Here is a 56,091-nt window from a genome sequence, read left to right on the forward strand (position 1 = left end):
TGCACACGGGCTGCGGGTGCACCGTGCACCCGGCATTCCCCACGCCCTCTGTTTTCATGGGCGAAAAATTCCAGCACAACTCGGGCGCATCGCGCCGCGAGATCGCGGACCAGTGTCTTCTTTCGCTGTTTGAAAACTGAATCGAGAAGTGGACTGGAATCGCAGTCAACGTCATTGCGAGAAGCGCAGCGACGAAGCAATCCAGAACTGTCTACGCGAACGATGTCCTACCCCAGCAACACCGCATCCGCGCCGTTCACGGCTTCCGCGCTGTCGATTACGGTCCGCTCCAGCGAGGACGCCTGCACTGAGATGTTTTCGGCAAAGAATCGCGCCAGCGTGACGTAGCGCTGCGGATCGCCGGCGCCTTCGCCGAGATCGCGCGCCGCGAGCGCTTCACCGGCCAGCATGCAGCCGCCAAGCGTCGATCCGAACAGCCGCAGATAAGGCGTCGCGCCCGCCAGCGCGTCGTTCGGCGCCGAGGTGACGCGCTCCAATAGCCATCGGCTGGTGCGCTCGAGCGATCCCAAGGCGTCGCGCAGTTTGGCGCCGGTGGTGCCGAACGCCGGATCGTTCGATGCCTCGACCCGTTTGACGATACCTGTGAGTTCGTCGAGCAAGGCCCAGACCGACGCGCCGCCATTCGCGGCCAGTTTGCGCGTGACGAGATCGATCGACTGGATGCCGTTGGTGCCCTCGTAGATCGCGGTGATGCGCGCATCGCGATAATGCTGCGCGGCGCCGGTTTCCTCGATAAATCCCATGCCGCCGTGGACTTGCACGCCGAGCGAAGTGACCTCATTGCCGATGTCGGTGGAGAACGCTTTCGCGATCGGGGTCAATAGCGCGCCGCGGGCGGCGGCGTCACCGCGCACCTTCGCGTCAGTCGCGCGCACGGAAACATCGAGCGCGACCGCGGTGGCGTAGCAGATCGTACGCGCCGCCGCGGTGAGCGCGCGCATCTGCATCAGCATCCGCTTGACGTCGGGATGCACGATGATGGGGTCGGCGCCATTGTCCGCCTTGCCGATGGTGCGGCCCTGGCGGCGTTCCTGCGCGAAGGCCAGCGCCTGCTGATAGGCGCGGTCGGCAATGCCGACGCCCTCCAGTCCGACGGCGAGCCGCGCCTGATTCATCATCGTGAACATGCACTGCATGCCGCGATTTTCTTCGCCGATCAGGTAACCGATCGCGCCGCCCTTGTCGCCCATCGTCATGGTGCACGTCGGAGACGCATGCATGCCGAGCTTGTGCTCGACGCCGCTGGCGTAAATGTCGTTGCGCGCGCCGAGCGAGCCATCGGCATTGACCAGGAATTTCGGGATCAGAAACAGCGAAATGCCCTTGGTGCCCGCGGGCGCATCGGGCAATCGCGCCAGCACGAAATGCACGATGTTGTCGGTCATGTCGTGATCGCCATAGGTGATGAAGATCTTGGTGCCCTTGATGCGATAGCTGCCATCGGGCGCGCGTTCGGCACGGGTACGCAGTGCGCCGACATCCGATCCGGCCTGAGGCTCGGTAAGCTGCATGGTGCCGGTCCACGCGCCGGAGATCAGCTTTTCGAGATAGATGCCTTTAAGCTCGTCGCTGCCGTGCGCGTCGAGCGCCTCGATCGCACTCAGCGTCAACAGCGGGCAGAGGCCGAACGCGATATTCGACGCGCTCCAGATTTCGGTGCAGGCCGCGTTGATCGCGAGCGGAAGCCCCTGGCCGCCAAACGCCTCCGGGCCCGACACCGCGTTCCACCCCGCAGCCGCCCAGCGCTGGTACGCATCGGGCCAGCCGGGCGCGGTGGTGACCTTGTCTGCCTCGAGCTTGATCCCGTGTTCGTCGCCAACGCGATTGAGCGGCGCCAGGACGTCGCCGGCGAACTTGCCGGCTTCCTCCAGCACGGCGGCGGCGATGTCGCTGTCGAAATCGCCGTAATGACCGGCCTTCACGGCGGCCTGCAGGCCGGCGCCATGATTGAGGGCGAGCAGCATATCGTTGATCGGCGCGCGGTAGGTCATGACCGTGGTCTCGCGAATGGAGTGGAGGCTGCCGTCTTCCCACGAAACCGCTGTTCTCTCAACTCTCTTAGCGCGCTGGTCGAGCCGTCCGGGGCCAGCGAGGCAGGGCATTTCAGGCGAAACGGAGCCCGGTTGGCGCCGAGAGACGCCTTATTCTAGAGCGATAGAACCTGGGGTTTGATTAGGTGCGAATTCAGGTTCCAGCCTGTTGAAATGGCTTAACTCTCTCTATAGACCCACGTTGCCTGAAGGAATCCGCGCGGCTATCGTCCGCCGCTTTCCGAAAACAGCTATTGGGGCGTCGCCAAGTGGTAAGGCAGTGGATTTTGATTCCACCATACGGAGGTTCGAATCCTCCCGCCCCAGCCAACATATAGCCCATCAATCAAGCACTTCTTGCATTTCCGGAATTTTCATTCTGAATGCCGTCGACCGGCTCATTCTGAACCGATGTTGCCATTTGGTTCGCCAGCCGATGTGCATGGCGTTTCCTCGTCGCCGATAGGATCCGTGCCTCAGTCCGCTTGGCATATCCGGCATAGCTTTGGTGAGTGCGGTGAGCCGATAGGGCTCGGCCCTGACCATCGGTCAGATCGGATTCCTCGAGCTCCGTCATCCCCCCATGTCGGCAGGCGTCCAATGTGAATTCGACCGGCAATCCGATTTCGTTACGCATCCGCTGAACGATCTTCTGCATCCCCGAAAATGAATACGGCTTCGCCTTACCGTCTTCGATTTCGCGTAAGATCATCGGCAAACCGCGGCGCGATAGATGAGAGAGGACCGCTTCGGCGTCGGCGTAAAATTTCACGACCGAGCCATCCTCCACCTTTTCCTCAAGGGGGTGGTTTACAATCGCGCCCGTCTTGTGATGCTCAATCTGGATCGACGGTTTCGGCCCGGTCCGGTACCCGGACCATTTGATGTGGCCGGCGATGACATTCTCCGGTCGCTGAAGCCATTCGAAGCATATCACCGCGGCCGCTGCGCATTCTGGCTCGTGGCGTTCGATGCATCCCTTGGCGAACTCATACACCTGCTCGCGGGTGACAGCAGGCTTCGTCAGCTTAACACGGGTTTTCATAGTGACCCCAACCCACGGATTTGGAAGGTCTCTGTCGAACTCGTGAGGATAGAGGCGATGGACAACGCGCCACGCCTTCCGACACAACATCACAATCTTTTCTGCCGTGCGGAGTCGTTGGCCCTTTATCCCCATTGTAAGCCTGTCGTAAATCTTATCCGCGCCGCGTGGCGTGATTGATTTGATGGGACGGCTTCCGATCCGGTGACCACTTTTAGTCAAGACATTGCCGATTTCGGCCATGGCCCACTCATAGTTCTTCCGCGAACGGGCTGCTACTTTTTCAGTGAATGCCTTGCTTTGTTTGTATTCGCTGAATAACCAATCAACCGTTCCGATAAGCGGTGTTGAGGCGCCTGTTACAGGCAGTCCTTTGCGGGATGCCCCCCATTCGTCGAAAAGACCGTTGAGCGTGGTGGCGCGTTTGCTGGCGATGGCATAGTCCGTTCCAAGAGGCTCGTTGGACACTGGACACTTCATGGCGCGATAACGGGATGGGATGTTGTAATAGTAGGCAACGTGTCCGGAAGCCAATTTTTTGTAAATCATGTGGCGGGGCAACTTCACGGTCACATATCCCCTGCGATATCGGTGATTGGAACCAACTCCGGTGGGAGTATTGCGGTGTCCAGATCGTCCCTGAGCCAAAGCCGTCGCCTTCCTTCGCAGACACGGGGCTGAGGATAATCCACTCCCACCCGTTTGAGAAATGCTTCTACTGTCGATTCCCCGCAATACCCGGCGGCCATATCCGCAGCCATCCTGCGGGGCCATGCGCCAGATGGGATCGTCGATGCGCGACTCCGGCTCATGACGGCACGTCGATCCGCGTATGAGCGCACTGGCTAGCACTTAACCAGCTGACCTCAATACCGAGATACATCGGAATTTTCCCGCGGGACAACCCAGGACGTGGCAAGGTCGTTGCGCGGACCTTAGAAAGAGAGCGGCCCATTTTGGATTCCTCTTGATCCGAGAGCTCGGCGGCTCTTAGTTTGAGGTGAGCGTTAACAACAGGGAGAACAGCCTATGAAAAATACGGTGGGGGTTAGGCCGACAAAAGAACAGAAAAGACAGAAATCCGGTGCCAAGCAGGATGGACAGTTGATCCCGAGCGACAGCGTCGCTCTGCGTGAAGCCGGAAAAAAGCTGCAGAAATTGAATCCGCACGTAAGTATTTCGAACAGCAATGCTTACAATGTGCTCTTAAAGAAACTGCGGACGGGTGAACTGTCAGCAGGATTTTATGTGACATCCGATCGTGAGTCGTGGGTCGAAATTTCAAATGACTATTGGCGTCACGTCGAAACGAACCGATTTAAAGACATTTTGCAGAACGAGAGCCACCCTGGGATATACAAGATCAAACCTCGTGAATTCGCAGAACAGATCGCTGGAATTTTTGTTGAAAGGGCCAATGCTGTCCCGGAAGCAACAACGCGGGCATTGACCAGTTTTATGACTGCCGCCGCTTCTGGCTACGAGCCAGAGATCCCTTTCAGGGTTTGGCAAAAGTTTCTGGAAAAAAGCGGCGCTTCTGATCCGGCAGCGAAAACGACGAAACGTGGCAGTGGCAATACAGAGAGTCCGAAATGGGTTGGATTTGCGGCACACGTATTGGGCTATTGTATCGCCGAAAAAACTAGCACGAGTACGAAAAGGACCAACATCCAAGCAACCGTTCTTGAGTTAGCCAAGAAAAAGGGCGTTGACACGAGCGGTTGGCCTGGCGAGTCCAGCGCCAGGGATTTTTTGAAAGAAGCATGGGCTTTTGCAAAGCATCTTGAGGGTCAGCACGAGACTTAATTTTTGTCATTTTTGTTCTTTTGTCGCGATTCAATGACTGCGAAGTCGGACCTTCTCAACTCTAAAAGGAAGGTCGGAACAATGAAGCAAGTAGTTACTGCCAAAAACTGTCTCCAAGTCCTAGATTCGTTAAGGGATGAAGTGAATGCCGCTTTTCGCGGGTATCGCGAACAGGTCTACGGTTTTATGGCCAAAGCCTGGCTCATCGTGCTGCTGTTGCGCAGGGATAAGGAGTTACAGCGGAAGTTTATTCGCCGCGCAAAACTAAAAGTCGCTGCGAAGGGCACGGCGGCGTTGAAGGTAGTGACGGAAGTGATGGCTTACGTCATGGGTGTCAAAACAGAGTCGGGAAGGAAATTGGCCTGGAAACGCGGGCGCGTGATCGAGTTTCTGCATGATCAAGGAATCAAGATTGCGAAGATTGCCGCTGAAATTCAGTCGCGTGGCGGGATCGAAGCGGTTCTCAAGCAGGCGGCCGCGCAAAAACCACGCCGTCCAAAGGAAGTCCCTAGGTCAGAAGAGCCGACATTGGACCGCACCCGCCATGGACACAATGATGGCACACCTCAGCACGGTGACTTCGGTGTCACCGCCGAGTCGTCGCGGGCGATAAGGCGGAATGATCGGAAAGTGACAATGGCAGTGCTGATTAGACTGTCGGATCGCGATGCGCTGGCCGAATTTCCAGCTGGGTCTCGTGTCAAAATCTATGGCACGCTTGTCGGTCTGCAACCGGCGACAATCGAGATCAGTCGAGTCAAGAAACTAAATGGGAGGACGGGTAATTTGCGCAACGACGAAGACGATTGGTGATGTTGCAGAATCTTCATCTAACTTGGCGAACCTCGACTAGGGTTCGCCGCGCTTTTGTGTACTTGCTCTGATTTGCGCTATGCCGATCCCATCTAGGTCGGCATATGCGTTCGTGTTAGGAGTGAGCCGCGCCGGCATCGTTCCCCATAGCTGGTCGCTCGACCATGCCGGGCCGCTCTCCTATACTGTCGCTGACAGCGTCTATGCCCTCAACGCTATTTCCGGTCACGATCCGAAAGATCCGGGCTCGGCGCGCACCGACGTTCCGGATTTTACGGCGGCGCTTGGCCAGCCCATCACCGATCTTCGGGTCGGCATCTGCCGCAACCACATGTTCGACAACAATCAGCCCGATGTCGATGCGGCCATCGAGGCCGCGATCCGTTTCTACCGCGACGCCGGGGCCCAGCTCGTTGAATTCGACCTGCCGATCCTTGCCTTTGGTCTTGGCGCGATCTTTGCGATCGAGCTGTCCTCCTCTACTGCCTACCACAGCCGCAATCTGGCCAGCGGAGCGGTGACCGGCTTCACCAACGACGTGCGCACGCTGGTTGAGATGGGCCGCTTGGTCACCGGGCCGGATTACCTCAAAGCCGAACAGCTCCGCCGTGTGCTGATCGATGATCTCGCCAAGGTCTTTGCCGACGTGGACGTGATTATCGGGCCCACCTGCCCACTCACCGCATGGCCGATCGGGAAATGGACGGTTCGCATCGGAGCGCAGGACGAGAGCGTGCTCGCAGCTTCGTGGCGGCTGACCTATCCTTGGAATTTGGCTGGGTTGCCTGCGATATCCCTGCCCTGCGGGTTCGATAGCACCGGACTGCCCACCGGCCTGCAACTCGCGGGCCGCCCCTTCGACGAGATGACCCTGATCCGCGCCGCTGATGCGTATGAGCGCGGGCATGGCTGGAAAGACATGCACCCCAAACTTTGAGATCGCAACGGAGTTGTGCCATGCAAGCTGAAAGCCCGATCACGGTCGCCTGTATCCAGATGGAGCCGAAGATCGGCGAGAAGAAAGCCAATGTGGCGCACTCGTTGGACAAGATCGCCGAGGCAGCAGGCAAGGGCGCGCGGCTGATCGTGCTCCCCGAGCTGTGCAATTCCGGCTATGTCTTTGCATCGCGGCACGAGGCTTTCACGCTGGCCGAGCCGGTGCCTAATGGGCCGACGTCTGAGGTATGGCTGGAAGCGGCCCGCCGGCACGGCGCCGTGATCGTTGCCGGCATCTGCGAGCGAGCGGGCGACGCGCTCTACAACAGCGCCGCGATCGTCGGGCCAGACGGCTTCATCGGCACCTATCGAAAGGTGCATCTATGGGGCGCGGAGAACCTCTTCTTCGAACCCGGCGATCTCGGCGTCCCCGTATGGAAGACTGAGTTCGGCCGAATGGCGGTGGCGATCTGCTACGATGGCTGGTTTCCGGAAACCTATCGGCTGGCGGCGCTGCAAGGCGCAGACATTCTTTGCGTGCCAACCAACTGGGTTCCCATGCCAGACCAGCCCACGAACACGCTAGTCATGGCGAATATCCTCGCGATGGGCGGCGCACATTCCAACAGCATGTATGTCGCCGCGGCCGACCGCGTGGGCTTGGAGCGCGACCAGCCCTGATGCAGTCTGATCGTCAGCCATACAGGGTTCCCGCTCGCGGGTCCTGCGAGCAAAACTGAAGAGGAAATCATCTACGCCGAACTGAACCTGTCGGATGCCCGCCGGAAGCGCGTGCTGAACAACTTCAATCAGCCTCTGCGCGACCGCCGCATCGATCTTTACGATGAGATGCTCGGGGCCAGCATAAAGCGCGGGTGGTACTGATTGGTCCACCGAGCCAGCTTGCGCCACAAAGCCCGGCGACGCAGATTTGGCTATTTAACGCCTGACTGTGCGGGTCCAGAGTTTTGCATTGTGCTCTTCGATCACAATAACGCTATGACCTTTTTTGGAAAGACGGGCTCTCGATGAATCTCAGCGTCCCGTTCGTCGACCACGACAACAACGACACCGGGGTCGCGTACTCCATGCGCGTTTTGGATACGGTCGCCCCGCTGTGATCGTTGGCGTGTTTAGGATCCGGCAGTTTTTGGCCATGCTTATCTCGGACTAAAGTTAGACCCTCGAGATGAAAATAGAAAGCTTGCGGCATGGCGATAGGATCCGGAGAGCCTGCGCCGAGCAGGAACAATCACTGCCGGAGCAGCGCGGGCGCACTGCTCGGCGGCTTGCGAACGTGGACCTCCTGCTCGAAGCTATAAGCCAGCTCGATCAAGCGCCCCTCGCTCCAGGGCTTTCCCAGAATATCCATTCCGACCGGCACGCCCAGCGGGGCTGTGGCGGTCGGCGGAGAGAAACCAGCTGGTACTGTGATGGCCGGAAACCCAGTAACTGAGGCGAGAATACCGTTGCGGTCGGCTTGATTAAGTTCGGTCAACGGCACGACCAGCCGCTTCTGGAGTGGATAGACCAGAGCGTCGAGTTTGTGCTCGGCGAAAACCGAAATCAGTACCTGCCTCGTGCGCTGGTTTCGAAGCAGCCGTTCCTTGTAGTCCGGCTCCTCCAAGCCGTTCGCGAAGCTTTCCGCGCTGGACAGGAATTTCTCCAGCGAAGGCTTGTGAAACTTGCCGGACGCGATGATCTCGGCGAGTGACTTTGCTGGCGCATTGGGGATAGCAGCGAGATAGGCGTTCAACAGCGTCTTGAACTCATACTTCTGGACGTCATTGTCGGCATTGAGTTTGCTGGCATCCAGAGCAGGCGCGTCAAGCTCGATTAACTCGGCTCCCGCGCTCTTCAAAGCAACCATTGCCGCGGCGATCACGCTGTTCACCTCCTGGTGCTCGGGACCGCTCCCGAGCAGTGTCTTCAGGAGCCCAATGCGGGCGCCGCGCAAGCCATCCGGTTTGAGGAATTGGACATAGCTGGTTGGTGTGTTGCCGAAGCTCCATGCCGTCGAGGGATCGTTCTGATCGTACCCAGCCATGACCTCCAGAAGCCGCGCCGCGTCCGCAACTGTGCGCGTGATTGGCCCGATCGCGTCCTGGGTTTCAGAGACCGGCATGATCCCGGCACGGCTCAAAAGACTCTTGGTCGGACGAATACCGACCAGGGCATTGGCCGAAGCTGGCGACCGGATCGAGTTCACCGTGTCGCTGCCGGTGCCCGCGAGTGCCAGGTTTGCGGCCACCGCCGTACCCGTTCCGCCGCTCGAGCCTCCGGGCGTTCGCGTGAGGTCATAGGGATTAAGCGTCTGGCCACCGAGTGAGCTCACTGTCGTGCCTGATAGCGCGAATTCGTGCATGTTGGACTTGCCGAGGATAATCGCGCCAGCCTTACGCAGCTTGGCGACCACGAAGGCATCCGCCGAGGGCTGCATTCCGGCAAGCGACGCCGAGCCACCCGTGGTCGGCAGATCGGCGGTGTTGTAGTTGTCCTTGAGCACCAGCGGCACACAATGCAGCGGTCCTACGGGCGCTCCAGTCGCTCGTTCGGCGTCGAGCCGGTCCGCCTCCGCAAGAGCCTTCGGATTCAGCGTCAGAATCGAATTGAACGCTGGACCTTTGTGATCGTATGCGGCAATCCGATCGAGATAGGCCTGGACGATCTGGCGGCACGTCCTGGCATTGGTCTGCAGCGCCTGCCGAATGCCGGCGACGGTCGTCTCCTCGATTACAAAGTCTTGAGCTGCGGCCTCGGATGCGATCAACACGGCTGTCTCTCCAATCATGCCTACTGCGAATTTCTTCACCACCGATTCCCCTAGCGGCTGGACCCTGATACCGGACGTGCCGCTAGACCATACCGACGACTATAACCTGAGCATCCGGATCGGCGTCGATGTACCTCTGCGAAATTCAATATTCGCGTGGCGGTGCCCCCTCTTCGTCAATGTTCATTTAGAAGAGATATCCGGATGGCGGATGGATGGGTAGGGGTAGCGAAGAATGTCGTCCCCCGCGAAGGGCGGATTGAAACACTTTCCATCGCTGGTGAAATTAAGATGAAGGGGCAGGACGCCCGCCATTCCCGCAACGTCGCTCGCGGAACAAGACTCGCCGCCGTTGGCCAGATCGCCACATCCGGCGCAACTGTGTTAGACCGCCCGCTCGAATCAAATGGAGTTAGAAGGGGCCAAGAAATCAAAGAAGAAGATCGTTCGGCGTGAATATACGAAGGCCGACGTGAAGGAATTGCGAGCTCATTCAAAAGCCAGAACGCCATTAGTCAAAATCATGAAGCTGACAAAGAGAACGGAAGGCTCATTGCGCCAAAAGGCGTTGAAGCTAGGAATTAGCCTCGGGCATCGCAGATAGCGGTCATAAATTGGCTCAACTCTGCGTGTCAGCTGGCGCGCAACAGCGCAAAGCTTTTCTACACCGTCCAAGATGTCGCAGATCGATCGATGAATATTCATGAAATAGCGTCTTGCTTTTGCGGTCTCGCACGAGATCGCGCAGGCGGATGCTCGTAAAGTTACGGCTTGTGAAATGTGAAGAAATTCTACGCAAACCTTATGCTCAATCAATTGCATGGCCGGCAGTCGGCGCGAGTTGAACAAACGAAAATTCAGCGGTTTCATGACATCCTAAAGCGACCCGTTGTACGCAATCCTGATGCACCTAGGGATTTGATACCGGTCCTAATGGGACACCGGATTTTTCTGTGTGGAAGCATGCAAAGGGATCAGAGCTTACCTGTAGCGCGTCACTGACTTACTACACGGACACGCCGAACGTGTCGGCTCACGTTCGAAGATGAAGTTACCCCCGCTTACAGCGTGCCGCGACTGCGCCCCGGATAAACGGGCTAAGGCTGAGATCCGAACGATAACCCAATCCATGACCGTCCGGGTGAAGGAGCATCGGAGCGAACATTTCGAGTTGGTTCTTTGCCCGGCTCATGGCAACGAATAGTAGCCTTCTCTCCTCGTTGACCTCCGCGCGCGACGTGACTCGGTGGGGTGGGATCATGCCGTTTACGACGTCTAATATCCTGACAACTTGCCATTGCCGACCTTTCGCCGAGTGGATCGTTGAGATGGTGACAACGTCGGCTTGATGGATCTCGTTATCGTCATCATCGGCCAAGGCAAGCCGGTCTAAATAATTTAGCCAATCGTCGCTTTGCACGGCACTTTCGAACAGAATGCCCTTTTCTTCCTTTGAGAAACCGAGGGCTTTTGCCGTTTCCAGCCAAGCTATGATTTTCTGGATCACCTGCCTTCTTGGGCTGTTTCGTTTGCGGATCTCTCTGCCAATCGACACGAGGACATTCCAAGCGGGTCGGCTTGTAGCCGGGATGCGGACATGTTGATCTACCTCCTCCACACCAACATTCTTTGCAGCCTCGCAGATCATGCTCGCCTTTGTTGCGCCGATACCGAGAACTAGCCGAACAACGGATAGGCCGGATATGAAATCTAGGGGGTTCAGGAGCCAACGGACGGTCCGACTGAAAGAACTCATCGCCTGCGAGTTCGAGAGTTGCGGGCCGCCGTTTTTTGCAAACGGTATGCCCAATCGTTCAAGTTCCTCTTCTAGCAGATCCGCTTCGACAATTGTCCGAACGAGAACTGCCTGTTCTCGAAGCGGCACACCGGCACGACGAGATCGCTTAATCGCAGCGGCGACCTGCCTTGCCTGATGAGGTCCGTCCGGCACATGTCGGATGAGTGGCCACTTGCCCTTGGGCCGGATCGCACGCATTGGTGCGCCCTTGTCCTCCATGAGCGCATTGCATGCAGCAACGGTGCGCGCTTGGGAGCGATAATTCTCGGTCAGACGGATTGTGCAGGCCGGTCGTAAGAACAGGTTCTTTGCTTGTTTCAGACTGCGGACGTTGGCGCCACGAAAGGAGAAGATAGCCTGTCTGCTATCACCTACAACGGTAACGCCTTTGCCAGAAGGCCGAAGCTGTTGCAAAATCAACGCCTGTATTCGACTCGTATCCTGATACTCGTCAACGAAAATACGCGCGTACCTTCTCCGAAGTTGATCTCCGGCTTTGTGCTGACGAAGTAGTATCAGGCACAACCGAAGCAGATCGTCGAAATCGATGACATTATTCTGACCCTTCAGCCGTTGGTATTTTCGATAGAGAGCACGAACCGAGCCTGCTGCGGGCTCGTACTTTGGTGCGGTCCGTTTGAGTACCACGGCGAGTTTACGGCAACTATTAATCCGATAAGTAAATACACGTTTCAGCTCCGATACAGAAAGGCCCCGAAGTTGTTCTCGATCTTTTGACGAAAGCTTTTGCCGCGCCTGAGTTAACAGCGTGTCGACTGCGTCACCACTAGCGATCGTGAAGTTCGATCCCAGTCCGCAGTCCCCGTAGAATTCCCGGACGATGGTTAGAGCCAGGCTATGAAAAGTGGTACAGCTAACGTCATCGCAATTTATTGCATGTTCTCGAAGCCCGGCTAGCCGCTGCCGAAGTTCACGTGTCGCCTTTCTGCCGAACGCTAGCAACAGAATTTTTGAAGGTTCAACACCAATCCAAATCGCGTGGCCAACGCACGAAGCCAGCAAGTGCGTCTTTCCTGCGCCTGGACCAGCACAAACGATTAGTGGGCGATTACCTTTGCTTCGATGTGTCGTATGCAGAACCGCGCGGCGTTGATCGGCATCAAGGTCTGATAGATAATTCATGAAATCACCCATACGTAATGAGCTGAGAACTCTCCCAGCGCGCAAATCCCTGAAATGGAAAGAAGGTCGCTACCGTAATCGCGAACGGACAGCCTGCGTTAGCTGACGGCCGTCACCGCCGCCGACGAGAAGATCGAGCGGATCAATATCTTTAAGGGCGTGGAAAAGGCGAACACGTTCGCCCGGTCGCAGAGGTTGCTTCCGCTGTACGTAAAAAGCTGGAACGTCGATGCCGAGTGCTCGCTCCCGCTCTTGCTGCCTCTTACGGTGGCAAAACACACGATAGGCGTTCGCCGGCGGCTTTAACATGTAACCGACAAACGTCGGGAGGTGCCGCTGTTTTACGGCAACAAAGTGCGCCGGAGTCCGAGTTGGGATCATTGTCCCGTACTTTGCAGAACGATTGAGACCGTCAACCAGCGCCTGCATGCCATCAGCGTTGGTATCCCACATCAACCCGTGCACATGCCAAGAGATGCAGGTGGTGTCCGGAAACAGCGAATTCTGTATATTTGCGTAGTAGCCCGGTTCAATTACGAAGATGCACGAACGTCCGCCAGTGACAGTTCGGATCTTGCGTTTCATCTGCACCAGATCAACTGCAGAAGCCACTGGTGTCAGCCAATCGCGATCAATAAGGGTGACAAAAAATAGGCTTGGCTGACGACGAAGGTCTCCAGTACAGAACTGATCTTCAACTATATCGCTGAAAGTTGTAGCCCAATCCCGCCGACTTGCCGGATTTGCAGCTGATGGGTTTGCGATGTGATCTCTACGGATGATCCGTCGCCATATAGGAGAAACAGTGCCTGCATTTCGGGCTGTTTCAAATGCATCAATCAGAGAGCTCCGATAATGTTCTTCATTATCCGCGATTTTAGTTGCACCAAAGAAATTCGACATTTCGACCTCGTTTCATGAGTTACGAGGTCATTTACATGATTGGGAATTCGGCTAATTCGTCGATTATTCCCTATAAACGGCCAATTATGGCCTTTAATTGCAGTTTTAGAGAGGAGCTGTGTGCTTACAAGAGAGGCCCACTAGTTAAAGGTGTGCAAATTGCTCACCCTTGAGAACTTCAGAATGCAAAATTCTCCTAAGTGCAATTTCGACAATATCTCCGAAGTCCGCAAGCTGATTGGAAGACGAGAACCGCGAGTTAAATAAGCTCCGGAGATTGAGAGTGTGCTTAGAAGCGAAAGCCCCTAAGAATCAACCTTCCACGTTTTCGATGCAGAAGAACTGGCGTGATACCGTGGTTTCCGTTTGCCGCTCCAAAGCGCAGGGCGCTTTTCTCCTGAAAAAGGTGCCTGTGGAGTAAACCCATTTCCGTTTTTGTCCGCATCGTTCCCGGGCGCGCATGCGAAAGGTGACTTCTCTTTAAGAGAAGTCACTCAAAGCCGACCTGTCCATTTCGAACTTGTAAAATGTTGATTCAGTGCGATGGCGCGGGCAACAAATGCAGTTTTAGGCGTGGGCAAACGGAGCGGATCTACGGTCCACTGAAGGATGTTCGTGGGAACTTTCGGGAGAAGCGTTCGCGCCAACCGAAAACAAACTTGTAAAATATTCGGTCGCTTCACGGCGGACGCTGCCCCAAGCAGAAACCAATACTGACCGGGGTGGATTGATTGTCATGTTCAACCAGCGAGGAACCTATGCTTAAAGCCTTTAGAGGTGTTACGACTTTTTACGCAAACTCCACGGTTTATATTACCAACGGCAACGACGTTCAGAAATTAAAAGACTACAACTATCAACTCGAGAGCCTTACGGACGACGGCGATGACATGTGGGTGACGTCCGGAGTAGTAGTTGCGTTGGGAGCTTGCTGCGAACCGCGCGATGCAATTAGGCAGCTGAAGCACATAATAAAGAGACTCGAATTAGAGCTCTAGCGACAGACCAACAATGCTGGCCCGGCGTTCGGTTGGCGTGCGAGAAATCCGGTAGGGAATCAGACCTAGCCAGCCAGCGTTTTGGCATAACAGTAACGCTGGCTGGCAATCGTCGCAAAGACTAGCCGGGTCAGTTCATGCGCGACTCATGGTCTTCGCTGGTACGGATCATCCATCAATCCAAAACTCGTAAGGTTCCGGGCGGGTTGTCTTAGGGTCAGTGTTGGCAGCATGGCGAGCGCAGTTGGCCACACCACCCGGCTGTTTGAAAAAATAAACTAGCCGGGAAGGCGGTATGTCCCGCGAAAATGCGTATTCCAACGCGCGGGTCCAACGGCTCGCCATTTTCGCCTCAAGCGATGGGTAGGTCGCATCAATGATGACTCTTGATGGCTGCAGATCAATTCGGCTCGGTTTACCAACGATCTTTGCCAGTGCCGTTGTTTTGCGGCGCTTCGATAATCCCCACCGCCAAACAACGCGATAGACGGCTCTGAGGTACTTATAAAAAGCGAAACGGGCTTTGGTTCGGCGAACATGTGTCGCGGCCAATTGAACGGCTTCCAGTTCAGGGAACTGTTCGACGAGGGTTTTTGATGCGGTGGACATATCGATTTCCTTTTCGATTAAACGACATGTCAAATTAGTGTTTTCGCCTCGGCCGAAAATTACTATCCGGTTTGCATTGGCATTTAGCTCAACCGCTGCGCACATGGGGCCGGTGGGCCAACGGGATCAATGCCCTCGCGGTAGTGAAAGCATGGTAAATGAGGGCGCCGGCGACCGTGAATGACGGGTGTTTGGGCTCGTGGAGCCGAACAGCTAGGAGACGGTCATTTCGCCTCAGGCGAAAATACCATCCTTTCGGCGACCAAATCTGCCTGAAATCGATCTTGTAATTGTATCAGGCTGTCGCATTCGCGGCGGTGATCAATTCGTTGTCGCAACTGGAGAACCGGGGAGATGCTCAAGGAATTTCGTGAACCAACAAGAGGAGGCGCTGATGAGCGTCAGCTCGCCACGATCGGATGAACTGCGGTGGGAATTCGCAAGGCAAAAGCGGCACCGCGTGTGAGATCCGAGAAAAGAGTGACAGACGAAATGAGCAAATCCGGAAATCTACAGGGCGAACGCGGTCGCTACGAGATCAGCAACGGGCCTCGCTCGTGGGTAAAAACGAGGGTGACCTGCCTAAGACAGGTCGCCCCTAAGAGCTCGTTCCAGTATCATTGGTAAAGCGCAAATCAGTATTCTTCCGCCAGCATGATGGTGATGACGCGTTCGGTGACGGTGGGATCAGCCGGATCGGGGGAATGGAAGGTCAGGGTTCTGTCGTAATAGTCGATCTTGAACATGATGCTCGCACCGTCAAAATCAAAGGTACCGAAGTCGTGTTCGCCATGCGGGTCGTTGTCCTGGCAAAAGTCGTCGTAAGTGGCGATGATCTGGACGATGCGTTGGACGGCCTCACGGCCGAGAGCTGCGACGCCGGGCGTCATCACGGCACCGCCGCTAAGCAGGTGCTGACGAAGTTCGTCGTTGAGCGCACGTATTCGATCGGTGGTTGCGGTCATGGTGATCTCCTGGTTGCAAATGATGATGGGAAGTCGAAGGTGATCGACGGTCCCAGCGGGTTGCAGGGCGAATCAAAGAAATCGGCCCGGAGGTGTTTTCCGGGCCGGTAGTGGTGATTAGGCAGTGCCGGGATTGATCAGGGCGACCGTGCCGACGTGGCGCTGAACCGTTCCCTCGTCGGGATAGTCGCGCCAGCGCAGCGTCAAGATGTCAACCGCCCGCTCGACCACGATGGCTTCCCACCAGCCCTCGATGTGGCTCGATTGCGCGATGATCAGGTTGCCGGGTTCGATGGCCTGCCAGTCACGGGGCAGGTTGTTAGCTATTGCAATGCCGAGTTCCACATCGCTGACCGTCTCACCGATTTTGTCGCTCTTGATGTTGATCGGCACGCCGCCCTCGATGCGCTCGGCCGGACGGCTCTGGGCGGCCTTTAGCTTCTCGTAGAGGTCGCGTCGGATCGGTGGAATGAACGACCGGCCGCTGCCGTAGATGCGACCGATGGGCAGCTTCATACCGAGCGCCGTAAACTCCGCCGAGTGGTCGTGCACCAGGTTGAACTTCATATCGATGGCGGCGGCTGCGATGTTGTCTTTGAGACCTTGCAGAAACTTGGCTCCTCGGGGCTTGCCATTCTCATCAAGTCCGAAGACGAACGCCGGAATGACGCTTGCTGGTTTTTGCTCTGTTTTCTTCAGCGCTTTCTTGGTCATGAAACCCTCCTGAAAAGCAAAAGGGAGCCGAAATGGCTCCCTTGCGAATGCTTGAAGATGTGTAGGTTCGACCCTTGGGTCGGGCGGTTTTGGCACAATCATGGAAGTAACCCCTAGGTTAGATTGAAATCTCCGCCAGCAATTAGCCTGCAATATAATTATGCCTAAAATATGTTAGATATTTAATCTTTAATACGTCATAATATACAAAGATGTACTTGATTAAATCTTCTAATTACGCTGTCTTTAGCCGCGTTTTGCTGCATTTGTCGAAGATATTACAGTAATGCTGGGTACAACCACTGCGGTCATCGATACGATTGCCATTGCAGATATCGAGGCCGTCAGCCGCGCAGTATTGCCAAATTGCGTGCTGTACGAACCGCGGAAAAACCCTCGGAAAGGCCGGATTGAACCGGCGCGCATCGATCAGGTCTGCCACTGACCTGAGGATATCGGCACAGCCGCCTGGTTTGTAGCATCCAGGGCCGTAGGCATGATCGGCATTACATTTGGTGAGGACGCCGGTTCGGTGCAAAAAATTGTGCACCAGGGTGTCCACGGCAATCATGGCCTTGCCGACCGCAAACCAATGGGGTCGAACCTTCTGAGCACCCATCAGCAGTTCGGACAGCGTCATGGCCAGGGTCTTGTCGGAAACGCCATAGACGTGGCGCAACGGTCCGATCAAAGCTTCTTGCAGCTCTAACTCGTGTGACAGGTCTGATGCTTGGGTGGCGACTCTGGAAAGCTGGTGGTCGATCCAGCCCAAGAGATCGTTCTCGGCGATGTCGCGGGTGAACAGATAAAAGCTGTAGGCCGTTTGGTTCAGCCGACCATTCCGGAGCCGGTGGGTCGGCAGAGGACAGGCGCCAATATGCTCCGGCTCGGAGCAGGATCCGCTGCCTTTGTCATACCGGCATTGGTCGTAATGCCAGTAAGTCTTAAGGCGAGGGCAGGCTGGTTTTAACGCCATGTTTTCTTTGATCTGGCGCCAACTTGCCGAGCCATGCCGGCGCATATAGTCACGGGCTACGGCATCTGAGATGCCCTGGTAGCAAAAGGCGGTCAGGATCACATCGAATAATCTGGAGGTGTCACGGGCCGCTATCGCGGTGGACAAGCCGCTGGTCTGCGCGTCGCGCACAATGTCATCCAGAAAGGTCGCTGATCCTGCGACTTCGCAGATCGTCAGGATCAAGTCTGCGGCATGCACCAAGCCCACCTTGCGAACCAGCGGTTCGTGGTTTGGTTCGGGATCGAGAAGGCTATTCGCGATGGTTCTTGTCAGAGCAGGGATATCAACCTCCTCTGAACGTCACTATCTCCATCGATATACTTTTGCGTCGTTTGAATGGATCGATGGCCTGCGAGAAGTTGGACGTCTCTGAGAGAGCCGCCCGCCTTGTGAACCAGTCGCGCTGCACGCGTGATAAATGTGCGACGGCCAGAGTGAGATGAACAACCCTCAAAGCCGAGCGCGTTGTAAGCGCGGCTAAACCAAACCACGATGCTCAGTGGCGTCATCGGGCCGCCACGCTCGGAACAAACCACCGGCCCGTCGCCGGAGCACGATTTTCGAAGAAGCGTGAGCGCCTCGCGCAAGTCCTGATGCAGCGGGATCACTCTGCCGCCGCCTTTCTTCGCAATGTTGTCGTGGAGCTCCAGGACTTGGCTCACTTCGCCGCTGGGCGCAAGCACCATGTCCCAGCTCAGCTTGGCGATCTCGGCCGCGCGAAGGCCAGCCTTCACCGAGAGTAGAACGATCAGACGGTTGCGGAGTGGATGCCGAGAGCGTTCGGCGAAAAACAAGAGATCGTCGATATGATCAGTCGAAAGCGTCTTGGCCTGTTTGCCTGCCATGTCGCTCAAATCATTTGAAACAGATTCTAGAACATTTGAGTCTGCGCGCAACGGAAATCTCGCGTGCCGCAGACTGACAAGGTTTGAGAGAATGCTTATCAGTCCGCTTGATCTCTAGCGTTTTGTCAGACTCTTGTTGTTCGATGACTTGGCACCACCCGAAACTGGTCTTGTAAATGAGGTTCGTGATCGCAATCAGCGGCACTAACAGATCAATGTACAAGGATGATCCTAACGTGAACAGAAACCAAGCTAGAAAGAACCAAAGTCAAAAGCTGCAAAAAGTCGTTAAAGAAGCCATCGAGGTGCTCGATGACTATTGGATCTATGACACCGCGCAATTACTCCAAGACGGTGCCGTTGCGACTGCACGAATTGCTCGACTGCTGAACAGAATCAGAAGAAAGCCGCATCGATTTATGGGGCGCGAGCGCGAGCTCGCCAACGAGGTCTCAGAGTTGGTCCGGTTCTTGAAGGACTTGGATCAGGAAGCAGCTCGGAATGTCCGTTTGTCCTTCTCTTGTCCTGACGGGGTGGAGGAGCACCTTAAGAACCTTGCACACGTCGTAGATTCTACTGCACGGATAGTAACGCCGGCCAGGGATCCGAGTTCTCTAGGGACCAGCATGCATCGCTCGAGCCTCCAATTTGGATCCCGGCGCGCCGCTTCCGAACCGATAAGAGAGCTAAGAAAGCCCATCAGTCTGATCGGCCCGTCGTGCGAAAATGAAGTTTGTAAATTGGATGAACTGATAGACGCCAACAGCAGGAGCTCGTATGCCAAGGCATGACAGTTTCTATCAACCTAAACCCCAAAACGGCGGTTTTCTGTTTGAAGTCAATCCCCTCATCTTGGAAATCGTTCTTTGGAACGACGCCGAGATCCTAGATGAGCGACCAGAGTTCGCGATACTCAACCATCCCAATCGTGTCGCTGAAATCTGCAAGCAGCTATTCTTTAATGATGTGGCAGAGGTCGATTTTCAATCAATACCTGGCTGGGTTCCGACTGATAGGATCGAGAGTGATTGCGGGGGGTCGAATATAGTAGCTCGATCGCGCTATGAGTTGGCAGTCTCGCTTTCAGCCGAAGAAGGCCGTAACTTCAAGAAAGCGATCAGTAGCCAATTCCGACGACGGTTGAAGTTCATCGTTAAGAAATGCGTGCTGGCGTTCGAGTCCTATAATTTCGGTCTGACGAAGATTGACGGACTGGACGACGCTGGCAGGCTTCGGTGGCGCGTCGTTGATGCGCGATTAGATGTCACTGACACCGTCAAGATGCCCATCAACTGATAAGGAAATTACACAAATGGAGTCAGCTCGGTAACTGATAACGTTTCGGCAGAAATGGAGTCAGTTGCTGACCGATAAGGTTTCATACGAAACGGAGTAGCGCCATGCTGTCTTTGACTATCAGCTCTGGACGAAAAACGATATTGCAGGGCGAGAGCTAGTTGGCCCCATCCTGCAAAACATAGCGACCTCTCCTTTTTTGGTCGCAGATATTACGTTCTTAAATCTCAATGTGACTTATGAAGTTGGCTATGCAATCGGTCAATCGAAACGCGCTCTTCTAATCCGCAACACGAGCCTCAAGGGAGACATTGATCTTTCCAACGACATCGGTATCTTTGATACGCTGGGACGTCATGAGTACCGAACCGTTGATGAACTTGCGTCTTATCTTTCGCAACCTCTCGACACCCGGCCAACAAGTGTCGATTATCCCTTAGATACCGTAAAGAGGCTGTTTTTTCTCGACATACCGGGTTCATCTGAAGCCGTTCGTCAGATTGTATCCGCGATAAAAAGAGAGTTCCGCCTCTATAGGAGCTTCTCCGATGAAGAATCGATCCGATTGTCGGCATCGTTCGCGATCGAAAGCGTGGCATCCTCGAGCGGTGTTGTCGTGCCGTTCCTTTCGGACCAGTTTGTCGGGGCAGATGTCCATAACTATCGAGCCATGTTTGTGGCGGGGCTAGCGCATGGGCTTGATCGGCCCATCTTGATCCTTAAACAATCGAAGGTTGTCGCGCCATTAGATATTCGGGATGCAACTTCCGACTATGAAAGTCCAACCGACATCGATCGCTTGATAGGCAAGTTTCGAATTGATGTTGAGAATTCATTCGAAAGATTGACGTCACGTAGTCCGGTGCAGCCGGGCGTACTCCAAAAACTCTCAATCGGAGATCCTGCGGCGGAGAATGAATTTACTACGTTGAAATCGTACTTTATTCCAACCGATGCATTTGGGCGAACACTCCAGGGCCAGGTAGACCTGGTTACGGGAAGAAAGGGGTCCGGAAAAACCGCGCTGTTCTTTCAAGTACGCGACAGGCTACGATCAAACAAAGACAATATTGTTGTGGACCTAAAGCCCGAGGGTTACCAGCTAACCCAGCTAAAGGATCTCGTCTTGCAATTTCTGAAGGCTGGATCGCAAGCTTATTTGATAACCTCGTTTTGGCATTACGTAGTACTGCTTGAAATTGTCCATCGTATCGTCGAGACGGACAAAACGCGCCACAAATTCGATCACCGCCTCGCGGCTAGCTATCAAGAGCTTGTGGCAATCTATCGCGCCACGGACATAGATGTGGCAGGAGATTTCTCTCAACGGTTGCTGGTCCTGACACGGAGCATCGCCGAGCGATTCGAGGCGGCCAAGATAAAATTAGATGCCACGCTAACGAGCGGTGACATAACGCAGATCGTTTATACTCACGACATACGAAAATTGGAAGCAGTGTTGACTGAGTACCTAAAGCATAAGGATGAAGTTTGGATACTGTTCGACAATCTCGACAAAGGATGGTCAACCGGCGGTGTCTCGGTAGAAGACATTACGATTCTTCGATGCCTTGTAGATGCTGCAAAAAAGATAAAGCGAGAGTTGATTCAAAAGACGGTCAATTTCCGCGCTGTCGTTTTTATCCGTAATGACGTTTATGAATTGCTCATTGCAGGAACGGCAGACTACGGCAAAGACATGCAGGTCAATCTTGATTGGACTGATCGTCGGCAACTTGTCGAATTGCTTCGGCGGCGTCTTGAGTTTGGAGATCGAAATTTCAAAGGGAAGCCGATCACTGAAATCTGGTCGAGGATTTTTGATCAATCGGGAAGCTTCAAATCTGACATAGAGAATTTTTTAGATCAGTCCCTCCTGCGGCCCAGGAACCTCATCCAGCTATTCCAGCACTGCAAGGGATTTGCTGTAAATGTGGGGCATGATCAGATCACAGCTGAAGATGTAGCAAGCGCGCTGGACGCGTACTCTCGTGATTTGGTAACGGAAATTAACCGCGAGATTAGTGATGTTTTTCCAAAGGCAACCAAGATACTTTATGATTTTGCGAGCGAGCCTGCTGACGTTTCTCATGATGATCTGATCGTTCTGGCAGAGATGAAGCAACTCGATGCGTCAGCGGCGGAGCAGCTTGTCGATTTACTATTGTACTACGGTTTTCTCGGCCTGCCTAACGCGGATGGTAAACCTACCTACATTTATGACACGCATTACGACATGGAAATATTAAAGGCTTTGGCTCGGAAACGCGGAAGTGCCCCGTTGTATCGCATACATCCGGCATTTTGGCCGGCGCTACGTATTCAAGGTAAAGATGTCAACGGACGGCAGCCTCAACTCCTGTAGTTAGCGAGACGTGCAGGACTGAGAGATATTAGCAAGCGTTGCGTCTAACTGTTTGTCTGCACTCAGACACTGATCTGGAGCAGGCGTTCCATAACATTCGATCCGCGAATGGCCGCTGTCGGAGGCGAAGCGGACATTCCTTGGATACCGCGACGGGATATTTTGATACCGCGTTTTTGCCCAGAGACGACTCGCTCGATGCAAAGGGGCTTTCAGGTGAACTCCCACCGTCAGACGGAAATGAGCGCATAGGGCAACCCTGAAGGCTTCTGCACGCCCATGGCGACGTTGTACACTCGCGCTCCGGCAGGCGTGCGGCCCTCATACTTCCCGCGATGCGCATGACCATGCACGACGGCGCATACTTTGAAACGGTCAATGGTCTCTGCAAGGCGCGAGCACCCGAGGAAGGGATAAATTTCGAGAGGTTCACCCTCTACCGTATCGACAATCGGGGCATAGTGAAGGACCACGACGGCGCGCCGGCTGTTCACCGTGCGCATGATGTTCTCCAGCCGCATCGCTTCATTCATCGCTTCGGCAACAAACGTCTTGATCGCCGGCTCGCCGAAAGAGCTCAGCATTCTTGGACCAAATCCGCCGGCAAAGCCCTTCACACCAATAAATGCCACGCCATTAACTTCGGCTGCTTGGCCATCGAGCAGGTGTACGCCCGCGTCACAAAGGATTCGTTTCACCTCGTCGGCATGTCCCGACTCGTAATCGTGGTTCCCAAGGACGCCGATTACTGGGATAGAGCAGACACGCAGCTCTTTAGCGAGGATTTCCGCCTGTGCCGGAGTTCCGGTATCGGTGAGGTCGCCGCAAAGGACCAGGGCGCCGGCACTCTTCGAGATTGCTTGAAACAATTCACGAAGCGCGCCCGACTGCCCATCCTTCACATGAAGATCGCCGATGCTTGCAAATGTGAATGAACTTGCATCATCGTTCATTGCCGCACTCGTCTTCGACGTTCAGAAAGCCCCATTTCTCGGTCGCACCTCGGTAATCGGAGCTGGAAAGCAAGCGACCGCGGCAGAGTTTCGTCGCCGGTGGCGGACCTTCCCGCTGCCGACTCAATCGTTCAAGAAGATCGTCAAGCAGCCAATCTGGAATGGCATCTCGCTCGCTCGGATAGATCCAACGAAACGTGAGCAGATGACAAAGCAGTATCTCCCAATGTGGGTTCATGTACATGATCAGGCGCTGCCAATCGATTGCCTCTCGCTGCTTAAGAATGAGATGGACGATATCGACGCCATCATGACGGTTCCGCTTCTGGATGAACGCCTTGGACCAGATCAGCTCGGTGGGGTTGATCACAGGCACGCAATGCCCGAGCACTTGAGCCTGTGCTGCATACTGAAACCACTCTTCCTGAACCGGCACGGCGCCATTGCTGGAACCAAAGATGATGTCAACGAAATCGCGGCCGCGGTGAACTTTTCCCAGCCAACTCTCATCCGCCGATACCCGATTGTTCCGCTGTAGGTGAGAGAGCAGGCGGGGGAATTCCGCGGCAGTCGTAAAAATATCTAGGTCCTTTGTCGGGCACCGCGCGTGGGTATAAAGATTTACGGCGTACCCGCCTCCGATCATGAACGGAAGATCCGATTCGAGGAGATCCCTCAGGACATTTGAATAGAACTGCTCCCTTTGGGTAAGAGACGCGAGCTTGAACGCATCGACATCTGTCGAACGTTCGGTACCCCGCGCTGCAATCTGGCGATCTCGCGCGTGCACTGATTACTCCATTTGTTCCTGAATACTAATCGGCGCGCATCGTGGAAGTTCCTTTGAGTTCCGAATTGAACGACTCGCCGCGAACGGCCGCGGCGGCAGCAGAAGGCGTGCGAAAGAACAGGACAAACGCTTCCTAGCGACCCCGCCGCCGTGGCTCCGATCATTGCCCTGCCCTCATGATCAGTTCCTTCAACAACGCGCCGGCGCCTGGTGTTTACCCGAACCGAACCAGCCGTATTCGATGCGGCGGCGCAACTTGCGCGCCATTGGATTTTAATCTTTCGGCCATCCGGATTTTCCATGTGGAATACTTGATCGGATTCTGACCACGCTTTTCCGAACTATCGCACAAGCGCCTGGTGGGTCCCGAGGGCCGGGGCGACGAGCCCGGGCCGACGCGGCGCCGGCAAAGCCGGCCTGCCAACGCATGCGCGCGTCTCTATCGCCCCGCTGCTTCCCGATACCTGCATTGGGCCGATGCGGGAAAGACAAAGCAAAACGCCGATGTCCGTTCTGGGGTCCAAAAGCTGACTTGGAGGGGACTTCCGCTTTTGGCGGATACTGTTGCAAAAGTCGAAAATCGAATGACTCCGAAAATCTCGCGGAATTTGATTCTTAGGCTTCTTTACCGCTGAAATGCTCTGCAGCGCCGCTGCGAAGAACCGTGTCGATTTTGTAGGTAACGATGTGCTCCCTCACGTCGCCGCGCACGAACCGCATCAGTGGTCCTAAAAATTTTCGCTCGGCAGCCAAAAAACCCTTTTTCAACACTATCGGCGCGAAGCGGACATTCACTGAAACATCGACTTCAGATAAGTGCCATCAGCGGCCATTCGGGAACCTCATTCGATTATATATTTCGGTAGCGCCAGAGGAGCCGGTCCAGACCATTTACTTGTAAGGTCAAATGCCTCAGCCGGTGCTTTGTGCAGGTTACAAAGGAACCGCATGCTGCGCTGCCGGGCGCAGCTCGTAGAGGACCATCGACTCGATATAGAACGAGCGCTCATAGACGAGTCGGGCGCGCAAGCCCGCCTTATTGATCAGCCGCCCGAGCAAGTCGAGATCGGAATCCGACGACAGCATGACGTAAATGCTGCCGCCAGGCTTAAGGCGCTCGTGGGCCTGTTCAAACAGGGCTGCCAAGTCCCGATACTGCGGGCCGGCATGCCAGCCGCGGTCGGCGAGATCGCGGGGCTCGCCCGCATGCTTTGGCGGACTTGCTAGGATCACGTCAAAGAGCGGCCGAGGCGCAAGGGAGTCGAGAAGATTCGCGCATACCGCCGTTACACAGTTGCCAAAGCCGTTGGCTTGCGCATTCTGTCGGGCTGAACGCGCTGCATTGGGATTGATGTCGAGCGCCAAGACGTTTGTGGCACCGGCGCGCGCCGCCGCGAGAGCCAGGATTCCCGACCCGGTGCCGATATCGGCCACGCTCTTACCACTCAGGTCGAGGCGGTCGATGAATTCCGCGAAATATTCGCTGCTGAGAAAGAAGCGCGGATGGAACACTGTGGGCGGGACGCTCAAACGGAAGCCTGCCGCCGGGATCGTCCGAACATTTCGGCGGCTGAGGATAACGTGATAGGAGAAGAAATGAATGAAGGCGCGCAGAAGACGGCGGAACGGCCCGTGCGGTTTCCCGCGCCGATCGAGAGCACTTGCTGGGATGGCGGCCACTTCAATGGCCTTCGAACGCGAGGCTTCTTTCATGCTGGAAAATACTCCTGTGCAGAAATCGGCGAGGAACGAAAGCCGTAGCCGTCGGTTACGGGCCGGGGCCGACAAGCCAGCGCAGCAATCCGGGCGCCTCCTCTTTGAGGCCTCTACCATTACGGGCGATACCACCCGCCGTAATAACGGGGATACACCGCGTAAGGTAGTACGGGTACACGCAGGGACGGTAATAGCCGTAGGAGCCCTAGTAGCGATAGGGGTAGGGATCAGGCGACCGCACGCTCCCGCGCAACAATGTCGAGCAAACCTGGCCCCGCTTCCGGGTGGTGTGGTCAATTCGGCGTGAATCAGTTTATTGCTAAAACTGAAACTGGAAACACACTCGTTTCAGAATTATCGAGGCCTACGATGACCTTGCTTGTGAACCTAAATGAGGCGGAGGAGGATCAGACTGGCACCCCTGACCTGAAGACTCTGATCGCCGTTGTTGGACTTGCAGTTGAGGCCAGAATAGCCGGGATGGCAGCGATGATCGCTGATGGTGACCGGACCGCCTTTCTTTTGCGTGACGCCATCCGAAAAGGTGTGCGCGGCATCATAAGCTTTGGCGTATGCGGCGGGCTAGATCCGGAGCTCCGACCAGGTAAGGTTGTCATCGCTTCGTCGGTGTTTGCCGGGAAAGATGAAGCTTATCCAAGTGACTTCCTCTGGGCCGAGGAGCTCCTTCGGCTGATCCCGGGCGCCGGCTACTCTCCGATTGCTGGAGTGGCTTCCCCGATGACAAGTTTTGAGGAGAGACGGGACTTCCATGCCACCACCGGGGCTGTCGCAGCTGATATGGAGTCGCAAATCGTGGCCCGAATTGCTGCCGAATTCAGAATTCCCTTTGCCGCTTGTCGCGTTGTTCTAAACCCTGCCCATCGGATACTTCCGAGAGCAGCGCTCATAAAGATCGGACCCACAGGTAAGCCTGGACTGCGTAAAATTGGAGGTTCAGTTGTTAAAGACCCACTGCAACTCCCTAGTCTTAGCCGGTTAGCCGTGGACGCTGTTATTGCGGTGCTGGCATTGCGCAGTGCCAAACAACGGCTCGGAACTCACCTCGGTTTCCCGCACCTTCGTTCACGGCCGCTCACCACTCCGACTCCTGCACTTCAAAAATAGCACCAGTCTGATCCCGCCGTCAGTGCTGCTGCCCGCACGGTGCGACGCCAACTAGCGCGAGTCCGAGCTACCAAAAGGATAAACTGGCCCCGAGCCCCTGTGCGATCAGCGGTATTTCGATGGATAGGCGTCACATTTTTAGCCGCGTTGCGACCGGGCAAGTTTAACCAGACGAGGGAGCGTCGCCAAAGCTCCCCACAGAGCCACATCCGAAAACCTCATTCGTGAACGGCGAGTTGACTCCGAGGATCAGGATGATTGCTGCACCGGCTAAAACCGCAAGATGCGATTATCCCAATCACGCAACTTGGTCCCGAGGACAGACTGAAACTCAGGACAGAATGGAAGCCAGAACACAAGAACGATCAGAGAGGTCACAGGAAGCGCTGTCACGCTGTTCCACGAAAAAGCAACAGCGAACCTGTTCAATGTCGCCGGCCAATCGAACTGCCTGAATTCCTCTAGCGCCCGTTGCCAACGTCGCGAGAACTGAAGCAAAGTGGTTTCTGCGGTGGAGCCCGCTCGCGCTGAAATGGAGGGACAGGCGAATCCGAACAGCGACGTCGGTAGCGCGCTCACGAGTCGGACTCCGGGTCGAACTTCGGCATAGCTTTCGAACCCGCACGTGAGCGCAGGAAGGCCTTGCTCACTGATAGGGCCGGCGCAGCTAAAAAGGCGGTCAAGGCGGCCCACGAAAACATGGGCCGCGGCGCGGCCGCATGGCGCTCAGGCAGATCCGCCGCCGATCCAAAGCAGCCTCTTCGTTTCATGAAGTGCCAAGCGAGCGGGTTCCACTGGCTCCAGACCTGCTCGGCCTGCGCTGCCAACAGGCCGGAGACGATTTCCGGCGGAGGTCCAAAAACCTCAGGTAGTTTGTTCGATAAATCGTCGTCCTTCAGCACGTTCCATTTCGAATATCCGCCCATCACAGGAGAGGAGAGAGCGAACACCACCCGACCAATCCGCGCCTCCCTTGAACAAAACGAACACATCGGGCAAGGTTCAACGATCGAATACAAGGTACAATCCTGCAGACGCTTTCGTTTAAGGACCTTTTGTGCCTCGGAAAGCGCCACGAGCTCCGCGTGGCGCGTCACGTCGCTCTCCGATGAAACGCGATTTGTCGCCTCGGCAATGACCTGTCCTCGAGAAACAATCAGGGCGCCGAACGGCAGCTCTCCTTTCTTCGCTCCAAGTTGAGCGACTTCAAGGCATCGCTCCATCATTTGCAAATCTTGAAGGTAAGCTTCCGGCCTGCTCATGAGCGTCAGCTGATCCATCCGAATTGACGAGCAGTCCCCCCTGGTTTGTTCAGCGCTGGCCCGACTTCGGGATGGTCGGGGCCGAGCACTTCCTCACGGATCGCCAGCGAGCGCCTGTGGAGCGGCTCGGCGTCGGTATAGCGGCTTTGGTCCTCGTAGAGCCCCGCCAGATCGTCCAACAAGAACGCGACCCCGGGATCGTCGGGACCGCTCACCTTCTCTTGGATTGCCAACGCGCGTTGGACGAGCGGTATTGCATCCCCATACTTCTCCGCGCGAGTAAGCTCTCTCGCTCTAGTCTGGAGCGCTATCGCTTCTTTATCGTTTGGTGCCGCAGACGGCATTGTCGCCGAAGCCGCCCAGAGGACCAACGACGCAAAAACGATCGGGTTCTTTCGATGGATTCTAACCATTGACTTCCCCGCTCAAATTCCAAGTGGAGACCAGCGATCATTTATTATGCGCTGCGCGTCTGCTGCACCAGCGCGGCCAGCGCCCGCAACTGCCGCACCGCTGAGAAGAGATCGAATGAGATCCGAGCCGCACGACCAAATCCTGCATCGCAGGATATCGAAATGGCGCGGACCAGTCAGTAGGTAATCAGAGCCTTTTCGCAACTCAGCGGGTGACGTGGCCAGGTCCGACTTCCGTTAAGGGGTCAAAAGCTGACTCTCACGTAATGTCTGCTCCTGGGCGCTTAGCGGATGTGCCAGCTCCTCAACGCACTCCGATTAATTCGAATTGTGCAGCGCGGAACGCTGCTGTGCCCACGTCGCCGGCAGCGGCTTTAGCAGATCATCAAGCTGAAGGGTGGTGGGTTGGCGTCCAGTGAGGATCGCTTCAATAATGTCTGGCGCGATCAAGGTCAGGCGGAGAATTCGGCTCAGATAGGAATCGTTGACCTTCTCGGCCTTGGCCAATTCTGCTGAGGAATTGTACTCGCCGCTTTCGAGCATTTGCCGCCAGCGGTGGGCGCGGACCACGGCCTTGACGAGCGCGGTTTCGACCCGTGTGACGGGGTCGCACCGGAGGTGACAGGATCTGCTTGCTACCGCCGCGCTGGAGGAAGGTAACGAGGCTACTGACGGTCGCGGTCTGCCCGTCCTTGCTGATGCTGGTTTGAGCACCGGTCGTCATGCGGCATCCCGCTCGGAGGCGGAGTGACCGGCCACTCGCCGGCTATCAGGGCTAATCCGTCGTAAACGGGACCACGTCGCCGTCGGCCGCCTTGATGACAGCCTTGGCCATCTCGGTGGGATCGAACCCGAGGTTGGCCAGAACCTCGGCAACACCCTGTCGCTCCAGCTCAGCGACCACAGCCTCGGCCACCTTCCACAGGCGAGCTAACTCGGCAGCTTTATCGGCCATGATGATCAGCCTCTTTTATGGGTCAGCTAGTCATGGGCACCCTCAGTACCCCTCGATAACCCCCAAGGAGCCTCAATGATCCTCAGGTAGACGCCGTGCGCTACTGCTGACCAAACAGCGCGAAATGCTGCAATTCCCACGCCGCCGGCAGCGGCTTGAGTAGATCGTCGAGCTGAAGCGTGCTGAGTTGGCGTCCAGTGAGGATCGCTTCAATAATGTCTGGCGCGATCAAGGTCAGGCGGAGAATTCGGCTCAGATAGGAATCGTTGACCTTCTCGGCCTTGGCCAATTCTGCTGAGGAATTGTACTCGCCGCTTTCGAGCATTTGCCGCCAGCGGTGGGCGCGGACCACGGCCTTGACCAGTGCGCCGTCAACACGCGGGGCGGGCGACCATGGTGCCGTTCCCGGAGGTGAGAGGATCTGCTTGCGACCGCCACGCTGAAGAAAGCTCACGGAAATGCTGACCACCGCCGTGCGCCCATCCTTGCTGATTTGGGCTTTGCCTGCTTGAGCGCCGGTCGTCATGCGGCATCCTGCCGGGTGATGGAATTGCCGGTCAATTCGCCGAGGAGCGAGGTGACGCCATCGATCCGGAGCTTGATATCAACGCGGTCTGCGCGGATATCAACGCGCTCGACGAGAAGCGAGATGATGCGGGACTGCTCGGCCGGGAATAGTTCATTCCAAAGCGGATCGAACGCCTGCAGGGCGGTGCGGACCTCGGACTCGGTCAGGCCCTTGATGGATTTGCGGGCGCTGCGCCATGTCTGGACGATGATTTCGGGGGACAGCAGCAGAATGCGGACCTGATCGATCACGATCTTCTCAATCTCGGCGGCCGGAACCCGGGCAACCGGACAATCGTCTGAGCCCTGCTTCAGGACGGTCTGGCTGAGATAGTAGCGATAAAGCCTGCCATTCTTTCGCGTGTGCGTCGGCGACATGGCGACCCCGGTGGGGCCGAAGATGATTCCTTTCAACAGGGAGGGCGTTTGTGCCCGGGTGGAAGCCGCTCGCCTGCGCGGGCTTTCCTGGAATCTGGCCTGGACCTTGTCCCAGACCTTTCGGTCAATGATGCCGGCATGTTCGCCGGGATAGGAGACGCCCTTGTGCACGGCCACGCCGATATACACGGGGTTGTTGAGCATTTTGTAGAGAATGCCCTTGTCGATCAGCTTGTCGTACTTGTTGCGGATGTTTCCCGCGATCAGCTCCCGCGCCAGCGTGGTGATGGCCCCGGTCTTGGCGAAGCGCTGGAAGATCGAGCGCACGAGCTTGGCATCGACCTCGTTGACAACAAGTTTGCGATCCCGGACCTCGTAGCCGAGCGGCGCCCAGCCGCCCATCCACATGCCCCGCTTGCGGGACGCCGTGAACTTGTCCCGGATGCGCTCGCCAATCACCTCGCGCTCGAATTGGGCGAAGGACAGCAGAACGTTAAGCGTCAGCCGGCCCATTGACGTGGTGGTGTTGAAGGACTGCGTCACCGACACGAACGTGACCTTGTGCTGGTCGAACACCTCGACCAGCCGGGAAAAGTCCATCAGCGAGCGGGACAGGCGATCGATCTTGTAGACCACCACCACATCGACCTTGCCGGTCTCAATATCTGCGCGCAGCCGCTTGAGCGCGGGACGCTCCAAGGTGCCGCCGGAGAAGCCGCCATCGTCATAGCGGTCGGGAACGAGGATCCAGCCCTCGGCGCGCTGGCTCGCAACATAGGCCTCGCAGGCCTCGCGCTGGGCATCAAGGGAGTTGAACTCCATCTCGAGGCCTTCTTCGCTCGACTTGCGGGTGTACACCGCGCAGCGGAGTTTTTGCTGCGGCACCAGCGCCGTGGGCTGTTTCTTGCTCATGCCGCACCGCGGTGGTTCTTCAGCCCGAAGAACACCCAGCCGTTCCAGCGCACCTTGGTGATTTCACGCGCGATGGCCGACAGCGACTTGTAAGGCCGACCCTGAAATTCGAAATCCTCGCCGCGGATCGTCACGCAATGCTGCACACCCTGCCATTCGCGCAGCAGACGAGTTCCGGCGATCGGCAGACGATCAGAGCGGGTTTTGGCGCGGGGCTTGCCGTCGTATTGCCTTGCCAACACCCGCAGCCGGTCGACGGTTTCCTCTTTCAGGCCGCCATAGGCCAGCTCCTGAATACGATAGGCCAGCCGGCTTTCCAGGAAGCGCCGGTTGTACGGCGGGGGCTCGGTATCGAACAATGCGCGCCATTTAGCTTTCAGCGCGGGTGCGGGCGCGCCCTTTAAAGCCGCCAACTGGGCTAAAACGGTATCAGTCATGGTGAAGCCTCGGGAGAGCAAGATGGCGCATCACTGCTCTGGTCGGGCGTGAAGTGAAGCGAACTTTCTCCGAACTCACGAGCAAACACGCTGGACTTACGGCTTTGAAGCCGCATTAGAGCGTCGGCCAGCAGCCCGCCGATTTCAGCAATACGTTCGCTTGGCTTGGGATCAACCGAATGTGCAGGGTTCATCATCGAATCCATTCCAACAGGATGGCCTCTGATGAACTCGCTCAGGCGAAAGGAATATCGAAATCGTTTAGTCGACGTAGCTGTGCGACGAAGAAAGTGGCCTAGCGAAAACCACGGCCACGAATGTCCGTCAATTTTTTAGAAAAAGTGCGACGCCCGTTCAGAATTAATTCAAACAATCACCGGTAGCATTGCTGGCACGCCTTAAGTGAATGCGAAGGTGGTGCAGAGCAGTGAGCAGGCACGATGGGCCACCAGCATTTGGGAACACTGTCTCGCTCTCGTAAGTGGCGGGAGATCATCGAACTCATCGACGGAGGCGCTAACGTCCAAGAGGTCGCCGCCGCGACATCGGCTGCTGCAGAGCAGCAAATGATGGATACAAGCGATGATCCGGCCCTCAAGCACTCTTTCTGGCTGCTCACCCAAATACCTATCGCTGCACGTAAGGAGGATTTTGCCCTCGAACTGAGGCAGCTCGGCTTTCGCATCAGTGATCGTCCGACATTGCTTGAGGTAGCAACAGCGATGAGCGGCGCGGTCGATCGGTTCGTCGCGAGGAAGGGTGGCCGGACGGACGTCGGGGAAATGGCTCAGCTATCAGCGCTCGAAAGCCTCAACGCTATTGCTGGTCGGGAGTTACCAGACCTCTTCGACCAAGTCGTAGAGAAAACAAAGAGTGCACTTGGCGGTTTAGGCACTGCGAGACAATTCGCCGTTCTGGCGCGAGATTTTTTCTCACGGCTCACGCGTCGGCACCTCGACTATTTTCTGAGCCGGCAGCTGTCGCAGCATGTCGGCTTCAATTCACGGTTCCAGACTATCCGCGAGCATCGGCAGTTTGATGAGGCCCTTGATCTCCACTGCCGCGAGGCTTCGAGAATCATCAAAGAGTTCTCCGGGGAGTGGTTCTCAAAGCACACTTATGAAGGCGGCATTACCGAAACCAAAGCGGGTAATTTCGCCCATGTAGCCTTCCACAAAATGAGAGATGAACTGAGGCAGCGCAGGAGCACTCATGCGTGAGCAGCACGTCCTATGCGGCGGACTAGGAGCTGCACGTAACGGTTCCAATGCTGTGAACATTGACGTTAACGCCGCGCCTGGCGGTCCTAACAGGGTCAACTTGCATATTGATCACATTTCAAAGCGGCTGGCTGACAATATTCCAGACGTGCTGACCGACATGCTGGAACTTGCGGCTTACGTGTACTGCGCCGACCAGTTCACTAGCCGTGGTACAAGCCAGATGGCCGGAATGGGAGAGAAATGGCGGCGCCAATTTCACTTCAAAGTTCCGGTTCGTCGTGTCGCTCTTTGGACCCAGCCAGAGGTCTATGAAGCACTCTGCGATACGCTGAATTTCCTGTCTGAGGACGAATTTCACTTTGAGTTTGTGGCATCCTCGAACTCGCTCCCCCTACAATCGTATCTTCCGTTCGAGGATGCAGGCGCACACTCTATTGTACCGGACGAGGTCATCCTGTTTTCGGGCGGGCTGGATTCATTGGCTGGTACAGCTTCCGCCATTATGGGCGCGGGAAAAAAGGTCGCCCTGGTCAGTCATCAAAGTTCCACGATGATTGCCTCAAGGCAGAAGGCCCTTGTCGTCGACCTTCGCGAACGCACGAAAATGAGCGCGCTTTTCCCTATTCCGATCAGAATCAACAAGGGAAACGAAGAAGCGGTCGAGTTCACTCAACGCACTCGATCGTTCATGTTCGCGACTTTAGGTTTGATCGTGTCCCGGATGTTCGGCCTGAATGACCTCTATTTTTACGAGAACGGAGTGGTGAGTATCAATTTGCCGATCGCCTCCCACGTCCTCGGGGCTCGAGCAAGCCGAACCACTCATCCCCAGTTCCTCGCGAACTGCAGCAAGCTATTCTCCCTCTTGTTGTCGGCTGATTTCACTCTGCGCAATCCATACCTTTGGAAAACCAAAAGCGAAGTCGTGAAAATTCTTGCGGAAAGCCAAGGCGCAGATCTGATCTCGAAGACGTTTAGCTGCACACGCGTGAGAGAGGCGACCAAACGCAGTCAGCATTGCGGTTGAGAGCCCCAGCTAAGCTAGCCCTATTCCCGATTTCGCGGTCGACAACGGAGGTGACTTCTTGGCCGTGCCGGCGGTGGAGGTCCCAAACCTTTTTTATGTTCTCGTCGGCCGCCCCGGAAAGATGCTCCGCAACGCGAAAGACCTGCCCATAGCTAGCGGTAAAGGATTGCTGCGACAGTGCGTATGCCATTGCCGACAACAAGCTCACCCTAAACGGTGGCTGGGACGAGGAACTGCTAGGGCTTGAGCTTGGGGAGCTTGAAGTCTTGGGTTTCGACCTTGACCTGATCGGCTTCACTGAAAGCGAACGAGAAGCACTAGCCGCGCAATTTACAGAAGGGCTGACCGATCCAGACGCCGTGCCAGACTTGCCCCGCGACCCGATCACGCGAGCCGGCGATCTTTGGATCCTTGGCACGCATCGCCTCCTTTGCGGTGACAGCACGTCCGCGGAAGCTACCGAGCGGCTGCTGGCCGGGGTCAAGCCGCAGTTGATGATTATTGACCCGCCCTACGGCGTGAACTACGATCCGGCGTGGCGGAAACGTGCCGGCGTCAATCTCAACGCCCGCAAGCTCGGCAAGGTAGCTAACGACGATCGAGCCGATTGGCGGGAGGCATGGATGTTGTTTCCAGGCTCGGTCGCATATGTCTGGCATGCGGGTCGGCACACGAGTGAAGTCCAGCAGTCCCTTGAGGTTTCCGGCTTCGAGATGCGCTCTCAAATCATTTGGGCCAAGGACAGATTTGCCCTCAGCCGCGGCCATTATCATTGGCAGCACGAGCCCTGCTGGTACGCGGTGCGTGGGACGTCCGGGACGCGTTGGAGCGGGGACCGCAAGCAATCCACACTTTGGACCATCAACGCACGCGAGGACGACGGGCACGGACACGGGACCCAGAAGCCGGTTGAGTGCATGCGCCGGCCTATCGAAAACAACTCGTCGCCAGGGCAGGCAATCTACGAGCCGTTCAGCGGGTCCGGCACCACCATAGTCGCGGCCGAGATGACGGGGCGCTCCTGCTTCGCGATCGAGATCGATCCGGCCTATGTCGATGTCGCGGTGCTTCGCTGGCAGGCCTTTACGGGCGAGGATGCCAGGATCGACCAAGACGGGCGATCGTTCGCAGAAGTAGCCGCCGAACGCGCGTCGAAAGCGCCGGCTGATGAGACGACGACCACCCACGCCTGAGCCATCACTGCGGTGCCAGGTCGAAGCCATGGCCGCCTACGGCATCCCCGAGGACAATATCTCCCGGGTGAGCGATTGGTGATAACCGCTGCTAAAATTAATTCTCGTTCCAATTGACTCCACTTGGACGCGGCGTAGCCTCGCCAGCGGATCGCGAGCTAGGCTTCCCACGCCAGCAGAGCCAGAACGGGTCGCTCCCGCCAGCGCCAGTCGAAGTGGGCCGGTTCCACGCGTAGGTGCACCAGAACGGCGCTGGTAACAGCGCCGTTTCTTATTGGGCACCCGGCAGCAGCGCGTTCAGCTCGTCGCCTCGGTTGGCCGGGGGCAGGCCACTGTAGCAACGAAGTGGCTCCGAGCCTGTTAAGCATTCGCGGCAGGTAGTCTCTCTCCTCAGATAGCCCCCGCCGTCAGCGGTCCCGCCATTTGCAAGCCGCAGCTTTCGCAAATATCGCCGTAACAATCCCGACTAGTGTCGCGTATTGCCCTGCCAACGGGCCAAAGAAGGGCACGTGGCGCGGTGCGAGCGTCACGCGGCCTACGGCGACATCAGAAAGAATTCGAACGTTGAACTGCCTGTGTGCGCATGTCGCACAGCGGTAAGAAAAGACGCCAGTCGTCTGCGCTGCTGCAACATGAAAAGAGCAATGACATTGCTCTCAATCCCGCTACGACCAAACCGCATACGGTGGTATGGAGTTTGGTCATGGAGCGCGCCGTCGCATATCTTCGAGTCTCTACGCAACAGCAGCAGCGCTCTGGCCTCGGGATCGATGCGCAACGTGCGGCCGTTCAGCGCTTTGCCGAAACCGAGTCACTCAAGATCATCGCCGAATATACCGAGTTTGAGACCGGCAAGGGCGCAGATGCCCTGGATCGGCGCCCGCAGCTTGCGGCTGCCTTGGCCGCAGCACGCGCCGCGAAGTGCAGCGTAGTTGTGTCGAAGCTCGATCGACTATCGCGTGATGTGGCCTTTGTATCGGGGCTAATGGCGCAACGAGTGCCGTTCATTGTTACCGAACTTGGCCGAGACGCTGATCCATTCATGCTCCACCTTTACGCAGCGTTGGCGGAGAAGGAACGCCGGCTGATATCTGAGCGGACGAGGGCCGCTCTCCAGGCGAAGACGGCGGCGGGAGCAAAGCTGGGAAATCGAACTAATCTTGAGTACGCCGGGCTGCTCGGGAGTTCTGTTCAGCGGCAGTCAGCCGATAAATTGGCGGCGAGTCTCGTGCTGATCGTCAAAGCCATCCGCCACACGGGTGCCTCGAGCCTCCGCGAAATTGCTGACGCTCTAAATGGACGGGGAATCCGGCCAGCGAGAGGCAGCAAGTGACACCGATCGACCGTGCGGAATCTGATCGCACGCATTGAAGCGGCGGCGCCGTAATCCTTTTATAGGCGGGAAGTTTTTATAGGCTGGAAGTATGGCGCTGCGGCACAGCTCGCGGATAACGAAAGAGCTCAAGGCCAGCGATGCCGGTGAGGAGGGCGCCGACAGCCTTGCACCGGACGACCTGCAGCCGAGTACTCGTATAATTTGAGGGGGCTCACGGCCGTCGTCAGTGGGTTGAACAGGTGAGGCAGATACAGACATCGGCGCGCTCGAAAGCATGAGCAGCCCGCCCTTTACATCGGCCGCCTCACACCGGCCCCGGGGCCGGTCGATTCACTCAACTGGCACTGACAATTGAGAATTTTCAGATGCGCAGTCTAGCATTATAGGCCACCTCGGACGTCCCAGTAAGTAGGTGTCCCGTAGTACCGGTGGGTGCGCGTTTCCCAGTCTCGATCCTGCCACGAGTCATCACTGAACTCAGGCGCATCCTTCAGCTGTTGCTCGGTGATACTGGTGCGAAAACCACTAAGCGACGTATCATATGTCAGAGCGCCCCAAGGGATGGGATAATGGCTGTGGCCCAACCCAACAAATCCGCCAAAGCTCATGACGGCATAAGCCACCCGACCTGACACCTTGTCGATAATGAGGTGATCAATCTCACCGATGTTCTTTCCATCTGCCCCATAAACCTCGGTTCCATGAATGTCTTCGCTTGAGATGCATTGATGATCCGGATGGGCTGTTGCGCGGGCCATGGCTTCGTCTCCCTCACAAGTGAGTTTCGTCGACTTAACTCGGCCGCTACATGCTCGTTCCTGGCACGCCGGACAACATTTCACAAAGTAATTCTGAAATCCGATTTCGGTCCCGCGGCCGCTGCATTTGTGCGTTCATGCCGACTCAATCACCCCGTCTGGCAGGAGCCAGCACAATCTCTATTCCGCTCCTACCGTGACGCGGTTGTCTACCCAACGAACACTAACTCCAAGGCCAACTTCTTCTGAACTGGCTTGGGTAGCGCCCAATACAGTCGCAGCCACGACCAGGCTCAAAAAGTAGCTCATGGCCCGCTCCAACTTGTGACTGTTATTCTAACAGGATGCCTCGGCAGAGGTTCCGGCTTGCCTCTCAACACGCTAGCGCCCGATCAACAGCGTCGACGGATGGTAGACTGGCCTTCCTGTCCTCCCGCTCGACGCCGCCACCCTTCGGCGGTATTCGATCTCTGCCAGCGATGACGCGTTTCGTTGTTCGGGAAGGGCGGGGAGCGCCTGCGGCTTATCCGCCGCACTTGGGATTAGCCAGCCTCGATGCGCTTGAGAAGAGCGACCCGTTTGAGAGCTGGGACTGTTTTGCCGGGAACGAATTACTTTTGCGCCGGTTATTCCAGCGAGGCCATCGCCCGCCGTTTAGTACGGCCCCTGTGGCTGTGGGCGAACCGGAGTTCGCAAGGTACGGCGTGCGGGCTCAACCTCAATTCCCTAACATCTGATCCGCGCAGGGCGCTTTGGTTCTCAAATCGAAGAACCGTAGCAGCGGCTGTCCGATCGTATTGAAAACAACTGAGAAGAGCTGCCGCGATCGGTCCAAGATCGCCGATCATGCAACACTCTTACAATCTCAACTTAGGTCACGATAGATGTACAACGGCAGGGAACGCTCACGGAACCAAGGCGAACATCGGGGAGAGCTCGCTCTCCCAAAATAGGGGCGCGTGGGTATCACACACTGTCAAATAGGGCTCGCATGAACGAACCTTTTGGGTTGGCGCCAGGGGACACTGTAACAAGGCGGGTTCGGTTCCCAAGGCTGGTGCCCTGGTTTCGCGATGCGCCGTACATCTAACCGCGGTACATCTAACCATTGCCAGTTTCCAAGCTGCGGCCCCCCGCAATCGAGCAAGGTGTTGGCGCAAGACCGTGGAAGTAAGTTAGCGGCCTCACCCTTGCAGCGAATCCGGAGGACCGCGCTCGTGTGGCGGGCAGGCTGGATTCCCAGTCCGGTACGAGGCGAAGAAGACCCGCCGATCGAAAGATGCGATGAAGAAGGCCCGGCAGCAGCCGCAAGCGCCTCGAACGGGCACTGGCGCGGTAGCAGAGCTTTTCCGAGGCCCTCGAAAGATATCCCCCTAGGTAGTTTTAGATCTTTCTTTCGACCATCATCAACTTCAACTCAGCAATCGCTTGCGCGGGGTTAAGTCCCTTAGGGCAGGCTTTGGCGCAGTTCATGATGGTGTGGCAGCGATAGAGACGAAACGGGTCTTCGAGATCATCGAGCCGCTCCCCTGTCGCCTCATCGCGGCTGTCCTTAATCCAGCGGGCAGCCTGCAATAGTGCGGCGGGACCAAAAAAGCGCTGGCTGTTCCACCAGTAGCTCGGGCACGCAGTAGAGCAACATGCACAGAGAATGCATTCGTACAGCCCATCAAGCTTCTCTCGGTCCCCATGGCTTTGCAGCCATTCTTTGGGTGGGGTGGGTGTTTTTGTTTGCAGCCAAGGCTCTACCGCCGCAAGCTGAGCATAGAAGTTGGTCAGATCAGGGACGAGATCTTTGATAACGGGCTGGTGAGGGAGAGGATTGATCTTGAGTGCGTTATCCTTCACCTCGCCCATGGACTTAGTACAAGCGAGGGTGTTCTGACCGTCTATGTTCATTGAACATGAACCGCAGATTCCTTCGCGACAGGAGCGTCTGAAAGTCAGCGTAGGGTCGATGTTATTTTTTATCCAGATCAGGCCATCCAGTACCATGGGGCCGCAATCATCTGCGTCCACAAAGTAGGTGTCGATTCGGGGATTGCGACCGTCGTCAGGATTCCACCTGTATACCTTGAACTCGCGCAACTTAGAGGACTTCGGTTTCGGCCAGGTTTTTCCGCCGCTGATCCTTGAGGGTTTTGGCAGAGCAAACTCAACCATTCAACATCTCCAAACTGGTACGCTTTGAAAGGAAGTGGTCCAAATCGCATTTTCACCTGCAAGTCGACCAATATCGACCAGAATGCGAATATGACGCAGACCTTGTCCAGCGCTCCGCCTTCCCTTTCTTGGCCCGAAAGTTCCGCCGTCGACGTCTAACGTCGCAGTCGCCGAATCGTGCCAAAGAATCGGCCCTCAGTGCGGGGTTGTGTACCGCGGATAGGTGACTGGCTAGGCAGGGGGCGAGTGGGCCGATTTATGCTCTAGGCTGAAGCGTTGTATTAACTGCCCGAGGAAGCGGACCGATAAATGCGCGTTCGGCCTCCTAGAGTCGTTGCGGCGTCGCTTCAAAGTTGTCTGGAGCGGATGACGAGCCACCGCCCCATTCGACATACCGGTGCTGGCATCCTTTTTGAAGCGACGTCCTAACTTTTGTTGGGAACCGAGAAAATCCGCTACAGTTTTCTTGTCATTCTCTTGCAGTGTTGGAGCTGCGCCCTAACCATCGAATCGATTAACGAACGCGCGGACGCAAAGGTAGAAACACTTTTCATCAAGCGGCGCGACGCCTTCGTATCGAGCGCCCTCGCTTCCTTTTTGCGACTGGCTCTTGCCGGCCGGAAGATCGTGCAGGCGGCGGAATAGGAGCGACAGCTGTGCAAAGCGTTTTTCATTGCACGAACCGCCTGCGGAACGTGAAGGCGACACAATCATGCAGGTGCCCGGCGTTCCGGCTCGCTCTCTGATACCCTCTTGATCAGCCACTACCAACGTGCCCATGTTCGGGCGGAACTATCTCTAGGATCGAGAGCATTGTCTCCGCCGGTTTAGCCCCTGTTGCCGCTGCCAACCACGCCGAAGCGGCTATCTGGCATTCCGATCGATGCAATCTGAAACCGTCGCTTGAACTGCACGGTTGCGGGCGAGTATGAACCTTCGATGCAAGACCAATATAAAGGTTGGACAATGAGTGATACGCTCAATCGAGCCAAGAAGTTCTGCGACCGTTTCGGCCTTCGGGCTCCAATATTGCTCGCGCCGATGGCGGGAGCTTCCGCCCCCTCGTTATCCATCGCCGTCGCGAATGCAGGCGGCCTGGGCTCATGCGGCGTTCTGCTCATGCAACCCGACGAAATCCGCTCCTGGTCTCGCGAGGTCCGATCCAACAGCAATGGCGCCTTCCAACTGAACATCTGGATACCCGATCCGGCGCCGAAACGAGATCCGGCTCATGAAGCGAGGGTGCGGGAATTCCTCGGGAAGTGGGGACCGGCGCCCTCTGCGGAAGCGGGCGAGGCGGTTCCACCCATTTTTGCGGACCAATGCGGATCCATGCTCGAAGTGGCCCCTCCTATCCTTTCCTCGGTCATGGGTCTCTACCCTCCTGATTTCGTCAAGAAGATGAAGGATCGTAACATCATCTGGTTCGCCAACGTTTCCACCGTCGCGGAGGCTAAGGCGGCGGAAGAGGCTGGTGCCGACGTGATCGTAGCGCAAGGATCGGAGGCAGGTGGCCATCGCGGCTGCTTCGACGCCTCCGAGGCGGAAGCTAAGCAGGTCGGGTTGTTTTCGTTGTTGCCTGCTGTGGTCGACGCCGTCCGGCTCCCGGTTGTGGCAACGGGTGGCATCGCGGACGCCCGTGGCGCCGCGGCGGCTTTGACGCTTGGCGCGAGCGCCGTGCAGATCGGAACGGGCTTTCTGCGATGCCCCGAGGCCAAGATTCATCCCGCGTGGGCCGATGCGCTTGCGCGCACCGCGCCCGAAGGCACGATCGTAAGTCGCGCCTTCAGCGGACGCGCCGGCCGCAGCATCGCGACTAACTACGTCAAGGCAGCCCTCGGCGCCGACGCGCCTCGCCCGTCTCCGTATCCTATCCAGCGGGGTCTTACCGCTGCTATGAGAGCTGCCGCCGCAAAGGAAGGAGACGTTCACCGCATGCAAGCCTGGGCCGGCCAATCCGCGGGACTCGCAAAAAACGAGCCGGCAGCGGTCGTGTTCCAGCAGATCTGGGATGGCGCGCGGGCTTTGCTCAATTGAACCAGGCGCGATCCGATCGAAGGAGATATCCGATTAATTAGCGCACTTCCAGAATTGACCTGCGGCGTGGACTGACCAAAGGCCATCCGGTGGTATTCCGTTTGTATGGAGCGCGCGGTCGCATGTCTTCGAGTTTCGACGCAACGCCAGCAGCGCTCTGGGCTCGGGATTGAGGCCCAAAGGGCACCAATCGAGCGCTTCGCGGCGCCCGAGTCGCTTACCATCATCGAAGAGTATGCCGAGTTCGACACCGGGAAGCGCGCTGATGCGCTCGATAGGCACTGCGGCCAGGCGAGCGAAGTGCAGATCGTTGTTTCCAAGCTGGATCTGGCGGCAATTCGATCAGCATGAGCCGCAGATTTGCCCGAGACTTCAAGACAACCCTTCGGCAGCCTGCGCTAACAGGAACGGCCTTGGCATGCTGCCTGTCGCTTCTGGGCAACCCGAAGGAATTTGTTTAGTTCCAGTTCTGAAGCGTTGGCGCTGGCGTGTCCAGCCACGTTTGGAACGATTAGGGACTTTCGGTCTTGTTTCGAGAGATTGGATGAGCAGCGGCTTTCCATCGATGCCTCTTCTGACGGAACGTTCCGATGTGGATTCGAGTGAGGATGAAATACGCGTCGTGCACCAAAGTTGTGGGACGGCCTCGAAGGCTTAGGATAAAGAAGATCAGTTTTGGTCCAGCAGAGTGACAGCTAAAGGAGGAGCGTATCAGCCGCGATCTCAGGAACGCGTGATACCCTTCAGGCATTCGCTGTGTGGTGTCGCATTAGGATGAAAGCTATGCTGAGGGATGACCAGATCGCAATCCTGTACGATATTGCCCAGTCTATTGCTTTCGCCGACGATAAGGAAGGCGAGGTCCAAACCCTGATTGTCGAGGGTTATGTTGTGAAGGATGGAGACCTGTACGAGCTTACGGAGATGGGCTTAAAAGTCGTCGAAGAGCACGTCTCACAGTTATCGAGTTCGGACCATCCGGACGATGGTTAGCTCAGCCGCTCCCGGAGCTTTCTCGGCCGAAGCCCAGTCTAGGCGCCGACAGCAGTCAGCTGATCGCGAACCGCAGTTTTCTTAGAGCACGATCGAAAGTGGTTTGCGGACCGTCCTTGGCGTGGGCGTTGATTGCGCCGAATGATCCAAATACGAATTCACAAGTCGTGACGATCTTACTGCGCGTTGTTGTGCATCGGCACTATAAGGGCTCGGTCCCTAAACGCGAGCTCTTCTATTCTGCAGCTAGCAGCGCTCCTTCGTCGATCTTCATCAAGCATGCCGATGAGTCCCGCGCATCCAGGCAATGACGCGGGGCCAGATCTCTCGATGGGCACGCCGGCCGACGAGCGGCCCTACGTGCTGTAGCCCGACGCCGATTTCCGGCACATAGGCAAATACCGTTGCACTGCTTAGCGGGTCCAAAGCGGACGAAGGCGGAACCAAGCGGCTTGTATAGTCCACGATCGCGGCGGTGGGTATTTCGGCAAGCGAGTCTAAGCGCGCTAAACGGCCGAGCACACGTAGCTCGTTCCGGGCAAACCGGTCTTGTCGATAGAGCAAATCAACGACGCTTTGGAGCAAAGGAGCGGGCGGGGCGAATTCGTCGAGGCTCCAACGAATGACGCGGGCGTGAATGGCAAAGGCTTCAACATCCGGCAAGCTGGCCCAGGCGTCGGCCCAGCGCCCAAAGGCAAATTCCTCCGGAGCCGCCGCAACGCTGGCCAGATCGAGAAGGCTCCCTGGAATTGGCTCAATCGTCTCGCCAAAAAGCCAACTGTCTGGATACGCCGTGATCGGTCGCAACGCTCCGGTCTGTTCGCCAAAGCGCAGCGGGGCCTCAATCAGGACAAGTTTGTCAACGCGAAGCGGCTCGATTGCCGCGAGTATCGCGGCAAGCGTTCCACCAAGGGAATGGCCGACAACGATCGGCGCTCGCCCATGCTCGCTTGCGATCTTCTCGAGGGCACTTCGGAGTGACCCGACGCTGTTGCCAAGGTCGCTGCTTCCGCTCTCTTCTTCACACCACTCGCTCAGGTACACAGAAAAGCCTGCTTCGGTGAGCCGCCGTATTACGCTCACCTCCGGCAAGAGATCGAATATGTAGGGCCGCTTGATCGGGGCAGGCACAATCAAAACAGGACCGGCGGTTCCGGCGTGTTCGCCATAGCGCCGCAACCGAAGATCTGGTTGCGCTAGCACGACGTGCCAAGATGCTTCGTGCGGTGCGAACCCTGAGTCATCCAGTAGCCAACCAAGCCAGCGCCTGAGGGCGTCGCTCATGAAGAACATCGGGAACATCGAATTCTGAATCACACCTGGCTCTCGCTGCGAGTACGGGTGGCGGAGAACACGCACATCACGACTGTCAGAGCAAACAGCCCGACGATCAATCAAGGCCTACTGGCGGTCGCCAGGAGCGCTCGCCTAATGGCGATCGGCAGGGCGCTTTCTCGGCGACCGATGAAGAAGCGGAAGCCGACCCTTTCCGGTTCGCCGCTTGCGTCTTATTTCGGGATGCCATAGGTCGGCTGTGGCACCCGTTACCAAGCTATTAGGACAAGTGGTCAAAAGAAGAGCAACAACGGCGAAATTGAGTTTTCGCTTTCTATTGGAAGCAACGGTCTAAGCTTGTTCCCAACGTGCCGCCCAAACTGGCACGAATAACGCCGCCAACTTGCCTTGGGACAGGGTTTCCCTTGTCCGCACCCCATTTGCGAGCTGGCTGTCTCGAATCTGCGAATGGCCTAATTCGGCCAGTACCGAGAAGTTCGTACTGGCCCCTTTCCATCCCGAAGAATGATTAGTCGTCTCTAGAATTTTAGAGTGGTCCCTTTTGGTTCTTCGGCGGGTTCGTTATCATGGGATCGCTCGATATCGTGTAATGATCGATGAACATTGGACCTGAGAGCACTTGTGCCAGCGAAATGCCTGGACCGGCTCGCGACGTTCCGACGCTACGTTTCCGGGTTTGAGAAAGGGAGTCATTCCATGCCCCAGATTCAGACAGGAAATCAGCCAGTTACGCAAATCACCGTCATCGAAGCCGAGCCGGAAAAGCAGCATGAAGCGCTGTCGTTGATGGCTGAGCGAGCGCATTTCATGGCGCGCCAGCCGGGCTTTGTCTCAATCAGCCTGCATCGAAGCCTCGATGGACGACGCATTGTCAATTATGCCCAGTGGCAAAACCGCGAACTCCTGCAGTCAGCTCACAGGTCGCCAGACTTCCGCAAAGCTTGGCGCAAGTTTGACGATTTGACCGATCAGATCGATCCCCATCTCTATGAAGTAGCGGAGGTTCTGGAAGGCGGTCGCTGAGCACCTCGGACTTGCCATCGAGATCCTGGAACGTGAGTGAGCATGCACCATCAGACGCTGCTTAGCTTGCAAGCGGAAGCGGCGAGCACTAAGCCAGAGACGCTTGGGTCAATGCCCAGCTGCATAGAGCTGATAAAAAGTAATAAGATTTCGAATGCGATCAGGATGGGGCAAAAATTGACTTTTCCACTAGCTATTAAAAGTCGCAGGTCTAAGCTTGTTCACAACGTGCCGCCGCCCAAACTGGCACGAAAGTGCGCCTCCGAAGTACGCTCCAGCATCACCGCCCTTCAGCGGCATCTATCGGTGACTGAGAGCTTTGTATGCTCCCGCCTGATCGGGAGAACGCATATGGCAGAGTATCGCGTTTACATCATGGGCCCGGACGGCCATTTCCAAAACTCGGTTGCTCTCGACTGCGCAGACGATGACGCGGATCTGCATGGTCCGCCTCTCGCGCGACGATCACGTTCTGCTGTGGGCGCGCTTGTCCTGAATGCGCTGACGCTCTTCTTCTGACAGATCGGTGGGCGCACCTGTCAGTTTGCGCGCATAGGACTGCTCCACCGCTTCGGCCAGCTGCTCGTCTACGGTCTGCTCGCCATCCTGCGACCCGGTTTCGACCTGATTGTTCTGTGCAGTTACGGCAGCTTTGTTCGTCCGATTTTGCTCTTTCATGTTACAACTCCACTTATCCGGCTTTCTTGCGTCCAGTTGACCGCTCGGACTTCACGGTTTTTTTGTCCGCGCCTCGTTTCCCTTCGATTGGTAGCAGCATTTCCTTTTGACCTGCGGCGGCCTTGCGAGGTTTCTTGCCCTTTGGAGCCGTTTCGCTGTAGAGGCTCTTCTTCAAGGCGTCCATAAGGTCCACAACGTTCTCGCCGCGCGGTCGTGGCTTCGAGCCGACGGTTTTGCCCTGGCGCTTCGCGTTGATAAGTTCGGTAAGGGCCTCCTCGTAGTGGTCCTCAAACTTCTCCGGCTCGAAAGTGGATGCCCGTTGGTTGACGATATGCTTCGCCAGATCGAGCATGTCTTTGGTTACCTTCACATCCTGGATGTCATCGAAGTACTCGTGCTCCGAGCGGACTTCATAGGGGTACCTAAGGAGCGTACCCATGAGACCATTGCCGAGAGGCTCCAAGCCGATGATGTGCTCCCGGCTGGTCAAAACCACGCGCCCGATAGCGACCATGTCCATGTTGCGGATGGTCTCGCGGATCACGGCGTAGGCGTCGTGACCGACCTTGCCGTCCGGCACGAGATAGTAGGGGCGGATGAGGTAACGCGGGTCGATGCTGCTCTTGGGGACGAACTCGTCAATGTCGATGGTGCGGGTGGACTCAAGCGCGATGTTTTCCAGCTCGTCCTTCGACACTTCGACGTAGGTGTCGGTATCGACCTTGTAGCCTTTGATGATGTCCTCGGATGAAACCTCTTCGCCGGTATCGGCATCGACCTTCAGGTATTTGATTCGATGGCCGGTGTTCTTGTTGATCTGGTTGAAGCTGATTTTTTCGGCATCGGAGGTGGCCGGATACAATGCGACCGGACAGGTAACAAGGGAGAGGCGCAAAAAGCCCTTCCAATTGGCACGCGGGGCCATCGAAATACTCCACTCAACTGAACTGAATGCTCAATATAGGAGACGCGCAAAAAGCTCAAAAGTGCCGAAAATTGAATCATTTACACTCGGGGCAGGTATCTCCGACAGACTGCATGACATCATCAAGCGCCCGCACTGCCTCGGCCGGGGTGGCACCCCTGAAGGGGTACTTGGATGCGATTTCACGGGCCCGTTTCCATGCGTCCGGATCAGTTCGATCCAGCATATGCCCGTGCTCTTCACATTCCTTGATGGCGTGGACTTCCAGCAGGAGGCCGATAGCCCAGCCCTGTAGGGTTCGATAGGGCTCCCTGACCGGCGCGCCTGGTTGCCTAGCTTGTGCACCGCTTCCCATGGCGTGGAATTTGCCTCTTGGCTACAAACATCTAGAATAGCGGCAAGACTCGCATGTTCCGATGCGCGTCGGAATCGCGGATTCGCGTTTTCCACACTAGCACCAACTTGCTCAATGTTCTAGTTTTGTTCTAAGCATAGGTTATGAGCGATCGACCCGCCTCTTGGCGAATGCCCAGCCCCAAGCAGATGAAGATGCTCGCCCGGGAGCGGGACCGGATGGTGCCAGAGACTTGCTCGCCGACACCGGACCAGCCGCCGCCTGCGGAGTGGTGGGATAGCGTCCTGGCCGACCCCCCGGGCAGCCGGCAAGCCATCGCTGCCTATTGAACAGCGCCGTTTATCGGAAGTGCCGAGAGAATTGCTGCGGGTCGAGTGCTTACGCTGTCGCCGAGTGGTCGAGATACATAAGGCGGACGCGATCCGACTATATGGACCGCACGCGGTTTGGAAAGATGCTGGCCAACGTTTGCTCAATGACGGATGTCAGCACCGTACCGGACGTCACGAGGAAGATGGTTGTTGGCCGAACTGGACACGATGACGCAGACATCCATCAGCTATCCATGTTCTTAGCCGCACATCAGTGGTGCCTTCGCCGAAATCAACTCCGCACAGGAACCGAGCCGTAAGGGCCTACCCACAAAACTTGACGGCCTCAGCTTACGCCCCACGCTGGGGGCCATTTTCTTTTCGGGACAGCACCTCAGACGAGGCGGTCAGGAACAATCCTCTACCCTGCAATTTGATGGATCGTGCCGATGGCCTTCGGCACAGTGTTGTCCTGCCCGTGCTGGGGCTGTTTTTTCCGGATCGCGCGACGGGGATAAGCGGAACGCGCGACGGGGATAGGTTGCCCGACTACTTACACGGCTAGGCCTGTCTGAGCCGGCGCGGACGCACCGTCGTTAGCGCCATGTCTCCCGGCGCCCCTGGCCAGCATTTTTAAAATCGTCTGTTGCAGCGATATTCCTGGACAACTCTTAGTCGGTCGTCTCTCGAGTTCGGCGTAAGAGTCGAACGCGTTCAATTCTGCTGCACAGTTCGCAACGATATTGAACGAGGTCGTTGCCTTCAGCTTCAGGTATACTTTTCTCGATCTTCATTGTCTCTTTACACAGAACGCAACTCAAGAGATCAATCAGCGGGCTTTTATCGTCGTTCAACTTGATGCCCTTCTCACCGCTCATCAAGCTTGACCAACTATGCAAGCGCGAGAAAGTCGGACGTATTTTGCCGCTCTAAGGATGGCGGCGGCGGCCTGTGCCTGCATAGAAGTTGCGGCACGAAATTGATTTTAGATTCATCACTCAAAAGCGGAACGCCATCGCTTATCCGCGCCCTCAACTCGGTTCGGAAGCAAAGTTCGTTGATCAATTCTCGTGCCTCGGTTTTGCGATATCGCTTTAAATGCCCATGCACGATCTCCCGTGAGCATGTCCACGATGACAGCGAGATTGAGATTATAGAAGACCCCTGACCGCCGCGTCCGAGGGGCCGCAAAACTCCGTCGAGCTCTTGTCACCGTATCAGCCACAACGGCGGAAACTTTTTCGCTGCCCTCAACGCGGCCGACTCATCGGTTTCCAGGGCAATTTTTTGTGCCAGCATGACGTCGCCGGGGACGAGACGACCTTTGGGTATAAAGCACCAGCCAACTCGCGGCCGACCGGCGTAGTCGAGCTCGTAGATGTTCGTCGCCCTGCCGTGGCATATCCGGTAGCGCTTTCCGCTGTGGCAGCCAGTGACGTCGAAATAGTTGTGCGCGTCATACTGCGCTAGTTGCTCTGGCGATAGCCATTCTCTCAAGAGCCTGAGGCCCTTGCGCTTCGGCTTCATTTGCGCACCCTAACTCCCGATACCAATCCCGAACGGCTCAAGCCCGGCGTGAGCCTTCCGCTAGGAGCCGTCGAACCGACCGTTTGCAATGTGCAGCAATTTCTGAGCCGAGCTAGCCGCCGACTAGCCGTGGAAAAAACAAGGTCTCTTCTGCGGTCGGATCAAACGTGCGTCTCACAATTGGCTCTCCAGAAGCGGTACGACTTGCCGCCGTAAAGCCGGCGCCCGTTAGTTCTTTGAAGCGTTTTTCTGCTCTCAAGAGGGCCTTCGCGTCGTTCGCATCGAAATTGTGCCGGGTATCGCCGTTGCGATCCATGACGATTTGGGTTGCCATTGCTAACGCTCCTTGGGTTCCCGCCACATCAAAGCAACGTTGCTAATGTTATATTCTAGGAAAAGTTCCGGCCGGCAATGGCGATGAGCCCGCATGCCAACAGCACTGACCCGCCTTTGGTCCCACTCGATTGGGGCTTGCTAGCCGCCCCAGCGGATATTGGAACTGACCGAGGAACTGAAACAGCAAACCATGCTGTCGCTTTGCCTAACGAAGAGCGAATCAGAAATCGCGCCCGGGAAATCTGGGAAGAGAATGACCGGCCAGCCGGAAGGGATGAGGAGTTTTGGTTCCAGGCTGAATGTGAATTTCGGGAAGCTGAGGATCTCGCAAAACAAACCGGCGAGGATGTTTAAGTTGAACCGAGTGCGGCTCATTGAGGCATGGGGTCGTTTCTTTGGCCGCCCTACCGTTCCTCGTTCGGATGCACCCACTTCGCAGCAAGAAATGTTATCGGCGACGGGCCAGGGCAACGCCCAAGAGAAAGGCCACCAACAGCGAACCGAGAGGCGCTTCGCGCGCGATGTTGCTCAAAATGCTTAAGGGCATGCCGGGTTTCCGGCCAGGGTCGATGACGTCGCTGACACGGTGCACCGTGTAATTCTTGCCATCGCATTTGGGGTCGTCGCCCATTGCCGCTTCCCGAGTGACCGAAAAGCAGCGTATCGCCCTACCTACGGTTCTCCTTAGCCGCGGTCGGCAAGACATCCCTGATGTCCACCGTCGCCACCTCCCGCCCGGAGGCATCCGTTATCAAAATTCTTTCCGGCATACGGTCTGCGCCTTCCTTGACCGCGATGGCCAGCAGCTCGCGGGCGCACACCAAAGCCGCCTTATGTGCACTATCAAGGTCGGGAAGATCAGCTCCTTCCTCATCCCGCGACATGTCATCAGCGTTTCGGAAATGGAAAAAGTAACGGGGCATCTGATCGCCCTGCTCCTTGGTGACGAAGTCGTCAATCGGCGGCGGGACGTTTGGGCTGTGACAAGTCAGCCGTCATCTGGTCCTCAAGTTCCGCGATCATGTCCCGCACCAGCCGCTCAGCCAACGGGTCGGTTGTCTCCGTTGCGAGCAGCCGTAGCTGGTCCAGCCGGTGATGAATGTCTTCGGGCGCTTCGTTCATCTGACGACCCTTCCTAGGAGTGTCAAAATCAAAGGACGGAGTTATGTTTCTGGAACTCTATAACTTTCCTGACGATTAGGTCGGCGGCCTCACGTTCGCTTAGGCGAACCGCGGGACTTGTCGCGGTACGCCTGGAATTGCCGACATTTAGGCAAGGGTTATTGCCCTGCTACGCCTGATCGCGGGTCAAATGTACCGCCATGAAAGTATGGTCAGGGAAGGAGCGGACGGTAAGCATGGCTCAGAAAGCCAATTTCACTCCGGTCGACAAGTATGAACCGGATCGCCGGCAAGCCGAGAGGCTCGACCTGGACAAGAATGCGCGATTGGAAGCAAGTTTGATCGATACGTTACCCGCTTCCGACCCACGCGCCATTCAGCCGGCGCCAACCGCTGACCAACACCGGGAAGGCCCATCGTTCTGGCAGGCGATCAAAACGATGTTCAAGTAGATCAGGTGGGTGGCTTCAGTTCGCCCGAAAGCCTGCCCGCCGAATTCGATTTCATCGGATCTGCAGCTATTTTGATCGTGCGGCTCTGACCGCACTTAGCGCATTCAAAGGTCCGTTGGTCACAACCGTCTGGGCTGCGTTCTATCGCCACCAAAGGCATGCGGGCGTGGCAGCGCGGACAGCGCGGGCGTTCAATCGCGGTGAGCGAGGATTGTGGTTTTGACATGATGCACCCCTTAAGTGGCGGAGAACAACACCTTCGACAAGGGCAGCTTGGAGCCGATGTCTCCTAAAATTTAGATCCGCGGTCTCTGGAGTCAAATGAAAAATGGAACTCGACTAGCGGGGGAAAAGACCCGCCGAAGACGGTCAGGTCTAGAGATCGGTGGCGCGGCGGCTCGAAGCCGTTTGAGTTATGCTGACCAACGGCCTTCGTCGCGACGGTCCTCTTCCGCGTTCAAGCGCTCCGCAACCTCTTCTTCTGCAGTTTTCTCATTGCGCGCTTCAGCGATAGTCTCACCGTCGTTTTGACGATTTTCTTTTGCTGAGTGTGAACTGGAAAGTCTTCCGGTTTTAGGGGCCGTCTTCCGGTTTTAGGGGTTGGTTATCGGCCATAGCATCCTCCCTCAATTGGGGATAAATTGCCATTTTTGATTAGGTTTCAGCATGATCTAAATAATGTCTGATTAGAGCACGCTTCGCGGCATATGAGCCGCCGGAGGGGGTCATTTGCCCTTCGACTTCGGCCCCATGTTCACCAGCCGCATCGGTCGGTGATTTTCCGCCGTCTAACCAATCCTGCTCATTGGCGAGCGCCGGGCGCTTTCATGCGCTTGAACCGATTCCGGTCAGGTTCATTTTCAGCCGCTTCCGCCATCAGAGCGCAGTTGGCGGCATTCAACCGGTATTGTTCAGCCGTTTCATCGCGTCACCTTGAGCCCGAGCTTGACCGGCCGGCGTTTCATCCCAACCACGAGCGAATATATATCAAGACCAGCACTGAAATCAGAAGCGCAATGATTGCCGCCAAAAAAAACCCGCGTTCCTGAAGGGGCGATCGCATCTCGGAGCCATCTCAGGATCCTCACTTGCTCTTCGCCTTGCCTCGATCGATACGAACTTCCCGGAATTCCTCCGGCCCCTTAAGGAGGCGACGCTTGCGGCTGGCCTGATCGTCCGCGGAAGCTGTGGTGTCGGTCATGTGATCGATGGCCTTCCCAGCCATTTCACGAGCGCGAAGTTTTTGGCCTTCGCTCGTTGGGCGGCCTTTCATTTTCACCGTCAGCCCGAGCTCGACCAGGCGACGGATGGCCGCGGAAAGCGATGGGTGATCCGGCTGATTTTCAGCCCAACGGACGATTGCGGCGCGAATTACCGGATCGGCTCGAAAACCCATCATCGGCGTGATTCCTGTCGCGGGTCGCCCCCTAGATTTTTGTTTAGCAGATACTGCTTTCTTCATAATTTCTGTTTATCATAAAAAAGGCAGGCTAAGGGAGAAAGCTGCGAACTTCCGCCCCGGTTATTGGCGTCCGGAAACTTTGTGCATTGGGCCGCCTCGAAAAATGACGGCCTCAGCGGGGACATGCACAGCCGTCAGCTTTTGCCTTGTCCTATCGCACTTCGCGGATAAATTTCTACGCTACCAGTGAAGATCCGTAATAGTCGTCGATGGCGCGAGTCCGCTTGGTGTCGCCCCAGTTCCAAGAGTCATCGTTGGCATATTTCGGCGCGCCGTTGAGCTGGTCTAAAGTGATCCCGGTCCGGTATCCGCCAAGATTGGTGTCGTATTTCAGCGACTGCCACGGCAATGGATAGTGGTCGTCACCGATGCCCAGGAAGCCACCGAAGCTGAGTACGGCATAGGACACCTTGCCGCTTACCTTGTCGATCATAACGCGCTCGATCGACCCGATTTCCTTATCGTCCGGACCATACACAGCGGTCCCCTCGACCTTATCGCTTCCGATCAGATTTCCTGTTTCGCGTTCGTCTGTAGCCATGTTGCACCTCCTCCTGCAGGTTGATGCAAGGCCAACGGGCACTCGCCTTGTCCGTTCCTAGGTCGCAAAAAATTCGCGATTAGATGGGTCGCCAGGGGACTCCATCGAGCCTTATGCCGCGGCCTTGTGTTCCTTGTCGGCGCCACGGGCCACGATCTTAAGGCCATCATCGGCCAGCGGCCGCTGCAGCACCTTGGCCTCATCGGAGAGTGCACGCATCCGGGCGTCGCGCTTCTCCGCGATCGGGGGATCACTGGCCTCGCTTTTGGATGGATCGGCTCAGCAATCGCGTTCGGCGCCGTCGTCAGGAAGCCGTACACGTTGTGGAACCCGGGACCGCTTTCGACTTGGTGCCCGGTCGCCTTTGAACTCAGTCCAGATCCCCGCGCACGCGAACAGCGGCCGGTTCTCATTGAGGGCAAACCAGACCACGTCCTTTTTCTTGGTCTGAGGATGGGCTCTGGCGAGAAGCTATTGGCCCCCCAGCTGTGTGGTCTTTTTTCTTCTCGCAGGATGGACTGAATGGTTTGGTACTGGCCTGCAAGAGTGGCGAGGATCTGTGCTTCCTTCAGCCAGAAGCGTTCATCCTCCCCGTCCATTCTGGCACGCTGCCGACAGAATGCCTCCATCGCGCGATAGTACTGTAGCTTTTCCATGCAAGCCCCCAAGTTATCGCTTGGATCGTACCGGAGGGCGTGCCGTTGTTCTGTTAACCAGTTCACACACCCGCTATCCCCTTTGCAACCAGGCCTCGCTGGCTGGACCGGAACCGGATGCAGGCTCCGTCATTTGAATAATCGACTTACCAGAAAGGATTTCCTGGATGCGCGATTATCCGAAGCCGCCATATCCGAGCCAGAAGCAGTCGATGCCGGGATCGACAACGAAGATGGATCCGCGTCCCGATCATGGGGAGAATAGCTACAAGGGATCGGGCAAGCTGAAGGACTTGAAGGCGGTTATTACCGGTGGCGACAGCGGGATCGGACGCGCGGTCGCGATTGGCTATGCCCGCGAGGGCGCGGATGTTCTGATCGCATATCTGAACGAGCATGACGACGCCAACGAGGTCAAGGCGCTGATCGAGAAGGAAGGACGCAAGGCCGTCCTCGTCGCGGGCGACATTGGGGGTGCAGACCATTGCCGCTCGGTCATTCAACGGGCCGTCGACGAATTGGGCGGCATCGACATCCTCGTCAACAACGCCGCGCACCAGGCGACGTTTAACGATATCGGCGACATCAGCGACGAAGAATGGGAGACGACCTTTAAAATCAATATCCACGCGATGTTTTATCTAGCGAAGGCTGCCGTTCCGCACATGAGGCCTGGGAGCGCCATCGTGAACACAGCGTCGGTGAATTCAGACATGCCGAACCCGACCCTGCTCGCCTACGCAACGACGAAGGGCGCCATCCAGAACTTTACCGGCGGACTGGCACAGATGCTCGCTGACAAGGGCATCAGGGTGAATGCGGTGGCGCCTGGGCCAATTTGGACGCCGCTCATTCCCTCAACCATGCCCGACGAAGCAGTCAAGAACTTCGGAAAGCAGGTGCCAATGAAGCGTGCCGGTCAGCCTGCCCGAACTCGCGACCGTTTATGTGATGCTTGCCGATCCGCTATCCAGCTACACTTTCGGAACGACGATCGCCGTCACCGGCGGCAAGCCGTTCATTTGAGCGTCTGCGCTCGTGCATGAACTGATGGACGCTCGCCGAGCGGTTAGAGGCCAAATCCACCGGCGAGCGCCGCGCGCTCGCGCGCGACCGTTGTCGTCGCTCAAACGTGGTGAGGTTCACGCCTCCCAGCCGCAACGACGGGCGTCCGCGGAATATCGCCGAACTCGGATGAATGGTAATCCCGTCCCTCGGGTGTAATGATGTGGACGTTGTAGCACCCGGCTCTGGACATCTCGCGCGCCTTCTTGAGCGCCGCCTCTGAGGTTTTTCTGCGGTGCACAACTTCGCCGTGCTGGCACATCGCTTTGACGATAAAGCTCATTTCCTCTTCTTTTTCTTGTTCCTCTTGATCACTTTGGCCTGAGCCCTAAAGGCCTCGGCCAGTGTCTTCATCTGGTTCGCAACGAAGGCATCGGCGGTTTGGGTTGCGACTCGCTCCGCGATGATTGCCTGCTTTTTGATGGCCTTTTGCATTCCCATGACGCTATTAGGCCGCTTTCGGAGGACCGGCCAAAGGACCGTGAGCCCATTTCACGGCGTTGGTTTTCATGGGATCAACCTGATCGCACTTAAGACACCTGAGTTCGGTCCTAGCATTCTCGCCGATCATCGCCATCAGGCGTTTTGTTGCACTTCGGGCAGCGGGCTATGTCCATCTGATACTCCCCGTCTTCGGGTGGGGTAACGCAGAGGTAACAATTCGGTTTCACAAAAAAGCAATGGCGCTAAGGGTGCATCAGCTAGCGGACTCAGGAACGATGTGGCTTTCCTGGCTTTAATTGCTGTCCCTCCCGAAGGACATCCGCCCTGACCCCTTGCGCTCTCCCACGACGCGGCGGGTCAATTTCGTGGTAGCTAGCATTTTGTTGAGTTGAGTGATGCGGCGTCCTCAAGGCATGCCGGGGTTCATCAAACACCAACTGGCGACCCTGAGTCCAAGGCCCTAAAGGGGACTGGCTCCATGAAATCAAGTTCGACGGATACCGGATCCAAATCGGAGGCCCATCGAAGGCCGCTCGAAGATGAGCAACCGGCAATTGGAAAATGCGCTGGGCTAAGCTGATATCAGCGATTCCCGGCACCAATGTCGATCAAGGCGATTCCGAGATCCGCCCTCTTCTTTCGTCTTAGCTGAGCGGGGGTGTCGGTCAGAACAACCTCTAGAGTCGGCCGGACCTTGCCTTCGAGAAGATGCCCGCCGCGTGTCGTGCCGTCGGGCAGCCCGAGAACAACATGAACGTGAAGGCTTGCCTTGCCGTCGTCGCCGACGGCGATGTCCCCGATTGCGCTCAAGACTTCGCACTGTTCGGCGACTTCGATTTTCTTGTAAGTCTTATTCTCGAAATCGAACCAGCCGACTGTGGCTTTCTCGAAGGCGCCTATTGCTGTCAGGGAGGCAGCGGTAATTCCAGCGTCGTTAGCGAATTTCGTCAGTGCTACGAACGCTTCTTCGCCGGTTTCCAGGATGACGACGCGGGATTCTGCTCCCGCGTCGACCGCTATTTTGGTGCTTTTCATGGCCGTTACGCCGCGCTGCGCTGCGTGTGGCGGCCTTCCTTGACCTCTTCGATTATCTTGGCACTGAATGCTTCCAAGTCGTCCGGGTTGCGCGACGTGATAACGCCCTGATCGACAACGACTTCGGAGTTCTCCCACTTCGCGCCGGCATTCACTACGTCGGTCCTGATGGACTTGAAGGACGTCATCCTTCGGCCCTTCGCTATGCCAGTCTCGATCAATAGCCATGGCGCGTGGCAGACGGCAGCAACCACCTTCTTGGCATCGAAGATATCCTTGATGAATTTGAGCGCCTTCGACTCGACCCGCAGCAGGTCTGGATTGATCTGGCCGCCTGGCAATACGATTGCGTCGTAGTCATTCGCGGAAACTTCATTGAGGGTCTTATCGACTTTCACCGGCCGGCCCCAGTCCTTTTTGTCCCAGCCCTTAATATCGCCGGCGGTCAGAGAAACGATGTCCACCGTCGCGCCAGCCTTCTTCAGCCGGTCCCGCGGCACCTCAAGTTCCGCCTGCTCGAAGCCGTTTGTTGCTAGAATTGCTATCT

The 56,091-nt window shown here is 56.7% G+C and carries 57 protein-coding genes, 1 tRNA gene and 3 pseudogenes (1 of these 61 only partly in view); 22 read left to right on the top strand and 39 right to left on the bottom strand.

Features of this window, described 5'->3' with window-relative positions:
• Positions 1–227: 227 nt before the first annotated feature.
• On the bottom strand, positions 228–2,012 hold the full coding sequence (locus tag N554_RS0118760; RefSeq protein WP_029584873.1) for an acyl-CoA dehydrogenase: 1,785 nt from the start codon (positions 2,010–2,012) through the stop codon (positions 228–230).
• 294 nt (positions 2,013–2,306) lie between these two features.
• Here N554_RS0118760 and N554_RS0118765 point away from each other — a divergent pair.
• Positions 2,307–2,381: transfer RNA gene (locus N554_RS0118765), tRNA-Gln, on the top strand.
• Positions 2,382–2,397: 16 nt separating this feature from the next.
• Here the strand turns inward: N554_RS0118765 and N554_RS0118770 are convergent.
• On the bottom strand, positions 2,398–3,663 hold the full coding sequence (locus N554_RS0118770) for a hypothetical protein (protein ID WP_156041980.1): 1,266 nt from the start codon (positions 3,661–3,663) through the stop codon (positions 2,398–2,400).
• 462 nt (positions 3,664–4,125) lie between these two features.
• Here N554_RS0118770 and N554_RS0118775 point away from each other — a divergent pair, with 462 nt between their 5' ends.
• The 4 genes and pseudogenes from N554_RS0118775 (at position 4,126) to N554_RS36035 (ending at position 7,536) form a co-directional block, all read left to right on the top strand.
• Positions 4,126–4,902, top strand: coding sequence for a hypothetical protein (locus tag N554_RS0118775; RefSeq protein WP_029584875.1), 777 nt, complete (start codon positions 4,126–4,128; stop codon positions 4,900–4,902).
• A gap of 81 nt (positions 4,903–4,983) precedes the next feature.
• Positions 4,984–5,715, top strand: coding sequence for a hypothetical protein (locus tag N554_RS0118780; protein ID WP_156041981.1), 732 nt, complete (start codon positions 4,984–4,986; stop codon positions 5,713–5,715).
• Positions 5,716–5,836: 121 nt separating this feature from the next.
• The gene (locus N554_RS0118785; protein WP_051677558.1) at positions 5,837–6,652 is read left to right on the top strand and encodes an amidase; all 816 of its coding nucleotides are present in this window, start codon (positions 5,837–5,839) and stop codon (positions 6,650–6,652) included.
• Positions 6,653–6,672: 20 nt separating this feature from the next.
• Positions 6,673–7,536: pseudogene (locus N554_RS36035) on the top strand (nitrilase family protein).
• Positions 7,537–7,903: 367 nt separating this feature from the next.
• Here N554_RS36035 and N554_RS0118800 read toward each other — a convergent pair.
• Positions 7,904–9,424 carry an amidase family protein gene (locus tag N554_RS0118800; protein WP_029584878.1) on the bottom strand — a complete coding sequence of 507 codons (1,521 nt, stop codon included), beginning with the start codon at positions 9,422–9,424 and terminating at the stop codon, positions 7,904–7,906.
• Positions 9,425–9,628: 204 nt separating this feature from the next.
• Between N554_RS0118800 and N554_RS41045 the strand changes: the two genes are divergently transcribed.
• Positions 9,629–9,880 carry a hypothetical protein gene (locus N554_RS41045; protein WP_197033626.1) on the top strand — a complete coding sequence of 84 codons (252 nt, stop codon included), beginning with the start codon at positions 9,629–9,631 and terminating at the stop codon, positions 9,878–9,880.
• A 33-nt stretch (positions 9,881–9,913) separates the two neighbouring features.
• Here N554_RS41045 and N554_RS41050 read toward each other — a convergent pair whose 3' ends face one another.
• The 8 genes from N554_RS41050 to N554_RS0118845 all read right to left on the bottom strand — a co-directional run bounded on the left by N554_RS41050 (position 9,914) and on the right by N554_RS0118845 (position 18,417).
• On the bottom strand, positions 9,914–10,294 hold the full coding sequence (locus N554_RS41050; RefSeq protein WP_029584879.1) for a hypothetical protein: 381 nt from the start codon (positions 10,292–10,294) through the stop codon (positions 9,914–9,916).
• A 181-nt stretch (positions 10,295–10,475) separates the two neighbouring features.
• The gene (locus N554_RS0118810) at positions 10,476–12,365 is read right to left on the bottom strand and encodes an ATP-dependent helicase (protein ID WP_197033628.1); all 1,890 of its coding nucleotides are present in this window, start codon (positions 12,363–12,365) and stop codon (positions 10,476–10,478) included.
• A 69-nt stretch (positions 12,366–12,434) separates the two neighbouring features.
• Entirely contained in the window at positions 12,435–13,268 is an 834-nt protein-coding gene (locus tag N554_RS40070) for a hypothetical protein (RefSeq protein ID WP_156041982.1), read from the bottom strand.
• Between the two features lie 1,166 nt (positions 13,269–14,434).
• Positions 14,435–14,875 (bottom strand): hypothetical protein, encoded by a 441-nt coding sequence (locus tag N554_RS40075; RefSeq protein WP_156041983.1) that lies wholly within the window; start codon positions 14,873–14,875, stop codon positions 14,435–14,437.
• 635 nt (positions 14,876–15,510) lie between these two features.
• Positions 15,511–15,840: a DUF3768 domain-containing protein gene (locus N554_RS0118830; RefSeq protein WP_029584883.1), complete on the bottom strand. Its 330-nt coding sequence runs from the start codon at positions 15,838–15,840 to the stop codon at positions 15,511–15,513.
• A 117-nt stretch (positions 15,841–15,957) separates the two neighbouring features.
• Positions 15,958–16,554 (bottom strand): hypothetical protein, encoded by a 597-nt coding sequence (locus tag N554_RS36040; protein WP_036053564.1) that lies wholly within the window; start codon positions 16,552–16,554, stop codon positions 15,958–15,960.
• A 235-nt stretch (positions 16,555–16,789) separates the two neighbouring features.
• Positions 16,790–17,770 (bottom strand): hypothetical protein, encoded by a 981-nt coding sequence (locus N554_RS40080; protein ID WP_245283646.1) that lies wholly within the window; start codon positions 17,768–17,770, stop codon positions 16,790–16,792.
• A gap of 71 nt (positions 17,771–17,841) precedes the next feature.
• The gene (locus tag N554_RS0118845; protein WP_029584886.1) at positions 17,842–18,417 is read right to left on the bottom strand and encodes a tyrosine-type recombinase/integrase; all 576 of its coding nucleotides are present in this window, start codon (positions 18,415–18,417) and stop codon (positions 17,842–17,844) included.
• Positions 18,418–18,653: 236 nt separating this feature from the next.
• On the opposite strand from N554_RS0118845, the gene N554_RS0118850 reads away from it, so the two are divergent.
• The 3 genes from N554_RS0118850 to N554_RS41055 all read left to right on the top strand — a co-directional run bounded on the left by N554_RS0118850 (position 18,654) and on the right by N554_RS41055 (position 22,078).
• Positions 18,654–19,208: a hypothetical protein gene (locus tag N554_RS0118850; protein WP_156041984.1), complete on the top strand. Its 555-nt coding sequence runs from the start codon at positions 18,654–18,656 to the stop codon at positions 19,206–19,208.
• Positions 19,195–19,713: a hypothetical protein gene (locus N554_RS0118855; protein ID WP_029584888.1), complete on the top strand. Its 519-nt coding sequence runs from the start codon at positions 19,195–19,197 to the stop codon at positions 19,711–19,713. Before N554_RS0118850 ends, N554_RS0118855 begins: the two co-directional genes overlap by 14 nt.
• 199 nt (positions 19,714–19,912) lie before the next feature.
• Positions 19,913–22,078, top strand: a complete 2,166-nt coding sequence (locus N554_RS41055; protein WP_197033630.1) for a P-loop ATPase, Sll1717 family — start codon at positions 19,913–19,915, stop codon at positions 22,076–22,078.
• A 230-nt stretch (positions 22,079–22,308) separates the two neighbouring features.
• Here N554_RS41055 and N554_RS0118865 read toward each other — a convergent pair whose 3' ends face one another.
• From N554_RS0118865 to N554_RS0118880, 4 genes are all read right to left on the bottom strand, one after another.
• Positions 22,309–23,031: a metallophosphoesterase family protein gene (locus tag N554_RS0118865; RefSeq protein WP_029584890.1), complete on the bottom strand. Its 723-nt coding sequence runs from the start codon at positions 23,029–23,031 to the stop codon at positions 22,309–22,311.
• A complete protein-coding gene (locus N554_RS0118870; RefSeq protein WP_197033632.1) occupies positions 23,021–23,821 on the bottom strand; it encodes a hypothetical protein in 801 nt (266 codons plus the stop codon). The genes N554_RS0118865 and N554_RS0118870 overlap by 11 nt, the downstream gene beginning before the upstream one ends.
• 615 nt (positions 23,822–24,436) lie before the next feature.
• A complete protein-coding gene (locus N554_RS36045; protein WP_036053567.1) occupies positions 24,437–24,616 on the bottom strand; it encodes a hypothetical protein in 180 nt (59 codons plus the stop codon).
• A 138-nt stretch (positions 24,617–24,754) separates the two neighbouring features.
• Positions 24,755–25,534 (bottom strand): 50S ribosomal protein L11 methyltransferase, encoded by a 780-nt coding sequence (locus tag N554_RS0118880; protein WP_051677561.1) that lies wholly within the window; start codon positions 25,532–25,534, stop codon positions 24,755–24,757.
• Between the two features lie 372 nt (positions 25,535–25,906).
• Here N554_RS0118880 and N554_RS0118885 point away from each other — a divergent pair, with 372 nt between their 5' ends.
• Positions 25,907–26,662 (top strand): phosphorylase family protein, encoded by a 756-nt coding sequence (locus N554_RS0118885; RefSeq protein ID WP_051677562.1) that lies wholly within the window; start codon positions 25,907–25,909, stop codon positions 26,660–26,662.
• A gap of 575 nt (positions 26,663–27,237) precedes the next feature.
• Here N554_RS0118885 and N554_RS0118890 read toward each other — a convergent pair.
• The 8 genes from N554_RS0118890 to N554_RS40090 form a co-directional block, all read right to left on the bottom strand.
• The gene (locus tag N554_RS0118890; RefSeq protein WP_051677563.1) at positions 27,238–27,942 is read right to left on the bottom strand and encodes a nucleoside deaminase; all 705 of its coding nucleotides are present in this window, start codon (positions 27,940–27,942) and stop codon (positions 27,238–27,240) included.
• A complete protein-coding gene (locus tag N554_RS0118895) occupies positions 27,930–28,337 on the bottom strand; it encodes a tetratricopeptide repeat protein (RefSeq protein WP_051677564.1) in 408 nt (135 codons plus the stop codon). Before N554_RS0118895 ends, N554_RS0118890 begins: the two co-directional genes overlap by 13 nt.
• 318 nt (positions 28,338–28,655) lie before the next feature.
• Positions 28,656–28,880, bottom strand: coding sequence for a hypothetical protein (locus N554_RS42105; protein ID WP_245283644.1), 225 nt, complete (start codon positions 28,878–28,880; stop codon positions 28,656–28,658).
• Between the two features lie 232 nt (positions 28,881–29,112).
• Entirely contained in the window at positions 29,113–29,292 is a 180-nt protein-coding gene (locus N554_RS0118905; protein WP_029584896.1) for a hypothetical protein, read from the bottom strand.
• Between the two features lie 100 nt (positions 29,293–29,392).
• Positions 29,393–29,818 carry a hypothetical protein gene (locus tag N554_RS0118910; protein WP_029584897.1) on the bottom strand — a complete coding sequence of 142 codons (426 nt, stop codon included), beginning with the start codon at positions 29,816–29,818 and terminating at the stop codon, positions 29,393–29,395.
• Positions 29,815–31,149 (bottom strand): recombinase family protein, encoded by a 1,335-nt coding sequence (locus tag N554_RS0118915; protein ID WP_029584898.1) that lies wholly within the window; start codon positions 31,147–31,149, stop codon positions 29,815–29,817. The genes N554_RS0118910 and N554_RS0118915 overlap by 4 nt, the downstream gene beginning before the upstream one ends.
• On the bottom strand, positions 31,146–31,586 hold the full coding sequence (locus tag N554_RS0118920; RefSeq protein WP_029584899.1) for a DUF2924 domain-containing protein: 441 nt from the start codon (positions 31,584–31,586) through the stop codon (positions 31,146–31,148). The genes N554_RS0118915 and N554_RS0118920 overlap by 4 nt, the downstream gene beginning before the upstream one ends.
• On the bottom strand, positions 31,583–31,783 hold the full coding sequence (locus N554_RS40090) for a hypothetical protein (protein WP_156041985.1): 201 nt from the start codon (positions 31,781–31,783) through the stop codon (positions 31,583–31,585). Before N554_RS40090 ends, N554_RS0118920 begins: the two co-directional genes overlap by 4 nt.
• Before the next feature lie 243 nt (positions 31,784–32,026).
• Here N554_RS40090 and N554_RS0118925 point away from each other — a divergent pair, with 243 nt between their 5' ends.
• The 4 genes from N554_RS0118925 (at position 32,027) to N554_RS36055 (ending at position 36,362) form a co-directional block, all read left to right on the top strand.
• Positions 32,027–32,806, top strand: a complete 780-nt coding sequence (locus tag N554_RS0118925) for a hypothetical protein (RefSeq protein WP_029584900.1) — start codon at positions 32,027–32,029, stop codon at positions 32,804–32,806.
• Positions 32,799–33,836 carry an adenine nucleotide alpha hydrolase family protein gene (locus N554_RS0118930; RefSeq protein ID WP_051677565.1) on the top strand — a complete coding sequence of 346 codons (1,038 nt, stop codon included), beginning with the start codon at positions 32,799–32,801 and terminating at the stop codon, positions 33,834–33,836. The genes N554_RS0118925 and N554_RS0118930 overlap by 8 nt, the downstream gene beginning before the upstream one ends.
• A gap of 266 nt (positions 33,837–34,102) precedes the next feature.
• Positions 34,103–35,029, top strand: a complete 927-nt coding sequence (locus tag N554_RS0118935; RefSeq protein ID WP_245283645.1) for a DNA-methyltransferase — start codon at positions 34,103–34,105, stop codon at positions 35,027–35,029.
• 583 nt (positions 35,030–35,612) lie between these two features.
• On the top strand, positions 35,613–36,362 hold the full coding sequence (locus N554_RS36055) for a recombinase family protein (protein ID WP_371259504.1): 750 nt from the start codon (positions 35,613–35,615) through the stop codon (positions 36,360–36,362).
• Between the two features lie 383 nt (positions 36,363–36,745).
• Here N554_RS36055 and N554_RS0118950 read toward each other — a convergent pair whose 3' ends face one another.
• Together N554_RS0118950 and N554_RS0118955 are read right to left on the bottom strand one after the other, a co-directional pair.
• Entirely contained in the window at positions 36,746–37,123 is a 378-nt protein-coding gene (locus N554_RS0118950; protein WP_029584903.1) for a PRC-barrel domain-containing protein, read from the bottom strand.
• Between the two features lie 1,383 nt (positions 37,124–38,506).
• Complete coding sequence (locus tag N554_RS0118955) at positions 38,507–39,286, bottom strand: succinate dehydrogenase iron-sulfur subunit (RefSeq protein ID WP_029584904.1); 780 nt, start codon at positions 39,284–39,286, stop codon at positions 38,507–38,509.
• Between the two features lie 966 nt (positions 39,287–40,252).
• Between N554_RS0118955 and N554_RS0118965 the strand changes: the two genes are divergently transcribed.
• The 3 genes from N554_RS0118965 to N554_RS0118975 all read left to right on the top strand — a co-directional run bounded on the left by N554_RS0118965 (position 40,253) and on the right by N554_RS0118975 (position 42,316).
• Entirely contained in the window at positions 40,253–41,323 is a 1,071-nt protein-coding gene (locus N554_RS0118965) for an NAD(P)H-dependent flavin oxidoreductase (RefSeq protein WP_029584906.1), read from the top strand.
• A 105-nt stretch (positions 41,324–41,428) separates the two neighbouring features.
• Positions 41,429–41,674 carry a recombinase family protein gene (locus tag N554_RS36060; protein WP_051677566.1) on the top strand — a complete coding sequence of 82 codons (246 nt, stop codon included), beginning with the start codon at positions 41,429–41,431 and terminating at the stop codon, positions 41,672–41,674.
• Between the two features lie 432 nt (positions 41,675–42,106).
• The gene (locus tag N554_RS0118975) at positions 42,107–42,316 is read left to right on the top strand and encodes a hypothetical protein (RefSeq protein WP_029584908.1); all 210 of its coding nucleotides are present in this window, start codon (positions 42,107–42,109) and stop codon (positions 42,314–42,316) included.
• Between the two features lie 273 nt (positions 42,317–42,589).
• On the opposite strand, the gene N554_RS0118980 is transcribed toward N554_RS0118975, so the two are convergent.
• Positions 42,590–43,633, bottom strand: a complete 1,044-nt coding sequence (locus N554_RS0118980; RefSeq protein WP_051677567.1) for an alpha/beta fold hydrolase — start codon at positions 43,631–43,633, stop codon at positions 42,590–42,592.
• Between the two features lie 675 nt (positions 43,634–44,308).
• Between N554_RS0118980 and N554_RS0118985 the strand changes: the two genes are divergently transcribed.
• Entirely contained in the window at positions 44,309–44,635 is a 327-nt protein-coding gene (locus N554_RS0118985) for an antibiotic biosynthesis monooxygenase family protein (protein WP_029584910.1), read from the top strand.
• Between the two features lie 465 nt (positions 44,636–45,100).
• Here N554_RS0118985 and N554_RS0118990 read toward each other — a convergent pair whose 3' ends face one another.
• Together N554_RS0118990 and N554_RS0118995 are read right to left on the bottom strand one after the other, a co-directional pair.
• Entirely contained in the window at positions 45,101–45,313 is a 213-nt protein-coding gene (locus N554_RS0118990; protein WP_029584911.1) for a hypothetical protein, read from the bottom strand.
• A gap of 13 nt (positions 45,314–45,326) precedes the next feature.
• On the bottom strand, positions 45,327–46,238 hold the full coding sequence (locus N554_RS0118995) for a non-homologous end joining protein Ku (RefSeq protein ID WP_029584912.1): 912 nt from the start codon (positions 46,236–46,238) through the stop codon (positions 45,327–45,329).
• A 498-nt stretch (positions 46,239–46,736) separates the two neighbouring features.
• On the opposite strand from N554_RS0118995, the pseudogene N554_RS42115 reads away from it, so the two are divergent.
• A pseudogene (locus N554_RS42115) lies at positions 46,737–47,136 on the top strand (hypothetical protein).
• A gap of 977 nt (positions 47,137–48,113) precedes the next feature.
• On the opposite strand, the gene N554_RS0119015 reads toward N554_RS42115, so the two are convergent.
• Positions 48,114–48,431: a hypothetical protein gene (locus N554_RS0119015; RefSeq protein ID WP_051677568.1), complete on the bottom strand. Its 318-nt coding sequence runs from the start codon at positions 48,429–48,431 to the stop codon at positions 48,114–48,116.
• A gap of 112 nt (positions 48,432–48,543) precedes the next feature.
• Positions 48,544–48,765 (bottom strand): hypothetical protein, encoded by a 222-nt coding sequence (locus tag N554_RS0119020; protein WP_029584916.1) that lies wholly within the window; start codon positions 48,763–48,765, stop codon positions 48,544–48,546.
• An 83-nt stretch (positions 48,766–48,848) separates the two neighbouring features.
• Between N554_RS0119020 and N554_RS43050 the strand changes: the two genes are divergently transcribed.
• Entirely contained in the window at positions 48,849–49,121 is a 273-nt protein-coding gene (locus tag N554_RS43050) for a DUF2934 domain-containing protein (protein WP_081851319.1), read from the top strand.
• Positions 49,122–49,215: 94 nt separating this feature from the next.
• Here N554_RS43050 and N554_RS36070 read toward each other — a convergent pair whose 3' ends face one another.
• From N554_RS36070 to N554_RS40095, 3 genes are read right to left on the bottom strand one after another with little or no spacing between them, the layout of a single operon-like run.
• Entirely contained in the window at positions 49,216–49,398 is a 183-nt protein-coding gene (locus N554_RS36070) for a hypothetical protein (protein ID WP_036053570.1), read from the bottom strand.
• A gap of 37 nt (positions 49,399–49,435) precedes the next feature.
• Entirely contained in the window at positions 49,436–49,690 is a 255-nt protein-coding gene (locus tag N554_RS0119035) for a DUF6894 family protein (protein ID WP_029584918.1), read from the bottom strand.
• Positions 49,691–49,721: 31 nt separating this feature from the next.
• Positions 49,722–49,889 carry a hypothetical protein gene (locus N554_RS40095; protein WP_156041986.1) on the bottom strand — a complete coding sequence of 56 codons (168 nt, stop codon included), beginning with the start codon at positions 49,887–49,889 and terminating at the stop codon, positions 49,722–49,724.
• Positions 49,890–50,125: 236 nt separating this feature from the next.
• Between N554_RS40095 and N554_RS0119045 the strand changes: the two genes are divergently transcribed.
• Entirely contained in the window at positions 50,126–50,341 is a 216-nt protein-coding gene (locus tag N554_RS0119045; protein WP_029584919.1) for a hypothetical protein, read from the top strand.
• 1,084 nt (positions 50,342–51,425) lie between these two features.
• Here N554_RS0119045 and N554_RS0119055 read toward each other — a convergent pair.
• Together N554_RS0119055 and N554_RS0119060 are read right to left on the bottom strand one after the other, a co-directional pair.
• Positions 51,426–51,803, bottom strand: coding sequence for a hypothetical protein (locus tag N554_RS0119055; RefSeq protein WP_029584920.1), 378 nt, complete (start codon positions 51,801–51,803; stop codon positions 51,426–51,428).
• 175 nt (positions 51,804–51,978) lie between these two features.
• A complete protein-coding gene (locus N554_RS0119060) occupies positions 51,979–52,344 on the bottom strand; it encodes a PRC-barrel domain-containing protein (RefSeq protein ID WP_029584921.1) in 366 nt (121 codons plus the stop codon).
• Positions 52,345–53,167: 823 nt separating this feature from the next.
• Here N554_RS0119060 and N554_RS36080 point away from each other — a divergent pair.
• Positions 53,168–54,026 (top strand): annotated as a pseudogene (locus N554_RS36080) (SDR family oxidoreductase).
• Between the two features lie 100 nt (positions 54,027–54,126).
• Here N554_RS36080 and N554_RS40100 read toward each other — a convergent pair.
• From N554_RS40100 to N554_RS0119090, 4 genes are all read right to left on the bottom strand, one after another.
• Entirely contained in the window at positions 54,127–54,348 is a 222-nt protein-coding gene (locus N554_RS40100; protein WP_029584922.1) for a hypothetical protein, read from the bottom strand.
• Complete coding sequence (locus N554_RS41060; protein ID WP_197033638.1) at positions 54,345–54,500, bottom strand: hypothetical protein; 156 nt, start codon at positions 54,498–54,500, stop codon at positions 54,345–54,347. Before N554_RS41060 ends, N554_RS40100 begins: the two co-directional genes overlap by 4 nt.
• Before the next feature lie 591 nt (positions 54,501–55,091).
• A complete protein-coding gene (locus tag N554_RS0119085; protein WP_029584923.1) occupies positions 55,092–55,544 on the bottom strand; it encodes a PPC domain-containing DNA-binding protein in 453 nt (150 codons plus the stop codon).
• 5 nt (positions 55,545–55,549) lie between these two features.
• Positions 55,550–56,091 carry the 3' portion of a type 1 glutamine amidotransferase domain-containing protein gene (locus N554_RS0119090; RefSeq protein WP_029584924.1) on the bottom strand. Its footprint extends 19 nt past the window's final position, so only the last 542 of its 561 coding nucleotides appear in the window; the start codon falls outside the window, past its right edge — the gene reads right to left on this strand; the stop codon is at positions 55,550–55,552.

Source organism: Bradyrhizobium sp. URHD0069, from assembly GCF_000701345.1.
In the GTDB taxonomy this organism is placed as follows: Bacteria; Pseudomonadota; Alphaproteobacteria; order Rhizobiales; family Xanthobacteraceae; genus Bradyrhizobium.

What these genes read in the sequence shown, in the direction of transcription:
- N554_RS0118760 (WP_029584873.1), bottom strand. Translation starts at nt 2,012, where the DNA reads ATGACCTACCGCGCGCCGATCAACGATATGCTGCTCGCCCTCAATCAT.
- N554_RS0118775 (WP_029584875.1), top strand. Translation starts at nt 4,126, where the DNA reads ATGAAAAATACGGTGGGGGTTAGGCCGACAAAAGAACAGAAAAGACAG.
- N554_RS0118780 (WP_156041981.1), top strand. Translation starts at nt 4,984, where the DNA reads ATGAAGCAAGTAGTTACTGCCAAAAACTGTCTCCAAGTCCTAGATTCG.
- N554_RS41045 (WP_197033626.1), top strand. Translation starts at nt 9,629, where the DNA reads ATGGCGGATGGATGGGTAGGGGTAGCGAAGAATGTCGTCCCCCGCGAA.
- N554_RS41050 (WP_029584879.1), bottom strand. Translation starts at nt 10,294, where the DNA reads ATGAAACCGCTGAATTTTCGTTTGTTCAACTCGCGCCGACTGCCGGCC.
- N554_RS0118810 (WP_197033628.1), bottom strand. Translation starts at nt 12,365, where the DNA reads ATGAATTATCTATCAGACCTTGATGCCGATCAACGCCGCGCGGTTCTG.
- N554_RS40070 (WP_156041982.1), bottom strand. Translation starts at nt 13,268, where the DNA reads ATGTCGAATTTCTTTGGTGCAACTAAAATCGCGGATAATGAAGAACAT.
- N554_RS40075 (WP_156041983.1), bottom strand. Translation starts at nt 14,875, where the DNA reads ATGTCCACCGCATCAAAAACCCTCGTCGAACAGTTCCCTGAACTGGAA.
- N554_RS0118830 (WP_029584883.1), bottom strand. Translation starts at nt 15,840, where the DNA reads ATGACCGCAACCACCGATCGAATACGTGCGCTCAACGACGAACTTCGT.
- N554_RS36040 (WP_036053564.1), bottom strand. Translation starts at nt 16,554, where the DNA reads ATGACCAAGAAAGCGCTGAAGAAAACAGAGCAAAAACCAGCAAGCGTC.
- N554_RS0118845 (WP_029584886.1), bottom strand. Translation starts at nt 18,417, where the DNA reads ATGGCAGGCAAACAGGCCAAGACGCTTTCGACTGATCATATCGACGAT.
- N554_RS0118855 (WP_029584888.1), top strand. Translation starts at nt 19,195, where the DNA reads ATGCCAAGGCATGACAGTTTCTATCAACCTAAACCCCAAAACGGCGGT.
- N554_RS0118865 (WP_029584890.1), bottom strand. Translation starts at nt 23,031, where the DNA reads ATGAACGATGATGCAAGTTCATTCACATTTGCAAGCATCGGCGATCTT.
- N554_RS0118880 (WP_051677561.1), bottom strand. Translation starts at nt 25,534, where the DNA reads ATGAAAGAAGCCTCGCGTTCGAAGGCCATTGAAGTGGCCGCCATCCCA.
- N554_RS0118885 (WP_051677562.1), top strand. Translation starts at nt 25,907, where the DNA reads ATGACCTTGCTTGTGAACCTAAATGAGGCGGAGGAGGATCAGACTGGC.
- N554_RS0118890 (WP_051677563.1), bottom strand. Translation starts at nt 27,942, where the DNA reads ATGGATCAGCTGACGCTCATGAGCAGGCCGGAAGCTTACCTTCAAGAT.
- N554_RS0118895 (WP_051677564.1), bottom strand. Translation starts at nt 28,337, where the DNA reads ATGGTTAGAATCCATCGAAAGAACCCGATCGTTTTTGCGTCGTTGGTC.
- N554_RS42105 (WP_245283644.1), bottom strand. Translation starts at nt 28,880, where the DNA reads ATGCTCGAAAGCGGCGAGTACAATTCCTCAGCAGAATTGGCCAAGGCC.
- N554_RS0118905 (WP_029584896.1), bottom strand. Translation starts at nt 29,292, where the DNA reads ATGGCCGATAAAGCTGCCGAGTTAGCTCGCCTGTGGAAGGTGGCCGAG.
- N554_RS0118910 (WP_029584897.1), bottom strand. Translation starts at nt 29,818, where the DNA reads ATGACGACCGGCGCTCAAGCAGGCAAAGCCCAAATCAGCAAGGATGGG.
- N554_RS0118915 (WP_029584898.1), bottom strand. Translation starts at nt 31,149, where the DNA reads ATGAGCAAGAAACAGCCCACGGCGCTGGTGCCGCAGCAAAAACTCCGC.
- N554_RS0118920 (WP_029584899.1), bottom strand. Translation starts at nt 31,586, where the DNA reads ATGACTGATACCGTTTTAGCCCAGTTGGCGGCTTTAAAGGGCGCGCCC.
- N554_RS40090 (WP_156041985.1), bottom strand. Translation starts at nt 31,783, where the DNA reads ATGATGAACCCTGCACATTCGGTTGATCCCAAGCCAAGCGAACGTATT.
- N554_RS0118925 (WP_029584900.1), top strand. Translation starts at nt 32,027, where the DNA reads ATGGGCCACCAGCATTTGGGAACACTGTCTCGCTCTCGTAAGTGGCGG.
- N554_RS0118930 (WP_051677565.1), top strand. Translation starts at nt 32,799, where the DNA reads ATGCGTGAGCAGCACGTCCTATGCGGCGGACTAGGAGCTGCACGTAAC.
- N554_RS36055 (WP_371259504.1), top strand. Translation starts at nt 35,613, where the DNA reads ATGTCGCACAGCGGTAAGAAAAGACGCCAGTCGTCTGCGCTGCTGCAA.
- N554_RS0118950 (WP_029584903.1), bottom strand. Translation starts at nt 37,123, where the DNA reads ATGGCCCGCGCAACAGCCCATCCGGATCATCAATGCATCTCAAGCGAA.
- N554_RS0118955 (WP_029584904.1), bottom strand. Translation starts at nt 39,286, where the DNA reads ATGGTTGAGTTTGCTCTGCCAAAACCCTCAAGGATCAGCGGCGGAAAA.
- N554_RS0118965 (WP_029584906.1), top strand. Translation starts at nt 40,253, where the DNA reads ATGAGTGATACGCTCAATCGAGCCAAGAAGTTCTGCGACCGTTTCGGC.
- N554_RS36060 (WP_051677566.1), top strand. Translation starts at nt 41,429, where the DNA reads ATGGAGCGCGCGGTCGCATGTCTTCGAGTTTCGACGCAACGCCAGCAG.
- N554_RS0118975 (WP_029584908.1), top strand. Translation starts at nt 42,107, where the DNA reads ATGCTGAGGGATGACCAGATCGCAATCCTGTACGATATTGCCCAGTCT.
- N554_RS0118985 (WP_029584910.1), top strand. Translation starts at nt 44,309, where the DNA reads ATGCCCCAGATTCAGACAGGAAATCAGCCAGTTACGCAAATCACCGTC.
- N554_RS0118990 (WP_029584911.1), bottom strand. Translation starts at nt 45,313, where the DNA reads ATGAAAGAGCAAAATCGGACGAACAAAGCTGCCGTAACTGCACAGAAC.
- N554_RS0118995 (WP_029584912.1), bottom strand. Translation starts at nt 46,238, where the DNA reads ATGGCCCCGCGTGCCAATTGGAAGGGCTTTTTGCGCCTCTCCCTTGTT.
- N554_RS0119015 (WP_051677568.1), bottom strand. Translation starts at nt 48,431, where the DNA reads ATGAAGCCGAAGCGCAAGGGCCTCAGGCTCTTGAGAGAATGGCTATCG.
- N554_RS0119020 (WP_029584916.1), bottom strand. Translation starts at nt 48,765, where the DNA reads ATGGCAACCCAAATCGTCATGGATCGCAACGGCGATACCCGGCACAAT.
- N554_RS43050 (WP_081851319.1), top strand. Translation starts at nt 48,849, where the DNA reads ATGAGCCCGCATGCCAACAGCACTGACCCGCCTTTGGTCCCACTCGAT.
- N554_RS36070 (WP_036053570.1), bottom strand. Translation starts at nt 49,398, where the DNA reads ATGGGCGACGACCCCAAATGCGATGGCAAGAATTACACGGTGCACCGT.
- N554_RS0119035 (WP_029584918.1), bottom strand. Translation starts at nt 49,690, where the DNA reads ATGCCCCGTTACTTTTTCCATTTCCGAAACGCTGATGACATGTCGCGG.
- N554_RS40095 (WP_156041986.1), bottom strand. Translation starts at nt 49,889, where the DNA reads ATGAACGAAGCGCCCGAAGACATTCATCACCGGCTGGACCAGCTACGG.
- N554_RS0119045 (WP_029584919.1), top strand. Translation starts at nt 50,126, where the DNA reads ATGGCTCAGAAAGCCAATTTCACTCCGGTCGACAAGTATGAACCGGAT.
- N554_RS0119055 (WP_029584920.1), bottom strand. Translation starts at nt 51,803, where the DNA reads ATGAAGAAAGCAGTATCTGCTAAACAAAAATCTAGGGGGCGACCCGCG.
- N554_RS0119060 (WP_029584921.1), bottom strand. Translation starts at nt 52,344, where the DNA reads ATGGCTACAGACGAACGCGAAACAGGAAATCTGATCGGAAGCGATAAG.
- N554_RS40100 (WP_029584922.1), bottom strand. Translation starts at nt 54,348, where the DNA reads ATGAGCTTTATCGTCAAAGCGATGTGCCAGCACGGCGAAGTTGTGCAC.
- N554_RS41060 (WP_197033638.1), bottom strand. Translation starts at nt 54,500, where the DNA reads ATGCAAAAGGCCATCAAAAAGCAGGCAATCATCGCGGAGCGAGTCGCA.
- N554_RS0119085 (WP_029584923.1), bottom strand. Translation starts at nt 55,544, where the DNA reads ATGAAAAGCACCAAAATAGCGGTCGACGCGGGAGCAGAATCCCGCGTC.